The following is a 57,671-nucleotide window of genomic DNA, read 5'->3' as shown; positions in this document are numbered from 1 at the left end:
GGCGACGGTCGCGGTCTTGCCGGAGCCGACGGGGCCGCCCAGGCCGAGGCGCAGAGCACGGCGGCTGCCGTCGGGCCGGGTTACCGAGGCGCTGGGGCCGTGCTGGTGAGGCAGAGAGTGGTCGAGGTGCATAGCAACTCCGTTTGAGAACCTGGGGGTTCGGACGAGGTCAGGAGGCGAAGAGCCGGGCGGTCCAGGCGGCGTGCTGTTCCCCGGTGATGTCCAGCAGGGGTGAGGAGGCTGACGGCAGGGCGTTGAGGCCGTCGGTCATGGCGCGGGTCGCGGCGGCGGCCGCGGCTCGTGCGACGTCGTCGGTTTCGGGGCCGAGGCGGGCCAGCAGCCCCGAGGCGTCGAGCGGGTCGAGGCTCAGCAGGCGCACCGCTGCGGTGGCCGGGCCACCGATGTTCTCGTACGCAGCGACATAGGCGGCGTCCAGCGGGGTGAGCCCGGCGGCGTGGGCGGCGAGGCCCAGAACGATGGGCTGGTGGGCGCCCTGGGGCCGCGCGGCGGCCAGGTTTTCGAGTTCGGTGGACGGAAAAGTGGCACGGGCGGCGCGCAGCATCTGCCGACCGAGCCTGCGGGCGACGGCACGTAGTGCGGAAGAGGGAGTGCGCGCGTCGGCGGCGTCGTCGAGCAACAGCGGGTCACATCCGGCAGCGGCAGCGGCGGCGAGCCCGGCCGTCGTCAACCCGGTGGTGTGCAGGCGCCCGCGGCAGAACGCCTCCAGGCTGTCGGTGTCGTGTACGGCTCCGTGGGCGACGGCGGCTTCGACGCCGCCGGAGTGGGCGTGCCCGCCGGCGGGGAAGCGGCCGTCGGCCAGGAGGAGCAGGGCTGCGCGGCTCATGGGCGAGCGGCTGCCTTTCACAGAGGTCGGATGGTGATGCGGTGGTCCGGGCCGACGCACAGGTGCCGTCCGGTGCCCGGCCGTAGCGGCGGCGGCCGGGGGCTCCGGTCAGAAGAGGAAGTACCGCTGTGCCAGGGGGACTTCCGTGACGTAGGAACGCGGTACGGTCGCACCGTCGATTTCGGTGCGGGCGTCGCTGGTGGTCGCACCGCCGATGGTGACCTCGAAGCTGTTGTGGTCGACCTCGAGACTCCGGGGAACCGTGTCGTTCAGTTTCATGTCGGCCTTCGTGACGTGCCGGGTACTTGCAATATCCACGAAGTCCTTGTCGAGACGGAGCCCCGGATTACTGCTGGTGCCGTCTCCGTTCAGTTTCCCGGCCACGCCAGGAGCCACGAAGTTCACCGAGTTGCGTCCCGGGGAGCGGCCGGTGGAGCCCCAGACCGGGCGCGGCAGGTAGGGCTGCGGCGTGGTGATCGACGCGTTGGCGTCACCGACCTGCGCGTAGGCGAGCTGACCGCCCTTGAGGAGCATGTGCGGTTTGACGCCGAAGAACTTCGGCTCCCACAGCACCAGGTCGGCGAGCTTCCCGGTCTCCACGGAGCCGGTGTGGCCGTCGATGCCGTGCGTGATCGCCGGGTTGATCGTGTACTTGGCGACGTACCGGCGCGCGCGGAAGTTGTCGTTCGGCTGCAACTGCTGGTCGTTGAAGGAGTGGTCTGTGTCATCGGTGATCCTGCGGACCTTCGCGGCTTCGAGGTCCTCCTTCAGTGGCCCGTAGCGGCACTTCATGACGTGCGCGGTCTGCCAGGTACGCATGATCATCTCGCCGATGCGGCCCATCGCCTGGGCGTCGGAGGACATCATCGAGATGGCCCCCATGTCGTGGAGGAGGTCCTCCGCCGCCATGGTGGACGGCCTGATCCGGGAGTCGGCGAAGGCCATATCCGCCGGGATCTCCGGGTTGAGGTGATGGCACACGATCATCATGTCGACGTGCTCCTTGACGGTGTTGACCGTCAGGGGACGCGTCGGGTTGGTCGAGGCCGGCAGGACGTTCGGATCCTTGACCAGCTCGATCATGTCCGGCGCGTGACCGCCGCCGGCGCCCTCCACATGGAAGATGTGGATCGAGCGTGCCTGCTTCGCCGTGAACTTCCCATCTGCGTCCCTGGCGTCGCCTGTGAAGGCTGCCCGTGTGCTCTCCAAGAATCCCGACTCGTTCAGTGAGTCGGCGTGCAGAGCAAGCTGGACACCGCGCTCTTCACAAACGTCCAGGGCCCGGTCGATCACCGCAGGCGTGGCGCCCCAGTCCTCGTGGACCTTGAAGCCACAGACACCGGCGTCCACCTGCGCGTTGAGCTCGTGCTTGTTCATCGTACTGCCCTTGCCGAGCAGGCCGATGTTGACCGGGAACTCATCCAGCGCCTCGAAGAGCCGCCTGATGTGCCACGCGCCCGGTGTCACGGTGGTCGCCGTACTGCCCTCGGCCGGTCCCGTGCCGCCGCCGATCAGGGTGGTCACACCCGCGGCCAGAGCCTCCTGGATCTCCCCGGGGCAGATGAAGTGGACATGTGTGTCCACACCACCCGCGGTGAGGATCCGCCCGTTGCCGGAGATGACCTCGGTACTCGGCCCGACCACGAAACTCACCGGCGTCACCGGAACCTTCACCGCGTTGCCGGCAGTCGTACGGTCCGGCATCTCGAACCTGTTGCTCGGAATCGGATCCATCGTCTCGGGATTGAACGCCTTGCCGATGGCCGCGATCCTGCCGTCGAGAATGCCGATGTCGGCCTTTACCACGCCCCACCAGTCGAGGATCAGCGCGCCCGTGATGACGGTGTCCACGGGCCTGTGGTCCGTGGCGTCGCCTCTGCTGTTCCGCCCGTCCCTGGCCAGGTGCGACATCCCCATCGACTCGCGGATCACCTTGCCGCCGCCGAAGATCATCTCATTGCCGCTGTACGAAGGGCCGCCGCTCCAGTCGGCCTCGATCTCCAGCGTGAGGTCGGTGTCGGCGAGCCGGACCCTGTCCATCGTGGTCGGCCCGTACAGAACAGCGTAGTCCGCCCGCTTCAGCACGTTGCTCGGCCTGTGCTGACCCGTCTGCCCCGGCTGGCCGCTCATCGGACGACCCCCTCGCGCAGTCCCTGGATCTTGCCGGCGTCGTTCTTGGCGTCACCCTCGATCGCCACCAGTTCAACGCAGCACTCGTCTCCTGGCTCGAACCGCACGGACGTACCCGCGGCGATGTTGAGCCGCCGCCCCTTCGCCTCAGCACAGGTCCACAGCTTGTGGTCGTTCACCGGTGTGCCGACCGGGTTCTCGATCACCTCAAGGCCCGGGTTGACCTCGGCGAAGTGGTAGTGGGAGCCGACCTGGACCGGGCGGTCGGACACATTCTTGACCTTGATCGTCTTCTTGTCGCTCTGCAGGTGCTTGTTGAACGCGATCTCCTGGTGCCAGGACGCGGCGTCCTCGCACCCGTCGCAGCAGGCGGACGAGTCGGTGCCCTCGCAGTCGACCGGGCACTGCGGCGTGCGCGCCGGCTGGGGGTGCTCGACCTTGCCCGGGTAGACCTCGGGTTCCTGTGTGGCCTCCGGGATGGGGTCGTGGATGGTGACCAGCTTGGTGCCGTCCGGGAAGGTCGCTTCCACCTGGACGTTTTTGATCATCTCCGGGACGCCGTCCATCACGTCGTCACGGGTGAGCACCAGCCGGCCCGAGTCCATGATGTCGCTGACCGTCTTACCGTCGCGCGCCGCCTCGAAGACATGAACGGTCAGCAGGGCCATCGTCTCGGGGTAGTTCAGACGCAGGCCCCGGTCGCGGCGCTTGGCGGCCACGTCGGCCGCGACGTGGATCAGCAAGCGTTCTTGCTCATGTGGAGTCAAATGCACGGTGACTCGTTTCTGTTGTGCGGATTCGTGCGGGCGGCCGGACATGCCCAGGTCGCGGACACCGCTCCCCCGGACGGCCACGGACGCTCTACGAGCATCAGCGGGGCAAGGACGGCGAAACGGCCGAACGGCGATTGCTCCACACCATCTGATGAATCCACGGAGCACGCCGTTTTCTCCCCGCCAGGCGAGGAAGAAGCCGGCATGGAGCCCTGCGCCATGGCGTACGGGATGGACGTCGACAAGCGGCTGCCCAAACAGCGTCATCACACCGTGTAGGCCGGGCTGATGGACGGGCACCGCGAGCGCCTGGAGCGCTCGGCAGCACGACGTCGGCCCGAGGAGCCCGTGAAGCCGCCCACGACTCCCTTGCGAGCCTTCGAACTGGACGCGATACCGAGCGCTCAGGTCCACCACCGTCCGGCGACCACGGTTGTCAGGCCTACGACCACAGGCCCGACCAGAGCAGGTCACAGTGAGGGCGGCCCTCACATCTATGGTGGCCTGGCCTGTCCCGACCTGGCGTGATCAGCCTGAGCGGTGATGTGCTGACCCGCAGTTGAGATGAACTCCAAAGCCGTGCGGGGTTTTCTGTCCTTCTGTCCGATCACGTCGCGATGATCCGTGGCTCGCGTCTCGCGCGAGGCGGGGCGTCGGTCAGCCGGGCGGGAGGCGGAGTGTGGCCGTCGCGCCTCCGTCGGGCGCATTGGCGAACTCCAGGCGTGCCTGGATGACTTGTGCCTGGCCCAACGCGATCGTCAGCCCGAGGCCGTGGCCCTGGCCGCGCTCGACCGCTCCGGTTCGGAAGCGTTGCGGCCCTTGGGCGAGCAGCTCCGCCGGGAAGCCCGGGCCGTGGTCCCGTACGACGACGGTGGCGCCGTCCACCGCCACGGTGACCGGTGCCCGCCCGTGCCGGTGGGCGTTGCCGACCAGGTTCGCGAGGATCCGGTCCAGCCGCCGTGGATCGGTGCGTACCGTCCCGGCACCCGACGCCGACACCCGCACCGTCAGCCCGGTGCGCCGTACCGAATCCTCCACCAGCTCGCCGAGCGGAACGGTCACCGGCTCAGCCTGTTCCGCGCCCGCGTCCAGCTTTGACACCTCCAGCAGCTCCTCAACCAGCGTGCGCAGCACCCGGACCCGGTCCCGCACCAGATCGGTCGCCTCGCTCGGGGGCAGCAGTTCCGCCGAGGTGACCAGTCCCATCAGCGGGGTCCGCAGTTCGTGTGCCACATCGGCGGTGAACCGCTGCTCGCTGCGCAGCCGCCGCTCCAGGCTGCCCGCCATGTGGTCGACGGCCACCGAGATGTCCGCGATCTCGTCCCTGCCGCGCCCCGGGCCGCCGGTCCGCGCGTCCAGTTCACCTTCGGTGATGCGGCGCGCTGTGGCGGCGACCCGGCGCAACCTCCGGACCAGGAGTTCGGCAGCCAGCGCTGACAGCGGAAGCACTACGGCCAGCGCCGCGATCGCCGCGTACGCCATGTGCCGGTCGAGTGCCTTACGGCTGAGCCAGTCGAGGTCCATGTGGACGCGGACGCCCGTCCATCGGCCTTCGGACTCCTGGGCGGCCCACATCCAGGGCACATGTGCCACACGTGTGTCGTACCAGGTCTGGGATCTGCCGTCGGCCTTGCGTACCTGCTCGCGCAGAGTACGGGGCAGTTCGTGGGGGCTTGTGATGACGGCGTCGGCCGCGCCGGGCTTTCGTTGCAACGCGTCGGCGAGTTCGCTGAGGGCCCTGGTCTCGCCCTCCGCGATCGAGCGCTCGTACGTCGCCCTGTGCACGAGGACCCCGATGACCAGTGCGACCACGCAGCAGGCGGTGCCCACCAGAGCGGTGATCTTCCAGAGCAGCGAGGCGAAAGGGCGTGTCATGTCAGCGCACGAGCTTGTAGCCGAAGCCGCGGACCGTCTCGATCCGCTCGGCGCCGATCTTCTTTCGCAGCCGCTGCACGCACAGGTCCACGACCCTGCTGTCACCGTCCCAGCCGTAGTCCCACACATTGCGCAGCAGCCTCTGCCGCTCCAGCACCGTCCCCGGATGCGCGGCGAACTCCAGCAACAGCCGCAGCTCGGTCGGCGTCAGGACCACGGGCTCACCGGCCACCCGCGCCTCCAGTCCGTCCGTGTCGAGCGTGAGGTCTCCGAAGGTGAGCACCGGCTGGCCGTCGACGGTCGGCTCGGCGCGGGTGAAGGTGGCCCTGCGAAGCAGCGCGCGTATCCGCGCCACCAGAACCGGGGACTCGACGGGCTTGACGACGTAGTCGTCCGCGCCTGCCTCCAGTCCCCCGACCACGTCGAGCGAGTCGCCGCGCGCGGACATCATCAGGATCGGCACCAAGCTGGTCTCCCGCACCCGTCGGCACAGTCCGATCCCGTCAAGGCCCGGCAGCATCACGTCCAGGAGCAGCAGGTCGTGGCCGCCCGCGCGGAACAGCTCCAGCCCTGCCAGACCGTCCTCCGCGGATGCCACCGTGTAGCCGTAGCGCTCCAGCACGAGCCCCACGGCCCTGCGGATCACGGTGTCGTCCTCGACGAGGAGCACGTTCACGGACTCGGACACCTGCCTCACCTGCTCACCTGTCACACGCGCACGATTCAACAACACCAGGCACCACCCGAGTAAGAAGGAAGAAAGCCATCAGAGGTTGACCGAAGCGGCGACCGGGCGATGATCGCTCCCGGTACGCGGCAGCGTCCATGCCGCCACGGGATCGACCCCTTGTGTGAACACGTGGTCGATCCGCACCACCGGCAGGGCGGCCGGCCACGTGAATCCGAGCCCCGCGCCCGCCACCTGCTGCGCCGACCGCATCACCGAGGTCACCGGGGTCAATCCGCGGTCGTCCGGGGACCCGTTGAAATCGCCCATGAGGATCCGCCGCCGCTCTGGAGCACGGTGGACCGCGTCAGCAAGCCGCACCACCGCGTGATCACGCCAGTTTGTGGTGAACCCTTCGGCCGGCCGCACCCGCACCGACGGCAAATGGGCCACGAAGACCGCGACAGGTCCCTTCGGTGTCTCGACCGTCGCGCGCAACGCCCGCGTCCACGCCATGATCGGCACCGGCCGCACGTCCCGCAACGGCCGTTTGCTCCACAGCCCGACGGTGCCCGCCACATGGTGGTACGGATAGGCGTCGGCCAGTACCCGCTCGTAGGCGGGGACGTTCGCGTCGGTCAGCTCCTCCAGCCCGATCACATCTGCGCCGGAGGCGGCCAGCCCACGGCCGGCCGAGTCCGGGTCGGCGTCACCCACGTTGTGGCTGACCACGGTCAGGTCACCGCCCGTGCCGCGTTTGTCGGCGAGTGTGCCGCCGAAGAGGGACACCCACGTCACGGCCGGCAGCAACACGGAGACCAACGCCGTCGCCGACCGCCGGACCAAGGCAATCACCAGCAGAGGGAGCACCGCTGCGCCCGCCCAGGGCAGAAAGTTCTCGACGAGGCCGGTGGGCCGGCCGGGACCGTTGGGTATCCGGCGGTGCAGCAGGAGCACGGTGGTGCACAGCAGCGCGAGCGCCGCCGTCACCCGCCCGCGCCGCCACGACCACGGCGCCGCAAGCCCTTTGCCCCGGACTCTGGCCCCTGCCTCACCGGCGACCGGTACCGGCGTCGGCTCGCCCCGCGTCCCGAGGCCGCGCAACCCTTCGGCCTCCACGCTCGGCCGGCCGTCGTCCGGCCACGGCACCTCTGCGGCGAAGGCGGAGAGGGCCGGGTCGGCCGCCGCGTTGCAGCCGTTGCCGGACCCGAGTCGGCCGACCCTGATGGTGACGGCCGCGATGGCCGGCAGGGAGGTGAGCGCGATCCACGGCGGCGCATGGCGCAGCCGTCGGCCGGCCTGGGTGTGCGGCAGCATCGGACAACCTCCGAACGGTTGGAAGTGGGATGCCGCCCACAGTCCGGCTCCCGTGTATCGGGAGCACGGTGACCGTGTATCAGCCGCCGCTGAGGTGTGTATCGGTTGCGCATGCCTGCATCCGGCCGCGACCGTTCCACGGCGCGCGCCCCAGGGCTGACACACAACTGAGCGGCTGCCGCGACGCGCCTGATACGCGGGTGAGACCAGCCGGAAGACTGCCGGGCCCAGGATCGAGGCCGGACGGGACGGCCGGATGCTGTTCCTCCGTACAAGCCCGCCGGAGCTGGTGCCCGGCGGCGGACGAAAGGGGAGTCGCTCATGCGCAAGGGAACAAGCCGAAGGGCGGGCGCCGTCATGACGACGGGGGTCGCGGTGACCGCGACCCTGATGGCCGCCTTACCGGCGCAGGCCATCGTGGGTGGCACCGAGTCGACCCACGCTTACTCGTTCATGGGCTCGTTCCAGCCGTCCTTTCCCGCGCCGCCGCGCCCGGACGGACACGGCTGTGGGGTGGAGGTCCTGGCGCCGCAATGGGTTCTGACCGCCAGTCACTGCGCAGGCAGGAACCCGACGGGGGCGAGGGTGGGTGTCCCGCGTGACTGGAAGGTCCGGGTCGGGTCACTGGACACCACGTCCGGAGGTGAGGTCGCCGAGGTCGACCATTATTACCGGCTGGCGACCAGTGCCGATGAGGGCGGGTTCTGGGGCCGCGACCTCGCGTTGCTGCACCTGCGGACCCCGGTTCGGGCCAAGCCGGTGCGGATCGCCTCGACCACACCGCCGGACAACACGCCCGTCCGCATCATGGGCTGGGGCATGACCTGCGACGACACCGACAACGCGGCGTGTTTCCCTACGCGGTTGCGGGAGGCCGACACCGTGGTTCAGCCGATTTCGACGTGTCCGTCAGCCGCGCCCGGCGGAGAGTTGTGTGTCGGTAGCGAGGACGGCAGTGTCGCCGCGTCGAACATGGACTCCGGCGGGCCCGCGCTGGTCCGCGACGGCGACCGGTGGGCCGTGGCCGGTGTGGTCAGTGGCCCCGACGAAAGCGGCAAGACGCTGTACACCGATGTCACCCGGCACGCCGCCTGGCTGGGCGGCATCATCACGGGCACCGACGTGCCCCCCGACGATCTCATCCCGGACGTGGAAGGCTCGGTGGATCTGAGCGGCTGTGCGGGCTCAGTGGTCCGCACCCCCACCTCCCGGCCGCAGGACCCGGCTCTGTTGCTGACCAACGGTCACTGCGTGCAAGGGCAGCGGCCCGCGCCCGGAACCGCGCTGCTGGACCAGCCGGCCGACCGTGAGGTGCCTGTCGCCGACCGCCAGGGCTACCCGCAGACCACCGCACGTGCGAAACGGCTGGTGTACGCGACGATGACCGGCACCGACATCGCGCTCTACCGCCTGGACAAGACCTACGGGCAGTTGAGGGCCGAGGGCGCGAAAATCTTCCACCTCACCTCCACTCCCGTGCGCGCAGGCGACCCGCTGACCATGGCCTACACCAGCCGCCGCTTCAGCTGCACCGCCGAGGCCGTGGTCACGCACCTGCGGGAGGGCGACTACCAGCAGGACGACTCCATCCGCTACACCGCCGGCGAAGACTGCGCCCCCTGGCACGGCACATCCGGTTCGGCGCTGCTGGCCCCCGACGGCACCGCGGTCGTGGGGATCCACAACACCCACAACGATGCCGGCGAGCACTGCACCGACAACAACCCCTGCGAGGTGGGTCCGGACGGAGCCGTGACATCCGTTCAGGGCCGTGGTTACGGCCAGCAGGTCTACATGATCACGGACTGCCTGGCCAAGGGATCGAAACTCGACCTCTCCCGCCAGGGCTGCACCCTCACCGGTGCCATGCCCCGCCCTGACGACCACGACGGCCACTCCGGTGACCACAACCGACAGCGCCGCCGGCTGTAGCCACGGCAGGCATGATGATTGGGTTTGCGGTGATCTGGATCAACGACCTCCTGAAGCCAACTGGTTGATCACAACCACACAGGTCCTGGACGGTCCGCGCAACGCATGCGGGTGAGCGCCCACGTCATGGGACCGATGGCGGCGAGTACAGCACCACCTCGCTCACCCGCGCGAAACCCAGCCGGCTGTAGACAGGCAGCCCCTGGCTACTGGCCTGCAGCGTGCAGACGGACATCCCGTGTTCCCGTCCGATCGCCATTGCGGCTGCGGTGAGCGCCGCACCGATGCCTCGCTCGCGGTAGGCGGGATCGGTGCCGATCCAGTAAAGACCGGCTACGCCGTTGCTGACGAGCACCGCCGAGGTGGCCACCGCGCGTCCGTCGATTCGCCCCACCAATCGGATGAGGAGACCGAGGTCAGTACGCAGACCGGCTTCGGCGTCGATGACCGCGTCCCGCAGGTCGGGGCCTACGCCGAAGGACGACGCGTAGGCATCGACGTAGTCCGCCAGGCACTCGGAGGTATCGACACGCTCGACGGTGAGTCCAGCCGGGAGAGGCGACTCGGGCACCTTGTCGAGCCGGGCGGCCATGATCGGCATGCTGCCGATTCGGGCGTAGCCGCGTCCCTCCAGCACGTCTGCCACGCCGGGGTCGCTGTCCGGTCCTGTCCACCAACGCCACGGCAAGCCGCTCAACTGCTCCTCTGCCTCGGCTGCCGCGTCTTCCACAGGGCACTCGCGCACCCTCAGGACGCCGTTGAGCAGTCTGTGCGGGAGGCCGCTGCGGTAAAGGGTCCGGTCGGCGTCGAGTCCGCTCGAACTGCCCCAGGCGAGCCAATGAGCCCGGAGGTTGGCCATCTGCGGAAGGAGTTCATGGATGGACGTAGCGACCGGTTCGGCAGACTTCATGCCGGGATTGTATTCCGCGGCGATCTCCCGCCATGCGCTCGCGGTTCCTGGCAGTTGGGGGTCCGTCCGGCCAACCGCGCCCACCGCCGTGCCGCCGACGGCTCACTGCCCGACTGCCGGATCAGCGGGGCGCGTACGTCGGCGTACACGTCGCATGCTGCGCGACGACGTATCGGCGAGCGGTCAGCTGCACTGGCTTGATCGCATCGCTCGCCCGCTGTCGGCCTCTCCTCGACAGACAACCCACAGACACCCCTCCCCCGTCCTAGGTGACGCGAGAGGCGCCCGGGACCGACGGGACGTCTGCGCACGGGGCTTTGAGGAGAGGACCATTGATCCGTGCCCGGCAAACATGTGTGACCGCCGTGGCGGTGCTGGCGGCCCTGGCGGGCTCGCCCGGACCGGCACAGGCTGAACAGCCGCCCGAATCGCGGCTGTTGAGCACGACGGACGACAACCCCCTTCCGCCGGGGTGGCGGATCGACGGGGAGGACGGGACGACTCAGCTGGTCTGGCGTGCGCCGAAGGCCGTGCCCATGGGGGATGCGCGGGTCGAGTTCCGTACCGGGGACCGGCTGCTCGGGGCGCCGAAGCCGGCGAGGGACGGGCGGACCTTCCGGCTCGCCCTCGGCGAGACGCGGCCCGAGCGGCTGACGGACCTTCAAGTGACGGCCGCGGGACGCCGGCTGGACGCGGCGGCCGACGACACGCACAGGTCCGGCTCGCGCGTGGCACGGATGCCCGCGCGGGCGCCGGCGAACGGCGTTGATCCGGGCAGACCCGGCTCGTACCGCACGGTCACCGGGAAATACGACCTCGACCCGGTGCGCCTGCCCGGGTTCGCCACCCCGGTGGAGATGACCGCCGAGGTGGTGGCGCCGAAGGGTGCCACCGGCAGCCGGCCGCTCGCGCTGTTCCTGCACGGCCGCCACAACACCTGCTACAAGCCGGGCTCCGAGGACGAGGTGACCGGCGACTGGCCCTGTGCGGACGGCTACAAGCCGATCCCGAGTCACCTGGGCTATCTGCGCGACCAGCAACTACTGGCGTCCCAGGGCTATGTGACGGTGTCGATCTCGGCGAACGGCATCAACGCCCAGGACTGGGAGGCCGAGGACGCCGGCGCGCAGGCGCGTTCCTCGCTGGTACGGCAGCACCTCGCCCGCTGGGCCGACTGGACCGCCCATCGTTCCTCGGCCCCGGCCGTCGTACGCGAGGCGGCGAAGGCGGACCTCTCCCATGTCCTGCTCGTCGGCCACTCGCGCGGCGGCGAGGGCGTCAACCGGGCCTCCATGGACAGCCTCTACCCGCCCCCGGCCGCCGAGGACGGCTACCGGGGCCCGGTGCGCTGGAAGGTGCGCGGGACTGTGCTCATCGGACCGACGATCTTCGGCCAGAATCCAGTCGCCGACGTGCCGTCCGTGACGCTGCTGCCGGGCTGCGACGGCGACGTGTCGGACCTGCAGGGAGAGGACTTCGTCGACGGGACACGCGGGATCAGCCGGGGCACGGCACTGCACAGCGCGGTCTACATCGTCGGCGCCAACCACAACTACTTCAACAGCGAGTGGACCCCGGGCGAGGCCGTCGCACCGGCCAGGGACGACTTCGGGACCGACCCGGAGGAGGAACCGGACCCGGTGTGCACGCCGGGTGCCGCGACCCGGCTGACCGCCGCCCAGCAGCACAAGGCGGGCTCCACGTACATCGCCGCCGCGGCCCGGCTCTTCCTCGCCGGGGACGAACGGGTGCGTCCGCTGCTCGACGGTTCCGGTAAGCGGGCCCCGTCCGCGGACCCGGCCCGGGTGCTGACCCACGCGGTCGGCGGCCGCCGCAGCGGTGGTTTCCTGCCGGACGGCGGGGCGAAGGTGACCGGCGCACGGCTGTGTTCGGCGATCGACCCCGACCCGGCGGTGGCCTGTCTGGACCCGGAGAGCCTCGGATCGTCACCGCACTTCGCGTCGTGGGAGACGGAAAAAGAGACCGGCCGCAGCGCGGTCGACCTGAAGTGGTCCGCGCCGGGCACGGCCGCGCGTATCACTCCGGCCAAGCCGCTCTCCCTCCGCGACTCCCAGAAGCTCGCGCTCCGGGTCTTCGTACCGCCCAACACGACCGGCACGAAGTTCGACGTGTCCGTCACCGACTCCTCCAACCGTCGGGTGACGCTGGGCTCGGTCCAGGTGGACGGGCTCCCGGGCTCCGCGAACACCGCCTCCTACTGGGCTCAGGAGCTGCGCGTCCCGCTGACGGCGGCGGCCCGGGCCGGGCTCGATCTCAGCCATGTCAAGTCCCTTGGGCTGACGCCCCGTTCGCAGTCCGGGAGGGCCTGGCTGATGGATGCCTGGGGCTGGGCACCCGGCACTTCGGCGGAGAAGGCGGCCGCACTGCCGCGTGTCGACGTGGGCCGCACGATCGTCAAGGAGGGCGACTCGGGCTCCCGCACCTACCGGATCCCGGTCGAAATCTCCGGGCACGGCAACGGGCAGGTCCGTGTGTACGTCCTCGACCCGGACAGCGGCCGGGCCGAGAACCGCCTCGTGACCGTACGGCCCGGCAGCGACGCGATCGACGTGCCGGTCGAGGTGAAGGGCGACACGGTCTACGGCGACGACGTGCAGCACGACATCGCCGTCAAGGCCGTCCGGGGCACCGTCGTCGGCAAGCACCGGGGCGGGCTCACCGTCGAGAACGACGACCCTGAGCCGGTGATCACGCTGTCGCCGGTCGCGGACCGGGTGACCGAGGCAGAGACGCTGACCTGGCGGCTGTCCGTGGACGCGCCCACGGCGGTGGACATCTGGACGCCGGTGCGGGTGCTTCCGGTCACCGAGGGCGCCGAGCTGTCCACCAAGGACGTGGACCCGCAGTGGCTCAAGGACTGGTCCGGTGACGTGCCCGACCCCGAGCGGCCGCTGTCCGACGCGAACCTGTGGGTGTGGCTGAACATCCCGCCCGGGAGCACCAGTGTGGACTTCGTCGTGCCGACCGTGCGGGACCAGGTGGCCGAGCCGACCGAGTCGATGCGCCTCGCGCAGACCGACCGGAACGCCGAGCCGCTGCCCGACAGGCCGGTGCTGACGGGGACGGTGCTCGACAAGCCGTAAGCACGATGTACGAGGGATCGTGCGCACCCTCTTGTGCGGGGTCCGGTCTGTCCGGGCCCCGCACTTCACAAGGTCACGCGGATCCCGACCGTCCCGTCCAGCCCTCGGCGCGGCCTGCTGCCGAAGAGCGTGAGCCGGCCGAGGATGCCGTACTTGCGGGCCGGGAGCTGCCGGTAGCGGCGGTGGGCGCCGCGTCGATCGGTCCACCCGCACGGCCAACGGTGGGTCACCCACCGAGACGTACGGGTACGGTGTCCGGCCGCCACCAGTAGCCCTGTCGCAGCGCGAGCTGCCGCGGCAGAGCCGGTCCGCCGGGATGAGGGGTCTCACGTGTTTCGGCGACGAGCGAGGCCACGGACTTGGCCCACCGCGCTACAGGGCGATCAGTCCGGCTGCCGTCTCCTTGAAGCCACAGGTATTGAGATAGAAGGGACGCAGGTGCTCCTCGAAGTCGACGTGAAGCCACTCGCACTTCGCGGCACGGGCTTCTTTGGCCGCAGTTGCGACGAGCGCGGCTCCGACTCCGCTCGACCGGCGATGCCGCGCGACCACCGTGTCCAGGATGAAGGCATGAGCTCCGCCGTCCCAGACCACGTTGACGAAGCCGATCAGAGAGCCGTCTTCCCGTGCACAGACCCAGCCGAGGCTGTGGCGCTCAAGTCGTTCTCGCCAGTCGGTCTGAGCGACCGGGTGACCGAAGCCGTCGGCGTGCAGAGCGTTGAGGGAGGCGTTGTCGAAGTCGCCCCGCCATTCGTACTTGATCGTCACGCCCTGCGCATGTCCATCGAGCGCGGCGACCTTGACTGGGAGGCCCGCGTGCGCGCCGCCCACCACCGCCTGGACCGCACAAAGGCGTACGTGCCGGAGGAAGGCGAGTACTACAGCAGCGCTTGGTCCGAAGCCCACCGGGTCTTCCACCGCACCCTGCTGGAGGGATGCGGCAACCCCGTCCTCTTGGAGACGTTCGACCGCATGTGGACGGCGAGCGAGCTGGCCCGCCGCTGGTCTGCGCACCGCAACCCCGGCAGGGACGGGGCCCTGGAGCATCGCCGGCTGGAGGAGGCGGCGCTCGCCCGCGACGCCGACATCGCAGCCGAGGTCCTGGTCCAGCACCTCACCCAGACCGCGGACGCACTGGCCGACCGCATCCCCGCGAATCCGTGAACGAAGACTGATACGCCTCGCCGCCCTGGTACAGGGCGGCGCCTGGAGCGGCGATTCGGTGGAGCTGTGCTGCTGCTTCCCTGAGCATCCACAGGCTTCAAGACCACCGACTGCTGCCCGAATCAGCGGACAAACGCTGCCGCTGCTGCGGCCCTGGATCTTCGTCCTCACCGGCATCACTCATCCGGCGTCCTGGGCCGGGGACTGTGGCACAATCCGCGCACAGCTCGCAGCGCGTCAGGAGCGTGATGGACAGTCCCATATCCCTGCCATCGCCCAGGCCGTCCGCGGCCCGCGAATGGTTGCTCATCACGGCCATGGTCACGGTCGCCTGGCTGCCTCTGATCGGTCTCGGTCTGGTGTTGCTCATCCTGGGCGTTACGTTCGGTATCTGGCAGGTGGCGGTGGCGCCGGTGATGTGGGTGCTGATCGGTGTCTCCAGAACGGTGCTCGGCCGCGATTCCGTGCCCGGACGCGCGGTCCGCCCCGGCGACGAACCGGAACTGGCTTCCCTGGTCAACGATGTGGCCGAGCGGCTTCGCTTCACCGCGCCGCTGTTGGTCCGGATTGTCCCGTGGCCGGATGCCGCGCTCGGACGAGCGAAGGTCGCGGGCGTGAGAAGCCACGTCCTGCTGCTGGGCCTGCCCCTGCTGCGGAACCTGAGCGCGGCGCAACTGGCGGCTGTGATCGGGCACGAGCTGGCACATGAACAGCACATCCACGATCGGCGGACGTCCTGGCTGCACGACGCCCGGGCCCTGCTCGCCGAGCGGCTGGAGGGTCGGTTCCGCCCGCTGGCGCCATTGGCCACTCCCTTGCTGCGGGCCTCTCAACCGCGGGTGTGGCAGGCCGAACGGTCGGCCGACGCCGACGCCGCCCGCATCGCCGGTACCGAAACCACGCGCCAGGTTCTGGAGCTGGTCGCCCTGTTGGTCGCGACGTTCGACGGTCTCGGTGAGCAGTGGCTGACTGACTTGGCCGTGAACCACACCTATCCGCAGGACTTCTACGACGCCTTCGACGCCGCACTGCAGGACCCGCTCGTACGGCGCCGCTCGGCCGGCGCCGCGGCCGAGTACGACGTCCTCGACCCGTACCACACTGCCAACCACCCACCCGTCGCCCAGCGCATCGCCGCGCTGCCCCAGGCCGACGGCTGCACCTCACACGGCTCTGATCCCATCAGGCTGCGCGGTGCCGCGCTGATCGCGCAATGGTGCGTCCAGCAGCTCGCAGGAGTGGATTCGCTCCCCGAACCACGCGGCACACAGGCCAGGACCAGTGAGGACGACCGGCGTGCCCGACGCCGCGGCAAGGACCGGTACGACGACCCGCGGCCAGTGCACATCCTCGGCCTCGACGCCGAGCAACTCCACGCCCCCTCCGAGGACGGTGGTCCCGAGGCTCTGCTCGCCGCGACGCGCACCCAGGCACCCTTGCGGGCGGTGTCCGCCGCGCTCGATGCGGTCGCGGACGGCAGCTGGCCGCGCCTGGCCCGCCGCATCGAACCCCAACTGCGCCGGCTGCCCCCCGTCGAGCGCCCCACCGCCACGCGCGACGTGCTGGCCGGTGCAACCGGCGCGGCACTGGTCCCCGTTCTGCGCGAGGCGGGATGGACCTATGCCAGCCGCTGGATGAGGACCGTGCTCACCACGCCGGGCGGCACGAACGTCGACCTCTACGATCTCCTTGTCACCGCCGTGGACATGGGCGACCCGGCACCCGTGCGCTTTCTGCTGGAGGCGGCCGGCACGGAAGAGGTCCCGGCATGAGACGCCCGGGGCCCGCCCTGCGCGTCGGCCTGCTGGGCGTGACCAGCACCCTGATGGGATGCGCGTTGCTCGCCGCCTGGCTGGGCTGGCACGCCTACCAGTACGACAGCGCCCGCGACCGGGCCACGGCCAGATCCAACGGCGTGGTCGTCGAGGACGGCATCGGCGACGAGGACGACATCCGGGTGCGGTGGACCGACCAGACCGGCCACGAGCACGTGCAACGCTTCGGCGTCTACGACAACGACCGCTACACCAAGGGCCGCCGCTTCCCCGTCGCCTACGACCCCCACAAGCCGGATCCGCGGGGCTTCCCGGCCGACCCGGACGAGACAGCGGCCGAGGACGACCTGCTCGTCCCGATCGGCCTGGCCGGAACGGTGGCAGTCGGCTTCTGCGCCGCGTGGGCCTGGCGTGGTCTGCGGTTCCGCCGGACGGCGCGGAAAACCGGCCGGCCCATGGTGGCATCGGTACGCCGCGGCGAACGGACCGGCACTGCGACGTGGCTGTCCGACACCACCTGGCTGGCCTTGGCGGAGCCGGACCAGCCCGACAGGCCGGTGGCATGGCAGCGGGTGATGTGGCACCCCGCTGTCGAGGACTGGTCCGGTCCGATCGCGGTGACGGTGCACGGTTCAGCGCGTTCACGCGGCCCGCTGGTGACGCAACTGCCGGGCGGCACCCGCCTGGTACCGCTGCGGCGCCTGCTCCATCACCCACCGCTCCACGCACTCCTCGACGACCAGGACGCTGTCCGGGCTGACCCACGCGATTTCTTCACGCCGGTCGACACCACGACCCCACCGGCGTGGCCCTGGTGGCGGCCGGGTGCACAAGCCTTCGCGGTGGGCGCCGTCTTCGGGCTTGTCGCGGGCTTCCTCATCACCAACGGCAGCGTCGTCGCAGCAGTGAGCTTCGCCCTGAGCGCGGGGACGCTGTTCACCGCCTCCTGGGCGCTGTCCGCCCCGCAGCCGTAAGAGCTTGGCTCACGGCCGGAGCACGCAACGGCTCGGGTCTCTGGCGAGGTGGCGGGGGTGGGCCGGGCCCACCGCCGTCGGATCAGGCCGCGGGAACCGTGCGCTCCGGCGTGTTCCACCCGGAGACCCGCGCCCGCGGCTGGGAGCCGTGCAGATCGGCCGTCCGGTAGGTGGCGGTCAGGGTGACCGACTCGCCGGGCCAGAGACTGACCTCGTTGTCGGACCACCGCACCGGCAGCACCGGCTTGCCCGCCGCGTCCACCAGGTGCACGTCCGTCAGCAGCGACGGTGTTCTGCCGTCGTCCGTGTTGCGTACGGTGACCGTCGTGGTCGACGTGTCACCCGACGAGGTGGTCGACGCCGTCGCCGACACCGGCGCCTGCGCCATGCCGCTCAGCCCCTTCAGGTCCGCGTAGCTCGTCGTGGGCGTGTAGTACCAGTCGGTGTTGTCCCAGTCGAGCGTGTCGGGCTTGGTGGAGAGCCAGTAGACGTTGCGGCTCACCTCCTTGCCCGTGGAGTCGCTCAGGACCAGGCGCGCGAGGTACGTCGTCGGCAGACCGCTCACCGACGAGGGCAGCGTGAGCGCGGTGCCGCGCGCACCGTCGCCGCCCACCGTCACTCCGGTGACGGTCTTGTCGTACTTCTGCGTGCCGTCGGTGCTGAAGAGCGTGGCCCGGGCGGTGAGGCCGGAGGCGGAGGCGTGCCGGTTGTTGACCACGACGACCGACCGGTTGTCGTACGAGTACTGGACGTGCAGCGGCTCGTTCGCCTTCTTCGCCCCGAAGTAGGCGCCGCCCTGGTCGAGGTAACGGTCCATCAGCTGCCAGTGGAGGGAGGTCCAGCCGCTGTTGAACATCCAGTAGACGACCCCGGTCGAGGGTTTCGAGGAGTCGGTGGCGTTGCGACCGTACGCCTCGAACTGGGCGCGGACGTTCTCGTACTGGGCCAGCTGCGCCTTGCGTACGTAGTCGGTGAGGCTGCCGGGCGCGCCGTACCGTCCGGTCAGCGCGTCGTCGTAGAGCTTCAGGGTGCTGAAGGTCGACGACGGTGAACGGTGGTACTGCTTGGCGCTCGGGTTCTTCCACAGGGTGTCGAGTTCCGCCGGGCTCATCATGCGGCGCAGTGTGTCGAGCGTGGGGATGTCGGGGCCGGCGCTGGTCTCGGAGTTGAAGCCGGTGGCGCCGCCCTCGCGCTTGGCGTACCAGTAGTTCGGCGGGATCCAGTCGTAGGGGCCGGACATCTTCATGCCTGAACGTCCGCTGGCCGGTGAGGAGTTGTCGGAGGCGGCCGCGACCACCGGGGTGGGCCAGTCGGCGGCCTTCAGCGCGTCGAGGTAGGTCTTCTCGATCGTCGCGTCGGGAGCGAAGTCGCTGCCGATGAGGAAGGAGATGACGCTGGGGTGGTCGCGCAGCCGGGCGGCTTCGGCGGCCATCGACGCCCCCGCGACCGGGTAGTCCTCGGCGGTCCACTTGTCGCCCGGCTCGCCGCCGTTGACGTTCCCCTCCCACTTGTCGCAGCACTCCCAGCCGGGCAGCGTGAGGATGCCGTACCGGTCCGCGAGGTCGAAGAACTCGTCCGGCTCGATGTGACCTTCGAGGCGGATGGTGTTGAGGCCGAGGTCGAGCGCGTACTTCAGGCGGTCCTCGACGTATGTCCTGTCCCAGCGCAGGAACTCGTCGGGCGACCAGCCGCCGCCTTTGATGAGCAGCTTGCGTCCGTTGACGCTGTACTGCCGGGCGCCGTCGGAGTTGAGGGGGGCCTTCACGTCGCGGATGCCGAAGTTCTCGTGCGCCGTGTCCGAGACGGTGCCGGTGACTGAAGCGGTGAGGTCGAGGGCGTACAGAGGCTGTCCGCCCATGCCGGCGGGCCACCACACCTTCGGCAAGGTCAGGTGCAGTCCGGGGACCTCGGCCGGAGCGAAGGTGACCGTCTTGGTCGCGTGGGCGGCCAGGGAGACGGACTTGCTGAACGAGATCGCGCCGATGCTGCCCGAGACGGTGGCGGTGACGGGCGAGTCCGAGTCGTTGCGGGCCCGGGCCTTGACCGTCAGGTCCGCGGTGGACAGGGACGGCACATCGAGTCCGGTGACGACGTGCGCGTCGCGCAGGGCGACCGGCCCGCCGCGCCGCACCAGAACATCGCGGACGATCCCCATGTTCTCGTCGGGCGGCGGCTGCAGCCAGTCGATCCAGCCCATGGTGAGGTTCTTGCCGGGGTTGTTGGGCTGGATACGGAAGGCCACCGTGTTGGTGCCCGCGCGCACCAGCGAGGTGACGTCCAGCTCGTGGTGGGTGTACGCGCCCGCCACGTCGGCGGCCTTGGCGACCTGCTGCCCGTTGACGTAGACGTCGGCCGCCGAGATGACCCCGCTGAAGTCCAGATACGTACGCTCGGAGGTGTCGGCCACCGTGAAGTCCGAGCGGTACCACCAGGGAACCTGGAAGTCGGCCTTGGGGATCTGCTGCTGGTTGGTCGAGTAGAACGGGTCGGCGTACTTCCCGTCCGCCAGCAGTGCCGCGAGCACCGTGGAGCGGGAGCCGGCCGGATACCAGCCGCTCGCCGGATAGCCGGGAGAGGAGACGGCCGCCGCGGAGTCGGTGACCTTCGCGGTCGACTGGATGGCGTAGCCGGACAGCGCGGTGGCGCTTCCGGCGCGGGAGGGGACAGCGGTGGTCCGCGTGCGGTGAAGGGGCGGTGACGCGTCGCGGGCGCCGGCCCACGCGCTCGTGGAGAGCGTACCGAGCAGGCCCAGGGCGACGGCTGCCGTGGCGAGGCGGCGTCTGGCGGCAGGGCGGTGGAACACGTCTGTCTCCTAAGGAGGTGGGGAGCATCCGCGCTACGGCACTGCAAGTTAGGAAACTTTACTAACTGCGCCGCCTCAAGTTAGGGGCCCGGGCGAGACGTGTCAATCGCCGTTGCCAGTGTGCGAGTTGGTCAGGACACCGATCGGCGCTCGAACACCACGTCCCGCGCGGTCCCCAGGGCCGTGGCCACCGCGCCGAGCAGCACCGCGTCCTCGCCCAGCCGACTGGGCACGATCTTCGGCCGCAAGGGGGTGAGCGCACGCAGGTTCTCCCGTACGGGGCGCAGCAGCAGATCCACGCTGTGCCCCACGCCACCGCCCAGGACCACGAGGTCCGGGTCGAGCACGGCCGCGGCGGCCGCGACCGTGTGCGCGATCCGCTCGCTCTCCAGCTCGACCGCCTTGACCGCGGCGGGATTTCCTTGCCGGGCCGCGTCGAAGACCGCCTTCGCGGTGAGCTGACCGGTCATGCCGAACCGCCGCGCCGACTCCACGACCGCCACCCCCGAGACGGCGTCCTCCAGCGTCCGGACCCGCTGCTGCCCGGGCCACGGCAGGAACCCGATCTCCCCGGCACCGCCGTGCGCCCCGGTGAACAACCGGCCCTCACTGACCACGCCCATGCCGAGCCCCGTACCGATCATGATGTACGTGAAGAGCCTGCTGCCCGCGCCGACGCCGTACGTGTACTCGCCGAGCGCCGCCAGATTGGCGTCATTGTGCACCTCCAGCGGTACCCCCAGCTCCTCACGCATCCGGTCGACCAGCCCGGCCCGCCCCCAGCCCGGCAGATGCATCGCGAAGCGCACCCGCCGCCGCTCCGCGTCGTACACGCCCGGCGTGCCCACCACGGCGTGGGCCACCTCGTCATGGGCGACACCGGAGTTCGCGACCACCTGCCGGGCCGTGGTGACCACGAGATCGGCCAGGGCGCCGGAGGAGCGGGCCCGGTTGCGCACGTCCGCGCGGGCCACCAGCTCGCCGTCCAGGTTGGCGACCGCCACGCGCAGCCAGCCGCGCCCGATGTCGATGCCGAGCGCGTACCCGGCGGACGGGTCCGGGGCGTAGAGGACAGCGACCCGGCCGCGTTCCGGCGCGTGCGTGCCGACCTCGTGCACCAGGCCCGCCTCCGCCAGGGCCGCCAGCGCGCTGGAGACGGTCGGCTTCGACAGACCTGTCTCCCTGGCGAGTTGCGCGCGTGAAGCGGCGCCGGCGGAACGCAGCCGGTCAAGGAGCAGGCGCTCGTTGGTGCTGCGCAACCGCTGACGGTTCCACGGCTGATCCGGCTGCTCGGCGACGTCACTGGCGGGCATCGCACCATTCTCACGCATGTGGGACACCCTCTTGACGCATCTAGTAAGGCTCCTTAACTTTATCGCCCAAGCGAGAGTCCGTGCCTGAGAACGGGCTCTCAGCCTCGCCGGGCGAGCCAAGGGGAGCCCAGCGTCGGCCGGATACCCGCCGCCCTTGATCCGTCGGCCGCCGAGTGGCGTCGGTCGGCACGTCGTACCTCTCCCCGCGTCCCGCTTCAGGAGGACCCATGTCCGGTAGCCCGCCACCCGAGGGTGGCTTCGTCCGCCGTGTCGGCCTGTTCCAGGCGACGGCCATCAACATGAGCCAGATGTGCGGCATCGGGCCGTTCGTGACGATCCCGCTGATGGTCGCCGCGTTCGGCGGCCCGCAGGCGGTGATCGGCTTCCTCGCCGGCGCGCTGCTGGCCCTCGCCGACGGCCTGGTCTGGGCCGAACTGGGCGCGGCGATGCCCGGCTCCGGCGGCAGCTACGTGTATCTGCGCCAGGCCTTCCAGTACCGCACCGGACGGCTGATGCCGTTCCTGTTCGTCTGGACGGCGATGCTCTTCATCCCGCTGATCATGTCCACCGGCGTGGTCGGCTTCGTGCAGTACCTCGGCTATCTGGCACCGCACATGAGCAGGACGACCGGCGACCTGGTCGGCCTCGCCATGATCCTGGTGGTGATCGTCCTGCTGTGGCGGGGTATCGAGCACATCGCCCGGATCACGGCCGTGATGTGGGCCGTCATGATCACCTCGGTCCTGCTGGTGATCGTGGCCGCGGCCACCGACTTCAGCGCGGACCTGGCCTTCACCTACCCGGCGCACGCCTTCGACCTCACCAGCAACCACTTCTGGCTGGGCTTCGCCGCGGGTCTGACGATCGGCATCTACGACTACCTCGGCTACAACACGACCGCGTACATGGGCGCCGAGATCAAGGACCCGGGCCGTACGCTGCCCCGCTCCATCATCTTCTCCATCCTCGGCATCATGGCCATCTACCTGCTGCTGCAGATCGGCACGCTCGGCGTCATCGACTGGCACCGCATGACGGACGCTGGCGACATCGCCTCCACCTCCGTCGCCTCGGCGGTCCTGGAGGAGACCTGGGGCAAGGGCGCGGCCGACACCGTCACCGTCCTCATCCTGATCACCGCCTTCGCCTCCGTCTTCACCGGCCTTCTGGGCGGCTCCCGGGTACCGTACGACGCGGCCCGCGAGCGGGTCTTCTTCCGCCCGTACGCCAAGCTGCACCCCAGGCACCGCTTCCCCATGCTGGGCCTGGCCACCATGGGGGTGGTGACGGCGATCGGTTTCCTCATCGGCCGCCACACCGACCTGGCGACGCTGATCCAGCTCCTCACCACGGTGATGGTCCTCGTCCAGGCGCTCGCCCAGATCGCCGCGGTGACGGTCCTGCGCAGGCGGCAGCCGAACCTGCGCCGTCCGTACAAGATGTGGCTGTACCCTCTGCCCAGCCTGCTCGCCCTGGTCGGCTGGCTGGTGATCTACGGCTATGCCGACAAGAACTCGCCCGGCCGTCATCCCATCGAATGGTCGCTGGCCTGGCTGGCCCTCGGCATCGTGGCGTACGTGCTGTGGGCGCGCTTCGAGAAGGTCTGGCCGTTCGGACCGAAGGAGATCACGGAGGAATACCTCACCGCGCCGGTCCCGGACGCGGAGCCCGCACAGGCGTGAGAGAGGGGCGGGCGTGCGGGCGCCCGCCGGGATGGCCGGCCCGCCTGGGGTCCGGGCCGGCCATCCCCCTGTGCACACCTGATGACCGCGAGAAGTACGGGCTCGGCTGCTTGGCACAGCGCACCGCCCTGCGGATCACCGTCATCGGATCGCCCTCGTGGCACGGGCGCTCCGACGGCTCGACACCGTCCAGGAACTCCTGGCGGCGGACGGCGGGCAGGAGGTGGGCGAGCGGCTCGCGCACGTGGTAGCGGGCGGTGTGCACAAGGTGGGCGAAGGGCTCGGCGACCGCCAGGCGCGCCGGGTCGCTCCTGGAGACATGCCGGGTCCAGGCGTCACCCCAGGCGCGGGCGGCGGGCGCACGCACCGGCTCGGCCAGGAGGTCGTGGACCCGCAGTCCGTCCGCGACCGCCCTCGACCTCCTCGGCCGCGCCGGCCTCTCCCCCACCCCGGCCCGGTCGGCCGCCGCGCAGCGCACGCTCGCCGCACCGCCACGCCGCGCCCGCGCCCGTGTGCCGACCTCCAGCCCGCCGGCACCCGTTCGGCGGACCTGCGCCGGCTCGGCCACCGCCGCCCGGGTTCTCCGGGCTGATGTGTCTCTCACGAGACGCACACCAACACCCATCCGTGGGGGTGTACGTGCGGGGTTCGGATGCGGGATCGGTCAGTTCTGGCAGGAGCCTCAGCTTTCGAGGGTGTCCTCGACCGTCGGCGGAGGCGGCCGGCGTCGGGCTGCGAGGTCCTGGACGGCTTCGGTGGGCTACCCGGCGGTCGTGGTCCCGCTGACCGTGGCCGCGGGGCCGGTGCCCGCCGCCGTGACCGCGGCGACCGTCACGGTGTAGGCCGTGCCGGGCTTCAGTCCGCCGATCACCCGGAACATGCCCTTGGCGGAGGGCTGGGTGACCAGGACGTCCCGGCCGGTCACCGCGATCGGGTCGCGTCCGTCGGAGACGGTCACCCGGTAACCGACGATCTTCGCGTCGCCCGTACCGGTCGGCGGGGTCCAGGCGAGGGTGGCGGCCGTGGCCGCGGCGCGCAGCTTCGGGCTCGTCGGTGCGGCGGGCAGCGCGCTCGCGGCCGTCGGGCTCAGCGGTGCCGAAGCGAGCGAGGGAGCGCTGGTGCCCCGGTCGCTGCTCGCGGTGACGGTCACCGTGAAGGGGCCGCCGTCCAACGGTAGTCCTCCGATGCGCAGCAGGGCGGTGCGCTTGAACTCGGCGGCGGCGACGGACTGTTGGGCGACCTGACGGCCCGCGGGGTCGTACGCCCGTGCCGTGTAACCGGTCACCGGCGAACCACCGTCCGCGAAGGTGGGGTTGAAGGTCACGTACAGCGCGTCGGCGCCCGCCGTGCTGGTGCCGACCCGGGCCGGCGCCTCGGGCACGGAGACACCGCCGACGCGTAGGGTCAGCAGGTGCCGGTAGGCGGGTTCGAGTCCGGCGTTCGCGAGGACGTCCGGCGGTACGTCGGACAATCCGGTCATGATCTTGTTGCCGCTGGTCACCAGGCCCTTGTTGTCCCCGTCGGCCGTGCCTTCCTCCCACCAGTTGTTTTTGATCAGGGTGGGGTCGTTGTTGCCGAGGCCGTCGCGGTAGTCGGTGTGCCGGGAGGCGACGTTGGCGTAGGAGGCGCGGTAGAGGACATTGCCCTCGACGGTCTCGTAGGTGCAGCCGTTGTCGGTGTAGACGCTCTTGCCCAGGCCCCACTGGTCATGGATGACGTTGCCGGTGACCTTCTCACCGTCGGTCAGGGAGGTGCCGGTCAGGCCCTGGGTGTAGACGCCGCCGCCGTCGTCGAGCAGTTGCATGTAGTCGAAGACCAGGTTGTCGCGTACGACGTTGTCGTGGCTGGGATTCGGGGTCGCGGGGTCGCCGATCTTGTCGGGCCAGCCGCCCCAGCCCATCGAGATCGCCGAGTAGGCGACGTGGTCGATCTGGTTGTGGGCGATCGTGGTGTGCTGGGTGTAGCCGTTGAGGATGCCCACACCACCGTGGTATTCGCGGGGCAGCCCGTACAGGTGATTGTCCGTCACCCGCACGCCCGACGCCGGGGTCTGTCCGTCCACTCCGCCGATCTCCAGCCCGTTGCCGGACACGTCGGTGAAGACGCTCCCGCTGACCGAGGAGTCCGCGCTGCCCGCGCCCAGTTCCAGTCCGGAGGCGCCGAGATGGGCGAAGACGTCGTCGGCGAACTCCACGCGCTGGTCATGGACGAAGGAGACGTTGCCCGGCATCTTGGTCCAGGAGGCGAACGGGCAGGTTCCGCCCTGGACGTACTGGCACAGCCCCTGTGTGGCCCAGCCGCGGTCGCCGGTGATCGTGTAGCCGGCCTGGATCTCGGAGAAGCCCTCCGGCCGGGACGGAGTCAGCCAGGTCGCGTAGCTGAAACGGATGCCGCGGAAGGCGATGTCGTGGACGGGGGCGTCCGCGGTGCCGCGTCCCTCAAGCAGTTTCTCGGCCGCGGCTGCCTCGACGTCGGCGCGGCCGAGGTCCTCGCCCTTGCGGGGAAGGTAGTAGACCGTGTGGTCGCTCTTGTCGAGGTACCACTCGCCGGGCTGGTCGAGGAGTTCGTAGGCGTTCTCGACGTACGACGGCTTGCCGCCGTTGGTGAGGCGGCCGGGGCCGACCATGCTGACCGTGCGGCCGGGGATGTCAGGGAACTCGACCCGCTTGTTGGAGTTGTCCCAGCAGGGCTGCGCCATGGTGACGGTGGTGCCGTCGGCGGAGGCGATCGGGCAGCGCGGCTCGGTCCACTGGCCGAGCCCGTTGCGCTCGATGTTCCACAGGGCTTCGCCGCTGGTGTAGACGAACTCGGCGTCCTCGGGGTGCTTCCAGTGGGCGAGCGCGTCGGAGGAGGCGGTGTAGCCGGTCGCGGTCTGGGTCAGCGTGACCGGCACGGCCCCGCGGGCCCGCTGGGCGCGCACTCCGTCGACGTACAACTGCCGTGTGTCGGTGAGTCCCCGGGGAGCGGGAGCGGCCCACAGGCCCTTGTGTCCCGGGGCCCGGTGCCATCCGGCCACCCGGAGCCCGCCGCTGATGACCGTGTCGCCGGCGCCCTGCCAGATCACCCGGTGCCCGTTCGCCCCCGAGTCACGGGCGTCCAGCACGAGCGGGCCGGTCCGGCGATAGGTGCCCGGCGCCAGATGGACCGTCAGGTCGGCGCGCAGGCCGGCGGCCCGGGTCCGCACCAGGTCCCGGGCCCGGTCCAGCGTGCGGACGGGGTGCCGGGCGCTGCCGTCGGCGTGGTCGTCGCCTGCGGGTGTCACGTAGACGTCCGCGGAGGCGACGGGGCCCGCAGTGCCGAGCGCGTGAGCGGCGAGCCCCGGTGGGCCGAGGGTCAGGACGGCGGATACGAGGGTGACGAGGGCGGCTCTGCGGTGCATGGGCATGGACCCTTCCCGTGGGATCACCGAACTCAACCCAGGGAAAGGTAGGACCACTTGGATCTCAGGTCAATGCGCACGGCGGAATTACGGGCCTTGGGTGGATGCATCTCGACAATTCATCGGGTCACTTCAGTTGAAGCGAAGGGCGCCCCGGTGTTGTACGCCGAAACGGCGAGGTCGAGAGTGTGCACCGCGACACTCGACCTGCCCGTTCGGCAGAATCAAGCATTCCGCGCCGAACAGGCAGGCCGACGGTGTCGGAGGGGTGTGTGTCAGCCGGCGTAGACCTCGAACTCTCCGAGTGCCCAGCCGTACCCGTCGGCCGGCGCGCCCGTCTTGGCGGACGCCCAGCTGTTGACGCTCAGCAGCACATAGCGGGCCTTCGTCGGCGCGAAGGTGTACGTGCGCAGTTGACCGCACGTCGTGACGCCGTAGGCAGAGCAGGTGGCTGTGCCGCCACCGGCGGTTTCGCCGGCCACCGTGGTCCAGGTGGTGCCGTCCTCGGAGACCTTGACGTCGTAGGTCGCGGGGTAGTTCTCCCAGTCCGGATTGACCACCACGCGGCCCACGGTGGTGGCGGCGCCCAGGTCCACCCGTAGGCTCCACGGCGCGCCGCTGGTCGACTGCGCCTGGGTGGAGGGATCGCCGTCAACGCCGTTCCCGGCGGGCTTGCCCCAGTCGATCGCCGGGGTTCCGTTGACCATCTCGACCGGCTTGGACCGGGCGAGGTTCTGGGCCGCCGGCGGCGGTGTCGTCGACGCGCTCCAGGCCTGCGGTGCGGCGTTCATGGTGAAGTCGAGGCGGCCGCCGCCCGTCAGGTCTGCCTGGCTGAGGAAGGGCTTGGTGATGCTCTTGCCGTTCAGTCTGAGTGCCTGCACGTACGGACGGGACGCCGCGTGCGGGGCCGAGATGACGATCGGGCGCTGTGCCCCAGGGAGGTTGAGGGTGACCTTGTCGAAGAAGGGACTGCCCACGGTGTATTGACCCGAGGCCGGGTTCACCGGGTAGAAGCCCATGGCGGAGAACAGGTACCAGGCCGACATCTGGCCGGCATCCTCGTTGCCGGTGAGTCCGTCGGGGGTGTTGTGGTAGTTGGTGTCGGCGATCTGCCGTACCAGTTGCTGGGTCCGCCACGGTCGGCCGGCGTAGTCGTACAGGTAGGGGATGTGGTGGCTGGGCTCGTTGGTCTGGTTGTTGTGTCCCCCGGCGAAGTAGGTGTCGAGCCAGGAGGCGAAGGCGGAGTCTCCTCCCTTGAGGGCGATCAGGCCGGGGACGTCGTGGAGGACGTCGTTCGTGTAGACCCACTGGTCACCCTCGGTCCAGGCGCCGTCGGCCCAGGTGCCGTCGAGGTTGCGGGCCTGCATGAAACCGGTCGCGGCGTTGTACTGGTTCCGGTAGTTCTTGCTGCGCTTGAGGAAGTACGCGGTGTCGGAGGTCTTGCCCGCTGCTCTGGCGACCTGCGCGACGGCCCAGTCCTCGTAGGCGAAGTCCAGCGTGCGCGCGCCCGCTTCGGCTGTGCGGTCCGCCGCGACCCAGCCGTTCTTCAGGTAGGTCGTCAGACCCGCCCGGGCCTCGACAGGGGTGCCTTCCTGACGGTCGCCGTACCAGAGCGTGGTGTCGTCGTCCGGAGGTGTCATCGCGTCCTTGCGGACGGCCTGGTAGGCGAGGTTCAGATCGAAGCCGTGGAAGCCCTTGGCGATGTCCTCGGCGATCACCGAGTCGGCGTTCGTGCCCTCCATGATGTTGGTCTCGGTGAGGTTCTTCCACAACGGCAGCCAGCCGCCCTGCTGGTAGTCCTGCAGCATGGAGGTCACCATGCCGTTGACGCGCTCCGGCGCGAAGAGGGTGAGGAAGGCGTTCTGCGCCCGGAAGGTGTCCCACAGCGAGTACCCGGTGTAGCTGACCCCCTTGTGCACCTTGTCGTCGTACGCGCTGTAGTAGCGGCCGTACTCGGACATCTCAGAGGGGTACTGCAGGGCGTGGTACATCGCGGTGTAGAAGATGGCCAGTTGGTCGTGCGTGGCGCCGTCGATGTCGACCCGGTCCAGCTTGTCGGCCCAGGCGGCCCTGGTCCTGGCCACCGTGGCGTCGAAGGTCTGCCGGTCGGGTACCTCCTTGTCGAGGCTGGCCCGCGCCTGGTCGACCGAGATGAACGAGGTCGCGATCCGTACGGTGACGCTCACAGTGCCGGCCGGGAACCGCACGTAGGCCGAGACGTTCTGATCCGTGCGGTCGCTCTGCCGGTCGTACTGGGTGGCGCCGGTCGCGGTGCCGTAGCCGGCGAAGGAGGTGTCGAAGCGCGCCACGAAGTAGCCCTTGAAGCCGGACGCCTTGAAGGGCCCGAGGTTGCTGTCCTGGCGGTCGGGGTTGTAGCCACTGATCTCCCGCCGAGCGGGATCGATGTGCACGCCACCGGTGATGCCGGAGCGTGTCGCCTGCACCACGTAGTTCGCGGCCGTGTCCTGAGGGTATGTCAGTCGCTGAACGCCGACCCTTGAGGTCGCTGTGAGCTCGGCGCGGAGCGTCTGTCCGGCAGCGGGGTGCATGTTCACGGTGTACCGCTCGGGCGAGGCCGTCTCATCGCTGTGGCTGTACGGCAGTCCGCGGTCCGCCTCAGTGGTCTTGACGGCGCCGACCCCGGGCATTCCGACCACGTAGCCGGAGTCGCCCATCCAGATCGCCGGCTGATGGGTGCCGATGAAGCCCGTGATCTTCGGGTCGCCGAGGCGGTACGGCAGTCGGCTGACGTAGTTCTCGCGCGTCATCGGCGACCACCGCGTCATCCCGAAGGGCGGTGCGGTACTGGGGATCATGCCCCCGTACTCGGTACTACTGGTGCCGGTCGTCCCGATGAACGGGTTGACCTCGTCCACGTTCGACCGGACAGAGGTGTCGGCCTGGGCTGCGGCCGCGAGGTTCGCGCTGCCGAGCGGCGGGATGAGTGCGGTCAGCAGGGCGATGAGTATGAGGACGATCCGAGTCGGCGGCGTCGGCTGCGGTCGTATCCGATGCGACAACAAGGCCTGCGCTCTGGACCGGGTATGGCCCGTTCTGCCGTGCATGGGGCTCCAAAGGAAGTGTGTACGGAGGGACATGACAACGTTGCCATTCCATCGATACACATCTTGCCCGCGGTTGAAGCGAGACGAAAGAGGCGAGAGGGCCACCACGTCCGCGCGGGACTGGCCGAATGGGGCGGTATGACGCAGAAGTTGACGCTGCGCCATGAAGGGGGCCGGGTCAGAAGTCGATGTCACGCTGCGGACCGTAACCGCCGGCACGGACGTCGACACCGCCCCCGGATCGTCAGTTCCCCGGCCAGGCGATGCAGTTGGTCCGTCATACCAGTCGGCGTAGGGAACTGTCCTCGCAGGAGCTGTCGCCTGACCAGTCCCACCGGCTCCGGTCGCCGGGAGCGGACCGTACATCGCCCGGCCGCCGGGAGACACGACCCGAGCCGCCGCGCTCCTGCCTCTGGCCCGGCGAACCGTGTCGCGTGGCCGGCGCAGTGAGGTTCCGCGAAGAATATGGGGATGGGGATGGCATTTCCGACTTTGTTCGCGCTTCTGGCCGCACTCAGCAACGCGCTCGCCACCGTACTGCAGCGCAGGGCCGCGCAGAGCGTGCCACAGTCCCAGGGCTTCCGCCCTAGTCTGATCCTCGATCTCCTGCGACGGCCTGTATGGGTGGCCGGGGTGTCGACGGTGATCGTGGCCGGTCTGTTCCAGGCGGTCGCCCTGGCGACCGGACCGCTCTCCCTCGTGCAGCCGCTGTTCATCATGGAACTGCCTCTGGCCCTGCTGCTCGCTCCGGTCCTGCAACACCGCCGGCCGTCCGGCGCGCTGCTGCTGAAGCTGTTGGTCGTCGTCGCGGGACTGGGGCTGGCACTGTTGTCCGCCGCGCCCACCGGCAACCGTACGCAGGTGTCCATCGACCGCTGGCTTCCGGTACTGGCTGCCTCGGCGGGGGCCGTCGTCGCCCTGGCCGCCACGGCGATGAGGCGATCCCCGGGGAGATTCCGCGCTGCCTGTCTCGGCACGGCCACCGCGATCTGCTTCGCTCTCACGGCCGGCCTCATGAAGACGGCCGTGCACATCCTCGGCGAGGCCGGCCTCGGCGGGTTCCTCACCTCCTGGCAGACCTACGCCTTCGGCGCGAGCGGCGTCTGCGCCATGCTGCTCCTGGAACACGCTCTGCAGAGCGGCCCCCTGATCGCTTCGCAGCCCGCGCTCACTCTCGGCGACGCCACCATGAGCTTCCTCCTCGGCGTCCTGGTGTACGAGGAGCGCGTGCGAACCGGCTGGTGGCTGCTGCCGCTGACGCTCGGGATCGGGATCGTCATCGCGGGAGTACTCGCCCTGGTCAGGACGGAGACCGCCGCGCCGTAGACCACGCCTGCGCCGCGGACAGAGAGGTGGCGTGAGCAAGCCCTCCGCCGGCCGGATGACGGACCAATTGGCCAGAACCAGAGTGGTCTCGCTCCCTCGCCTCACCGACACGCAGGGAGAATGACGACGGGGATCAGTCGACCCGAGCACCTACCTGTTCCGCGAACGGCCTTGCCAGTTCACCGAGTCGGCCGGGTTGCGCTCCCATGCCTTGGTGCTGAGGAACTGGGGTGTCGTACCTCGAGGTGTACATGGACGTCGGCGACGTCCGCTGCGAAACTGTGCGACGAGCCGCTTCCAGGATGTCGACTCCGGTACGTCCGTTTCGCTGGTCGTGCGGTGAGCGTCACTTCCCGGGCTGGTGCAGGGCTGCGACGACCGGGCGGCACGTCGGCTTCGAGTCTTGGCCGGAGCGGGAACGACTGACTCTTGACCTTGCCCAAGGGTGAAGGCCGACAGTGTCTGCGGCAACCAAGCCGCGAGCTGAGCTGACTGGCACTGACCGAACCGGAGGAGAGGAACCTGCATGGATGACGACGTTCTCCTGGCAGAGCAGAGGGCCTACTACAGGGCCGGTGCGGCCGAATACGACCGGCCCTACGCGGAGTACGAAGCCCTGCACGAATTGCTGGCTGTCGTCGATGACCTGCCGATTGCCGGGGATGTGCTTGAGTTGGCCTGCGGAACGGGCCAGTGGACCCCGAGGCTTGCCGCAAGGGCACGTTCGGTGACGGCCGTCGACGCGGCAACCGAAATGTTGGCCCTCGCTCGTGCGCGCACCCACTCCCCCGCCGTCCAGTTCGTCGAGGCCGACCTGTTCGAGTGGCAGCCGCCACGACGCTACGACACCGTGTTCTTCGCCTTCTGGCTCTCCCATGTCCCACCGACGCGGTTGCGCGGCTTCTGGAACACGGTCGCGGCCGCACTCGCGCCGGGCGGCAAAGCGATCTTCATCGACGACGGCCCCGCCGCAGCCGCATACGAGGAAGTCCTCGCGAACCAGCCGACCCCGGCGGCGCTGCGTCGGCTCGACGACGGCAGCCAGTACCGCATTGTGAAGGTGTTCCACGATGCCCAGACCCTCACGGACGACCTCACCGCGCTGGGGTGGTCAGTCCGTATCCGGACCATGGCCGGGAACTTCATCGGCGTTGCAGAACCGCCGACCACCGCCGGCCCGAGGAGACACGGGGATGCTCGTGACCCGTCTTGAATGATCTGCTTCAGTGTCGGGCCGCTGACGTGCGGCGACCAGTCCGGTCGTCCTCGCCGGTGCTCACGAGGCCGGTCGAGCTCTGCGGTTCTGGGCCGCGCGGTCGAGCGTCACGTTCTGGAAGAACTTGCGCGTGACCTTCTCGGTGTCGCCTCCTCGTCGACCAGATCCTGCGGCCGGACATCGACGACCGCGCCGGTCCCATCGGCCAGCCGCGCGAAGCAGTCCGGGGGGTGCTCCCGCTCCCGGTCGCCATCGGGCCAGACCAGGCGGAACGGCTGGGAGGCCAGAGCCACGACGGCGGGTTCGAAGTCCAGGGCCATCGCCGCGTCCCGCTCGACCCACGACTCGTAGCCCACCAGGGAACGCAGCCGCAGTAGGTTTCCCCGGGGCCGGGCTGGGCGCGATGATCCGCACATGGCGGAACCGGCTGCCTCCGTCGGCCGCCGGGCTGCCGGTCGTCCGCAAGCGCCGGGCGGCCGGTGCCGGGCGGGAGATGGTCGCTGATCGTGCCCTCCGCCGGCGGGCTAACGCCTGCGGAACGCAGACGGCCGAGGATTTCGACGGGCAGGTCGTTCAGTAAGTGAGCGATGCGAGGTACGCCGTATCCGGCATCCACCACAACCAGACCTCAGGATCGCCTGGCGTCCACACCGACCGGCCCCGGTCGCTGCCGGCAGGCCTTGCCGCTGCCCCGCTTCCCGGACGGACGCCAGGTGCTGATGGTGGACTTCTCACCGTGGCTGCGGTCAGACGCTCCGTGTTCGCCGGACCGGCATTTCTGCCACCTACGGTCGCGCGAAGACAGCTCGCGGATGCGAGGTCACGCGCCTGGCCTTGGTGCTCCGGGACGTGCCGGTTGAACCCGTCGGGCGCATCCGCGGCGACCGCGTGATGCGGTTACCGAAACCGCCCCGGGTCTACGGCCCGAAGGGCGGTCGCCCGCCAGGGCACGGACAGCCGCCGTCCGGCCCGGCGGTGAAGTCATCGTGGAGAAACTCGATCCAGTGCCCGCAAGAGCAGTGGAGAAACCAGGGAAATCGACCGTGTGTTCCTGCATTCGCCGGGCACGAGGAGCTACGGAGGTTGATAACTATGGTTCCCCTGCTTCTCGTTCTTCTGCTGGCTCTGATCCTCTTCGGCGCGGGCTTCGCGCTGAAGGCGCTGTGGTGGATCGCCGTCATCGTGCTGGTCGTCTGGCTGCTGGGCTTCGTCATGCGCTCCGCAGACACCGGTGGCCGCAAGGGCCGCTGGTATCGCTGGTAACCCGCCAAGCAGCGACATGCCTGTGGGCCCCGGACACGTCCGGGGCCCACATCTCCTCCGGCCCCGGTCCAGCTCGATCGCGGCGGCGACCAGTCTGGACGCGGTGAGCCGGCGGACCTCCTCCCCCCTCGAGTGCGGCCGCCGCCGATGGACAGGCCGTGCCTGCGCAGATCATTGAGCGCGCCGAGGTGGGAGGCGACGGCGCCTCCTTCCGCGGGGCCGCCGTCTTCTTCTTGGTGTGCCGGTACGTGGGGTGCGGTGGGGACAACCGCAGGATCCGATCCGCCGTCGCGACCTTGAGCACTCAGAGCACGCCTGGCGGCACACAGAGCGATCCACGACAGGTCAACCGCGCACACTGGCAGCGGGACGCGCGGAAGAGCGTCTCCGACCAGGTCCCGGTCCAGCTCTGAGGCCACCCTTCGCCGACGCGCGCCGCACCGGCCTCCCAGGAAGTCCGACAGGGCGTGGCCTTGCCGTACCTCGCAAATCCCGGGCGGGGGCGTCACGGTCGAGGGACGGGTCGACGGCGTGCCCCGCAGCCCATACGGCGGCACGATGGAGGGGAGAGGGTGGATGGCGGCCCGATGACGGGAGGGACTCCCATGGCTCAGCAGACGACGCCGAAGGCACCGGCCAGGAAACCCGTCAGCACGGGCAGCGTCTTCTTCTCCTTCGCCCCGTGGATCATCTTCGGAGTGGTCGCCAGTCCCAGTACCTGGGAGTACGCGGCCCTCGCCGCGCTGGTCGCCTCGATCGTTCTGTCGGGGCAGGACCTCCTGCACGGCAAACTCCGGGTCCTCGACGTGACCGGCATCGTGTTCTTCGCCGTTCTGTCGATCCTCGGCCTGGCCCTGGGCCGCGGGCAACTCCTGTGGGTGGAGACGTACGCCCAGGTCATCTCGAACGGTCTGGTGGCCGTCATCGCGCTCGGATCGCTGTTCGTCGACCCGTTCACCGCGCAGTACGCCCGGGAGTCGACCCCACGTGAAGTGTGGAACTCGCCGGTCTTCGCGCACATCAACACAGTGCTGACGGCCGCGTGGGGCGCGGCCTTCGCCCTGATGACGGTCTCAACCTGGCTGGCCGTCCGCTTCCCGTCCCAGGACGACTGGTTCAACTGGGTCGTTCCCATCGTCCTGCTCGTGTGGGCCGTGAAGTTCACCCAGCGCTACCCGGAGTCGTACAAGGCGCGCATGACCTAGGCAGTGTCTTCACATGTCACGCCCACATCAGGAGTGATACGAGGGTGACGGCTGCCTCGTAGGACTGGGCGGTTTTGTCGTAGCGGGTGGCGATGCCACGCCCTCGCTATCGAGCTGTAGCCCTTGTCGCCCAGGACGTGATCGGGCCGGACGCGGGGTCGCCCGGGCCCGGGGTACTCGGATCGCTCCTGGTAAAGGACCGTGAACTCTGGCCGGTCAACGGCCCGGTGACCACTGGGCGCGCCGGGGTTCAGGCTGATGTCAGGCGCTCGGATCTGTGACTCCTACGCCTACGCTCCGCAGAGACGCTCAGCGCAGTCCCCATCCGGACGAACCGGCGTCTGGACATGCCTGGCGTTGCCGCCCGCCTGAGAATCAGGCGGGCGGCAAAGAGGTCACTCGAAGGCGCAGCCCGGGTTTGCGGCGTCCTCGGAGAAAGGTGCTCCGTGCGGAAGGACATAGAGAACTTCGAGAACGACGTCCGTGGAGCCCAGATTGCGGCCTATGTGGACGTTGCCTGACCCAGCCGGTTCCACGAGTGAACTGCCCTTCTTGTACGTCCCGTCGGACGCGCACGTCGCGTTGAAGTGGCTGAGAGTGCCGCTGGCGACGTAGCCGTACAGGGTACCGTCGTGGTAGTGCCAGCCGGTTGCCTGACCGGGGGGAATCGTGACTTCCCGGAGGATGTAGTCCTTGTCCCCCACCGTGGTCTGCGTGATGACCTTGCCCGTCACTCCTGGCCCCGCGGGAGTCGCGTGAGCAGGAACAGCGGTGAGCGACAGCCCGGCGAGCATGGCTCCGGTGATGCCTACGCGTGTCAAATGACGCATGATTCGTCTTTCAGTGATGGATTGGGTTTGCCTCACGGTGAGTTGCGCTCACAGCGGTAAGCGAAGCGGCTGGGCCACTCCCGCCGTATCGATGCGCATGGTGCTGGCCAGGTTGGTCGGTCACACCTGCCGCCGCCATCATCGTGCGCCCCAACTCTATAGATTTTTCGATGACTTGGGCATGCAGGGGCAGTGTGAGGGCGCTCCTTCGGGAGCCAAGAACACCAAGGTACGGCCCGGCAACCCCAATCTCGAAGGAGCTCTCGGCCGGGCCGCCTTCGGGGCGGCCGGAACCAACAACACCTACCTGCGGGCCCGCTACAAGCGACTCACCGCCCGGCGCGGCCCACCCAGGGCCCTGGTCGCCGTCGAGCACTTGGTCATCACCGCGATCTGGCACATGCTCACCGACAACGTCCCCTACCACGAGCTCGGCGGCACCTACTTCGCCCGACGCGACCCCGAACGAGCCACCCGCCGCGCGATCACCGCACTCAACCAGCTCGGCTGCACCGTCACCCTCAACCCGATCGAGGACGCGGCCTGACACCCAGAACCCGGACACCCGGCGACCACCATGGCGCCCATGGCTCGGCTGCCGGCTCGGCGCTGACACTTCACAAGGCCGAGGAGATCATCCCCGCCCTGCCAAGCCCTGGCTGCCAGGACCAACGCCGTGCGGACGAGTGTTCAAGCGGCGTGTGACGGTGACGGGTGCGGCTTGCCGGGTGTTGTGGCGGGCCGGGTGCGGGAGGCGGGGAGGCAGGCTGCTGCCAGTCCGCCCAGGATCAGCAGGCTGCCGAGGGCAGCGGTCGTGGTGAGGTGCTCGTGCAGGACGAACAGGCCGAGGAAGGACGCGGCGAGGGGTTCGGCAAGGCTGAGGGTGCCCACGGCGGCCGCGCTGGTGGACGGGATGCCGGCGGAGAACAGCCAGTACGCCAAGGCGGTGGTGACCAGTCCCAGCCAGGCGATCAGGTACAGCGCGGCGGGCTGGGTGAGTGCGGCGGTGTCAGTGACCATCCACGGCATCAGCGGAACGGCGCCGAGCAGCAGCGAGAGGGCGGACACGGCCGGCAGGTGGACGTAGGGGTGATCGGTGGTCAGCTGCTTGGCGTACACGGTGTACAGGCCGTAACAGATACCTGAGACCGTGGCGGCGAGCAGTCCGAGCACGTCGACGCCGGCGCCTGTGGGCGCGAGCAACAGGGCGCAGCCGGCCACTGCGGCGGCGGTGGAGACCAGCCAGGTCCGGGTCAGGCGTTCACCGTTGACGGACCGGGCGATCAGGCCGGTGGCGACGGGAGCTACGCCCAGAGCGACGACGGTGGCCAGCGCGGCGCCCGTGCGCGCGGCGGAGTACAGGAAGACAGCCTGAAAGATGCCGGTGGCCGCGGCGCAGATCAGCAGGGGGCGGGCCAGCCCCTGCCGTATCGCGGGAAACAGGGCCCGCAGATGGCGGCGGGCGAGCGCGCCCAGTACGGCACCCCCGACCAGTAGCCGCCAGCCCCCGAGGGCGGCGGGTCCGAGGGAGGTGCCGGCCAGGGCTTGGGCGGGGCCGACGGTACCCCACAGCACAGCGGCCCCCAGGATGAGCCCGGCACCGCCGGAGATGTACTTCTGTTGCCTCATGGTCCCGTAGATTAAGCATTGGTGCGCCTTGATGAGGCTCGCACCGAACTTCGTAAGGCAGGATGCTGAATCTATGGAACTTGATGCGGTGGACATGGCTCTTTTGCGGGAGCTGCAGAACGATGCACGGCAGACCAATCGGGATCTGGCGACGAAAACGGGGGTCTCCCCGTCGACGTCGCTGGAGCGGGTGCGGCTGCTGAGGGAGCGCGGCCTGATCACCGGGTACCACGCCGCACTGGACCTGGAGGCGGCCGGGCGGCCCGTGCAGGCACTGATCTCGGTACGGATCCGCCCCCCGGCCCGGCCGGTCATCGAAGGATTCCGGGAGTGGGCCCAGCAACTACCGGAAGTGATCGCCATGTTCGTCACCTCCGGCGCCTACGATTTCCTCCTGCACATCGCGGTACCGGATGTGAACGGCGTGTACGCCTTCGTCATCGATCGGCTCACCGAACGACGCGAGGTGGCCGACGTACAGACGACCATGGCGTACGAGCACGTCCAGTCACGGATCATCGAACCGGCCGGCGTCGCCCTGGATCGGACGGGGTATTCGAGGCGTCACCGGTGAACGCCACCCGCGCACCCACCGGCGGCAGGATGCCCGCAGCGGCCCGATGGGCGGACGGGCGCGCAACCGTCACGATTCCGCTTCCCGTCGGCAGCCCGGCGAGCACCGGGCGGACCCGACGCCGGCCGCGATCGTGCGCGGCTCCGTCCTCGACGCGGTGCGTGGGGAGCCACCAGGCGCGATGGGCGGGGCCACCCTGAACAGGTCGTCGAGTTGTCCACCTGTACGTGGAGCGGGTGATCGCGCCGAGGAGGGTCCGGACGGGACCTGATGGTGCCATGACGCCCGCGGAAGCGGCGGACACGGCGGCGAGGCAGGCCCTCCACCCCGTGCGTCGCCCTGCGATCTCTGGTCGCCGCAACATTTTTTGCCCGGCCTGTAAGAAGTCGGCCTTCACGCACATTGCTTGGTGAAGGAGCCGACACGAGGAGACGGCGCGTGACCCAAGCCCAACGCTTCCGCACCATGTACGAGGAGTGCTATTCGCGGGTACTCGCCTATGCCATCAGCCAGGTGGGGCGGCAGGTCGGTGAGGACGTCACCAGCGACACGTTCACCATCGCCTGGCGCCGGATACGGGACGTTCCACAGCCCGAGCTGCCGTGGCTCCTGGGAGTGGCCCGCAACCTGGTGCGGGAGATGCGTCGCCGCAACAGCCACCAGTACGTCCTGGCCGTCGAGGAAGCACAGCGCATCAGCAGCCGCGCCCGGACCGACGTGGGCGACGTGGCCACGGACGTGACCGACCGCGAGGCCGCGCTGCAGGCCCTGGCGAACCTGTCCGATGCCGACCGGGAGTTGCTGACGCTCATCGCCTGGCACGGGCTGAGCGCCAATCAGGCCGCACGGGTCCTGCGCTGCACCACGGCGACGCTGACCGTTCGTCTGCACCGCGCACGCCGCCGTCTGGAGAAGGCCATGGCGGACGTGTCCCTGCCACCGGAGCGGCCGCCGCGAGGAGCGGATCGCACCGAAGCACTCACCTGAAGAAATCCCACGAAGCACTCACCGGAAGAAGGGCAACGCATGAAGAAAAGGTCGCACGAACGGTCGCGACGGCCCGACGTGATGAAGGTGCTCGCGGACGCCCGGCCCGCCGAACTGGACCCGTCCCGGTTGACGGGCTCCCTGCGGTACCAGGAGGACTTGACCAGGATCATGGCGGAAACACCGGACAGCCGCCCAGCACGCGTCCACCTGCGGCCGCGCACCTGGGCCCTGCCGCTCGGGGCCGTGGCGGCCGTCGCGGCGTCCGCGGTGGTGGTGACCACCCTGGTCCAGCAGGAGCCCGTGGGGACCACGGACGAGGGCGCGAGCGCACATCCGCCGTCCGCCACCGCGACCCAGTTGAACGGCCGCCTCGAACTGCTGGCCGCGGCGAGGAAGTCGGAGGCGTCGGCCACCGAGGGAACCTACTGGCAGACCATCACACGGTCGCAGAACGTGGATGTCGTCGGAGAGCCGGGACAGCGTTACGCCGTACGGACCAGCGAGACCCAGCAATGGTCGGTGGGTGTGCGCCCGGGAACCCAAAGCCTGATGGTCACCGGTCTCGACGCCGAGACCGCGCCCCGCACCAAGGCGGACGAAGCACGCTGGCGAGCCGCCGGTTCACCCCACGAGGTGCAGATCGAGGCGGGGGCGGACGGTTCGCTCAAGCTGGCGCTCCCGATGGGAACCGACCGGCGGCCGCTGGTCATGCGGACCGACGCCCACGACGAGATCTACGCTCTCGGCCCGCATAACGTCTCCTACCAGGACCTGTTGCAACTCCCCACCGGCAGCGAGGAGTTGCGCCGACGGCTTGAGCGGCTGTACGCGGAGGACACCGCAGCCGAGACCGGCGCCGGCCGCACGGCCTGGATGATCCGCCAGGCGGCGGACCTCATCACCATGCCGGTGAAGCCCGCGGTACGGGCCGCCGCGTACCGGGTGATGGCGGACCTGCCCGGCATCCGGGCGCTGGGGGCCACCACCGACCCCGTGGGCCGCAAGGGCATCGGCATCGCGTTCCCCGGCACGACGCCGACCCCGCTGGGGAAAGTGGACCAGCAGTTGATCGTGGACCCGTCCACCGGCGCCCTGCTGTCGGAGCAGGTGGTGCTGGCCGAGCCGTCGGCCGCGGCGCGGGAGGCGGGTCTGGACGCGGGCGCGACGTTGAACTACACGGCGACGACCCGGATGGGCTGGGCGGAGCGGCAGATCGACGTGCCGGAGAACGCCCGGCGGTGAGCTGCGCCTCTTCGGGCATCGGTGGAGCGGCCGCTTGCTCCCCCGGCGTTCGAGAAACCCCGAACGGACGGGATCGGACGGACCCCGGAACAGCCGCCGGGGCCGCCCGGTCCCGGAACAAACTCCACGTCGGGCCCGGAACACGACATCCACGCCGGTCCGGTCCCCCAACAACCCCTGCCAGGAGCAGCCCACGATGACAACGACGACAACACCCGCACGGGCGTCCACCGCACGCGGTCTCCGCGTGGCCACGGCACTCGCCGCCTGCGCTCTCGCCCTCACACCGTGGGCGGCCCAGGCGCAGACCCCCGCGCAGGCCACTCCTGCCTCCACGACGCAGTGGAAGCTGGACTTACCGCTCTCCGCGACCGAGTCGACCCGCTTCTTCGATGTCGACGCGGCGAGCCGGACCGACGCGTGGGCGGTGGGTGCCCGGGAGGACGCATCCGGGTCGGTGGCGCCGGTGGCCAAGCACTGGGACGGCACCCGGTGGAGCGGTGTCCGGCTCGCCGACATGGCAGGAAGGCAGGCACGGCTCGAGACGGTCGCCGCCTCGGGCCCGGACGACGTCTGGGCCGCCGGTACGTACACCGACGTCGAGTTCGGCGCCGCCTCCTCGAAGGTGATGCCGGACCGCCTGGCGGACCGGGTCGGCCGCGGCGCCGCACTCCCCGCGGCCGACAGTCCCGTCGTGCTCCAGCACTGGGACGGCACCCGGTGGAAGCGGGTGCCGCGTCCGGCACCCGCCAAGGGGTACATCCGCTTCGCCGTGGAACTGACCTCGGTGGGGCCGGACTCCGTGTGGCTGACCACCTTCGACTGGAACTCGACCACGGGCGCATCCACTGCGCGACTGGAGCACTGGGACGGCCGCACCTGGCAGCAGGTGACACTGCCCCCGGCACCGGACGGCCGTACGGCCCAACCGTGGAACATCAGCGGCACCGGCCCCGACGACGTATGGGTCAGCGCCCAGTCCGAGACCGCTGACACCACAACGCCCCTGCTCTACCACTTCGACGGCCGGCGCTGGACCGCGCGCACCATCCCCGTTCCCGAGGAGTACGGCCCCGGCTGGGTGGCCAACCACATCGTGACGACCAAGCGTGGAACGGTCCACGTGTTCGGCAAGACCAACGATCCCCAGACACCCAGCGGGCTGCTCGCCGCGCGCTGGGACGGCCGTACCTGGCAGTCGTTGCCCTTGCCAGGGGTCGACGAGGTGAACGCCGCGGGCGACGACTCCTCGGGAGCCGTGTGGGTTGCGGGCCTGCCTGTGGGCAGCGCGCACGCCGTGAACTCCCGCTGGAACGGCACCACGTGGACTCAGGAGGACCTTCCCGCGGACCTCACCTCGACCAGCGTGGGCAGTTCAGTCGCTGCCGTCGACGGCGTTCCCGGCACGCGCACGGTACTGGCAGTGGGTGACGCCGGCTGTGAGAGCCCGACGGGCGTGTGCGGCCTGCTGCTCTCACGCGGCAACGGCTGACGGAGGAGGCGGCACCGAAACACACCGCCTGCGGCCCGCACCTGGCGCCGGCCGCAGGCGGTGTGACACGTATCCGGTCGCTGGCCGGCGCGGCGCTTCGGATACAGCCGCTGGTCCCGGACTCCTGGGACCACTTCGCCCCCCGGGTACGGTTCGCCGCGCGAACCCGCGAGAACGTCCGAGACACCGAGGAGGCGGTCATGACGGTCACGTGATGGGACAGCGGCCGTCGCCTGCCCCGACCTCCACCTCGTCGTCGTCAGCCGACGACCGGTCCTTCGTCCGGGCCGCGGTCAGGCGCGTGCACACCCGTCAGGTGTCGAAGCGGCGGCGGGCGGCCTCGATGTGGCCGAGGTACTGGTGGGTCCAGCCGCACATTCCGTCGACCGTGGCGCGCAGGGCCTGGCCCGCCTCGGTGAGGGTGTACTCGACGCGTGGCGGCACGGTGGGGTGCACCGTCCGCTCGACCAGGCCGTAGCGCTCCAGCATGCGCAGGTTCTGGGTGAGCATCTTGTGGCTGATGCCCTCGACCTCGGTGCGCAACTCACTGAAGCGCAGGGTGCGTTCACCGAGAGCTTCGATGATCAGGAACGCCCACTTGTTGGCCACGTCCGAGAAGATCTCCCGCGCCAGCGAGTCCGCGCGCCTGAGGTCCGCGTCGTCGGGCGAGCCTGTGAACTGCTTGGTCACCATAAGGTTCCTCAGTTGCCGAAAAGTGCGTTCTTCCAGTTCAGTGCCCACTCTCCTACGGTTCCTGAGTAACCGCAAGAGAGCGAGCGTCGGGGTGCTTCGACGGAACCGAACCCGCGGGCTCACGTGACCAGGAGGCAAGCAGCATGGCCAGTATCGACGTCTTCAACCACCAGATCCCTGCCGAGCCCGACTTCGGCTACTCGCAGGCGATCAAGTCCGACCACCTGATCCATGTGTCCGGACAGCTGTCGCTCGACGAGGCAGGCGACTTCCGCCACGCGGATGACTTCGCCGCCCAGCTCAAGCAGACGTACGCCAACTTCGACAAGGTCCTGAACCACTACGGCGCCACCCGCAACCAGATCGTCTCGCAGACCCTGTACGTGGTGAACCTGCGGCAGAACGCGACGGCGACGGCGGAAGGCAACCTGGCGTACTTCGGCGACCACCGCCCGGTCAGCACCGTACTCGGCGTGCCCGAACTGACCTTTCCCGAGCAGGTCGTCGAGATCAGCTTCGTCATCGACACCAAACTGCCCGCCTGAGGCCGACCATGACCGTCAGGCCGGGGTGTCGGCGGCTCGGACCTGGCCGGCGTCGGTCGGCATCCACCGTCACGGCCATGACTCGGCCACCGTCATCGGGGACCGGGACCGGGACAGCTGAGCCGACCGCGGGGTCCTGTTCGAGCCTCGGGTCGCGGCGTGGGACCACGCGTTGCGGCACCAGGGACGCCAGCGGCAGCGGAAGGGCCGTGTGACACGGCCGGACGGTCACGTCGAACACTCGTTGGCGTGCTAGTAGTGTTTCCCCTCAACGGCCGTTCGATGGCAGGGACATGGGAAGGGGGACGGCGATGTCGCTGAGCCCCGCCGATGCGGAGTCCATAGGCGGCTATGCGCTGGTGCGCCGGCTCGGCAGCGGCGGCATGGGCGTCGTGTATCTGGGACGCTCGGCCTCTGGGCGGCAGGTCGCGGTCAAGGTCGTGCACCCGCAGTACGCCCTGGACGAGGAGTTCCGGGCCCGCTTCCGGCAGGAGGTCGCGGCGGCACGCCGGGTGAGCGGGGCGTTCACCGCCCCGGTCGTGGACGCCGATCCGGAGGCCGAACTGCCGTGGATGGCGACGCTGTACGTGCCGGGTCGCACGCTGGCCGAAATCGTGGCCAAGGACGGGCCGTTGGGCGGGCAGGACCTGGCCAATCTCGCGCTGGGGCTCGTCGAGGCGCTGCGGGACATCCACCGGGCGGGTGTGGTGCACCGGGATCTGAAGCCGAGCAACGTCCTGATGGCCGAGGACGGTCCGCGCGTCATCGACTTCGGTATCTCGCGGGCCGTCGACAACGAGGCCCTCACCGTGACCGGACGGTTGATCGGCACCCCGCCGTTCATGTCGCCGGAGCAGTTCGCCTCACCCCGGGACGTCACCGGCGCCTCGGACGTGTTCTCGCTGGGCTCGCTACTGGTGTACGCGGCCACCGGCAACCGCCCTTTCGACGGCGGCAGCCCGTACACGACGGGCTTTCAGGTGATGTACGAGCAGCCTGCCCTGGACGGCGTGCAGGAGCCCCTCAGGAGCGTCGTCGAGCGCTGCCTGGCCAAGGACCCGGCCGCTCGGCCCGAACTCGCCGAACTGCACCGGATGCTCCGCGCGCTGCCGGGCACCGCCGCGCCGATGGCGCCGGGCACCACCGACCCGGCCGTGGCGCCCGGCACCGCCGACCAGCCCATGGCGCCGGCAGCCGCCGACCGAGCCGGATCCCGCCACCGAGCCGCCCCTGCGCACGCCGTCCCACGCCAGGTGGCCGCCGCCCCGAGAACGGGCGGAACGGGTGGAACGGACGGAACCGACGGGAGTCGAACCGGTCACCGACGGCGAGTGTGGCGCATCCTCATCAGCCTCGCCGCGACCCTGGCCGTGACCGGGCTGAGCATCACGGCAGTGAAATGGGGGCAGCACCGTGCCTCGGCCTCCCACCCATCCACCGCGTCCGCGTCGCCTACCGGCGGCCCGTCCACTCCGGAACTTCCCGCCGGCTGGCAGCCATGGCGGGCGAGCCTGAGCACCGCCGTCAAGGGCGAGCCAGTGGACGATCTCGCGTCCGGGTGTGTGCCGGACAAAAACGCCCTGTACTGCGCCGGAACGGGCTTCACGGTCGCCAAGATCGACGCAGCCACCGGCCGCGTGCTGTGGCGGTACGGGACCAGCCCACAGACGTCACGGCCCGTCGGTGTCCGGAACGGACTGGTCTACGTGTATGAGAAGCCGCCCGACGCGCTCTACGAGAACGCCACCTATCTGACCAGGCGGCTGGTCGCCCTGGACGCCGACACCAGGCAACGGCGCTGGTCACGCCTCGTCAGCGAGGACCGGCCGGCATACCTGTTCAGTCGTGGGGTGCTGACGATGTCGAAGGACGCCAAGAAGTTCGTCGCCTACGACGAGTCGGGCAGGGAACTGTGGACGGCGCCGGCGCAGGCGTCGGCCGGGAACACCTGCATACCAGGGGTGCTGGACGGCGCCCCGTACGGCCTGTGCACACCGGACGACCCCGCCAGGGGCTCGGTCAGCCTCCTGCGATTCGACCCGGCCGACGGTACGCGCCACGAGATAGCGCCGCTGCCCGCCGGTACGCAGCCGCTCGGCGTCGTCGGCGGACGGCCGCTGCTGCTGGTGCCGCAGGACGTGGAGTACGTATCGGACGGCGGAGAGGACGAGCCGTACAAGCAGTTGTTGAGCGTCGACCCGAGCAGCGGTGCCGTCGAGCGGATCCCGCTGACGGGCACGGCGCGCGGCAGCGCCACCCTCACCGGCGGGGTCGTGTACTTCGTACGGCCCAACGGAACGGTCACCGCCGTGCGGGCGGCCAATGGCAAGCGGCTTTGGCAGAAGTCGACGGACGGCGAGAACCTGTCGGCACCGGTGGCGTCCAGGAGGTACGGCGACCTCTACTTCACCAACCGCTACGGCCGGCTGCTGGCGCTGGACCGCGACACCGGCGCACCGACGTGGCACACGACCGCGCTGGAGAATCCCGGAGGCTCGGTGGAGGACACCACGCCGAGCGTGCTGCTCGTCGAGGACGCGATCGTGGCGGTGGTGGGCGAAACCGCCTTCTCCGTACGGCCGGACCGTCCCACTGCCCGGCCGTCCCTGGCCACCGCGGGCTGAGTCGCCTCTGACCGGGCTTCGGCCGCAGCCGCGGCGCCACGGCCACCGCCGGCGGGCGACTTCGCCCCGCGTCCAGAGCCTCTGGAAGGACGCGCCACGCCTGGCGCCAGCGCTCGGATCCAGCGGACTCTCCGGACTCCCCGCCATCGGCCGATCACCCCCACAGCCGCCACCCGCCTCCCCTGGGGACGCAGTACGGCAGCCTGACAACTCAAGCAGCGCCGAGCAGAAGAGCATACGGGCCGTGCCTTGACCGCGCCGCGTTGGGCGGATCGGTGCCCGACCCGGCGCTCAGCGCAGCCGTACGAGGAACACGTCCCCTCTGTCGTTGGTGTCCCCGGGAACCCAGTCGTCCTTCCATGACTGGAAGGCCGCCACGCGCGCGTGCCAGTCGTAGACGAGGGCGTTCATGCCGGCGTCGTCGGCCGGCAACCGCCGTGTGCGGCCCGTCCGCACGTCCCGCACGTACTCCTGGCCTCCCGCCGCGAGGACGTAGTCGCGGGTCGTGCCCAGGAATGCGCCCGCCCGTGTGGGTGCCGTCGGATCACCCGGCGCGTCGACCGTGCGCGTGCTGTGTGTGCCCAGGTCACGCAGGTAGCCGCCGGTGTGCCGGGCGCTGAGGACCATCCTGTCCGACGGGGAGTTGAACAGCACGTATCTGCCGTCGGGGCTGATCCCGGCGAGCCGCGAGGGCTTCGGAGAGGTGCCGCTGCCGTCGTAGGTGACGTCGACGCGCTCGGCCCCTCCGGTGGCCCGTCGCCAGGCGTAGACGTAGCCGACCGGCGGCCCGGACACATGGGGCACGTTCGTCGAGTAGGCGACAGCGCTTCCGTCCGGGGTGATGTGCGGCTCAACCGCCTCGCGGTCCCCGTCGGGGCCCGCCGCTGCGCTCACCCGCCGCGTCGTGCCGGTCTTCAAGTCCCGTACGTAGACGCGGACGTCGCCGTGCAAGCTCAGTGGAAACCACGGCTCCACCCCGGCCACGAAGGCCACGTACCGACCATCGGCACTGATCGACGGATCACGCGAGACGATACCGAAGCCGTCATCAAGGCCCAGGTTGACCTTCGCGGTGCGGCCGGTGCGCAGATCGCGGACGTAGACGTCGGACTGACGTCCCGGCGGCCCGCTGTGCACGGGGTAGGGCCATTCCGACGTGAACGCCACGTAGCGGCCGTCGGCGCTCAGGGACGGCTGATAGGCCTCGGCGCCGGCGGGGGCGCCCGCGCCCTGGGCGGTGACCCGCACGATACGGCCAGTGCGCATGTCCTTGCGGTAGACATCACGCAAGCCGTTGGTGTCGCCGGGCACGAGGTTCGTCGCGTCGGACTCGAAGGCGACGTACCGGCCGTCGGAGCTGACCGACGGGGCCATGGAGTCGCCGTCGCCCTGTGCGCCGTCGGCGGCGACGCTCACGCGTTGAGCGCGCCCAGCCGGCGCAGCGGCCATCGCCCCCGGCACCGTCACCGTCACCGTCACCAAGGAAAGCAGCGTCACCAGCGCGGCCCCGCCCGCCGCGCACAGGGCCCTGGTGGCTCTGGACATGTTTCCCCCCGAGAAACCGTCTCCCCCGGCCCCGCACCGAGGGCAATCAGGGATGCAAACGCACCTCTTGCCTCGAGTCAATCAGCCCGTCGGCGTACAACTCGTACGCGAGATCAACCGTCCGCGCACGGATGAGCAGCACGCATTATCCGGACATGGCTTCCGGCAGCAGCGAGTCCTCAACGAACTTCCGTACGCGCGCGGCCAATGCCGTCTCATCGCCGCCGCAGCGCACACATGGGCGAGCACGGCCGGCAGCGTCGGCAGCCGCTCCCCCGCCGCCTGCGACAGCGCGCTCGCCCCCCCCTGATACGTCCGCTTTGCCACCACGAGGTACGTCGGACTGCCTGCCTCCGCCTGCGACTTGCGTAACTCGCCCCGCGCGCCGTGCCACCGCCCCAGCGCTCGGATCGAGCGGAACCTCCGGGCGCCCGCTATTGATCAGGGTGGTGAAGTCAGGCTGCCATTCAATGCCCCAGCCGGAAAAGTCGAGTCAAGCGAGGTCGACGACCGGGGATGTTCCTGGCCGGGCCTCCTGGCCGAGTCGCCTGACGGCTCAGAGAGGAGCACTTCATGCACCTGATGCGAGGCGGCGCGACCGCCGCGGCAGTGGTTGCGCTCTCCGGCGGACTGCTGGCCTCCGCACCAGCGCTGGCGGTCCCGTCCTCTACTCCGGCCCCTTCTCAGCAGACAGTCGCCGCCGCAGTGTCCAAGGGCGCGACATGGCAGTGTTCCAAGGGCGGTTTCACCGGATACATCTACGTCAACTACACCCGCCAGTCGGGCAGGCCTGACAAGGTCAACTGGGTGCAGTACAAGATCGTCAAGGGGCGCAACCGCGGGGGTGACAAGGCCGACGTCACCTGGGCTGACGGGGGCGTGGCCCCGAGGCTCGTCTACAAGACGCACCGCGCCAAGCAGGACGGACAGTGGCACTGGCTGGGCGGGTCCTACGGCCGCGGCGGCGGTGCCTACGGGTTCTCCTTCATCTTCGACAAGTACCACGCCGGCGACCCGCGCTGCAGCAAGACGCCGGGGAGCCGACTTCCGTAACAACCCAGCCCTGTCCCTGGCCCAGCAGGCCCGGGGACGGGCACGTGCACGGGCTGGACGCTGCTGCGCGGACGCCAGTCAGCCCACAGCGCCTTAGCCGCAAACCCTCATGGCGGGCCGCAACCTCACACCAAGGCTGCGGCCCGCTCCGCTGCGGGAACAGCCAAACCGTCATCCCCAACGCACTCCCGTGCCTTTGTCGGTGATGTCGGCGGGGTGCTGACACCTGGGAGTCGTGAGCCGTCCGGCGTCTGGTTCCGGCGGGCGCGCTCCCGGTCACAGGAGGCAAAAAAACAGGACGGACGGTTTGTCACTGCCGAACTGCCCATCGCCCGGGCCGCATTCACGAACGCCAAGTCGTACCGCCCGGTCAGCCGAGGTAACAGGAGATCCCAGGACCCGCGACCTTTCCTCGGGCAGCCATGTCCGGTCCCCGGCGTCCAGCCCTCGAATCCGACCGTGGCGGCCACGACGCGGGCGCCGCGCCGTGGCCGCCACACCTTGGGGGAATCAGCCCTCCCGTGCGGCAGGGTGCAGCATCTCCGCGACCACCGCTGCCTGCGCCGCAACCGCTGTAATATACGAACTGGGCGGTATTTTCGGAGTGCTGGAACGCGTGTCAGCCGCACGACACATGGAGGCCGTATGGCCAAGCAGGACCGAGCCATTCGGACACGCCGGAACATCCTTCTGGCAGCAGCCAAGGTCTTCGAGGAGCACGGTTACCAGGCCGCGACGATCTCCGAGATCCTCACCTCGGCCGGAGTGACCAAGGGAGCCCTCTACTTCCACTTCAAGTCCAAGGAAGAGCTCGCACTGGGTGTGCTCGACGCCCAGGACAGCCAGTTCGCCGTCCCCGACAGGCCCTGCAAGCTGCAGGAACTTGTGGACGTCGTGATGCTGCACGCCCACCGGCTGCAGAGCGATCCCATGGTGCGTGCCGGCGTGCGCCTGGCCATGGACCAGACGGCGACAGGCCTGGACCGCACCGGCCCCTTCCTGCGCTGGGTCGAACTCAGCCGGGAGCTGCTGGAGAAGGCCCAGGCCCAGGGCGAACTGCTGCCCCACGTCGTACCGGCCAGGACATCGGAGGTGTTCGTGGGCTCCTTCGCCGGTGTCCAGTCCATGTCCCAGGCCTTCAGCAACTATCAGGACCTCATGGCACGGGCCAGCGAGTTGCTGCGCCACCTGCTGCCCACCGTCGCGCAGCCCTACGTGACCGCCTCGCTGCACCTGTCCGCCTCCCGGGGAGCAGAGGTGTACCAGGAGACCCAGAGGCTTGTGGAACAACGACCGCCGCAGCACGAGGAAGCAGCGGCGGTCGGCTGAACAGCAGGGCCGAGCCGACCGCCGCAGCGGACCGCTCCGGCCCACGCGCACAGGGCCCGGCGGCCAAGCCCGGTTCCGAGATGCCCGGCAGCTCACAGGCACAGCACCGGCTGCAGGAATCCCTGCGCCGCGTGCACGCCGGCCGGCATCCACGGCCGCGCATCGGATGTGGCCGGCCGCGAGGGGAGCTGAGACATGGGAACGCCGGCCGGGAAGACGGCGCTGTTCACCGGAGCCGGCCGCGGGACCGGCCGGCGCATCGCACGCGAACTGGCCCATGAGATGGCCCTGTTCGCGGTCACGACGGCAGGAACGAACAAGCCTCGCGGGACACCCCTTAGTTGATCAGCCAGGAGGGCGGGCAGTCCTTGCCCGTCCGCGCCGAACTGGGCTTACCAGGCGACATCGACCCACCTACGCCCAGTTGGAGAACGGCCTGACGAGACAGGGCTATGTCCTCACTCCTCTCCCCCGCCGGCACCGCACGCCAGCCCCCGCGACGGTCGGTCACTGGTTGAGCGCGATGTCTCCGGAGCGGGCCCGGACGGCGTCCAGGGCGGAGAGCGTTGCCTCGTCGAGCGTGACCGCTCCGGCCCGCACGTTCGCCTCCAGGTGTTCGAGGTCGGCCGTGCCGGGGATCAGCAACACGTTCGGGGCGTGGTGGAGCAGCCAGGCCAGTCCGACCTGTGCGGGCGTGGCGTTCAACTCACGCGCGGCGGCGATGACGGCCGGCTCGTCGGTCACCTTCGGCATCCGGTCGAAGGCGCTGCCGAGGGGGAAGTAGGGAACCCAGGCGATGCCTTCGTCGAGGCACAGTCGGAGCATGTCCTCGTCGTCGCGGGCCAGAAGGTTGTACGCGTTCTGCACACACGCGATGCCCGCGGGCAGGGCGCTGCGTAGAACGTCGAGGGAGACACTGCTGAGGCCGATCGCACCGATCTTGCCCTCGTCCCGCAGGGCGGTCATCACGGCGAGCTGGTCGTCGAGGTCGACCAGCTGATCCCCTGCGGCGCGCAGGCCGGGGCCGGTGTCCGTCCGGCGGAGGTTGACCAGGGCGATCTGTTCGAGTCCAAGGGTCGCCAGGTTGTCCTCGACACTGGCGCGCAGCTGTTCGGGGCGCTGCGCGAGGCGGAGAGGGAGCGGACCGTCGGAGTCGGGGTCGGCGCCGACCTTGCTGACCACCATGACGTCGTCCTCAGGGCGGACGGCTTCTCGGATCGCTTCGTTGACGAAGCCGTGGCCGTAGAACTGAGCGGTGTCGATGTGGTCTATTCCCAGCTCGATGCAGCGGCGCAGCATCCTGATGGCCGCCCTGCGGTCGGTCCGCAGGCGCTCCAGCTGCATCGCGCCGAAGCCGATCCGCGACACGGTACGGCCCGCGAGCCGTCCGGTGTCACCGGCGCGCAGCGCGCCGGATGCGGTGACCTGAGGAAATCGAGCGGCGGCGGCCATGGGCGTTCTCCTTCGGTGGGACCATAGACGAAACGGAGTGACTCCGTTTCGTTCACCGTAGCACTAACCGGAGGTCCTCCGTTTTGTCTGAGAGTGAGCCCACGGCCACTGACCGCAGCGCGCCGGCCACGAACCGGCCGACGCGCGCCGACGCACGGCGGAACCGCGACAGACTCCTCGCCACCGCCCGGGAGGCCTTCGCAGCGACGACGGACGCCGTACCGCTGGACGCGATCGCCCGAGCGGCCGGCGTCGGGATCGGCACGCTGTACCGGCACTTCCCCACCCGCGAAGCGCTCGTGGAAGCCGTCTACGCCGCAGAGCTCGACGAGGTCGTGTCCAGTGCGACGGCGCTCCTCGACGAGCTTGAGCCGGCAGTCGCACTTCGCGCGTGGATGACTCGTTACGCGGCGTTCTTCAAGATCAAGCGTGGCATGTCCGACACGCTGCGCGCAGGCTGGGCGTCGGGCAGCATCGCCACGCCCGCAACGCGGGAACGCATCACAGCCGTCATCGCCATGATGCTGCGCACCGGGGCGGAAGCCGGTTCGCTGCGCCCGGACGTCGATCCCCAGGACGTCACGATGATGCTCCTCGGCGTGTTCCTCTCGACAGCGGCGACCGACGAGCCGGACAAGACCGAACAGCTCCTCGACCTGGTCGTCGACGCCCTGCGCCCGGCCCTCGAGGCGGAGGGCCGGTAACGCCCTCCGACGCCACGCGCAGCACGGTGACCACCCGGGTGCTGTTGACTGCTCGGGCCGCAGCCTGCCCTGGGACGTCGTCAGCGGACGTCGCAGGGCAGCCGCTCGGCCGACCTGCCGGTCGGATCATCAGGTGCTCCCCGGTCGAAGGAATGAGGAAGGCAGGACGACCTGGGAAATGGCGCCGAGTCCGCGCATTCAGCTCGTCAGCCGGCCCAGGGAATTCGACCCGGAGCGCGGGAACAGTCCCCAGCGGGCCGAATGCAGCACGCGGATGACCGTATCCGCGCAATGGACCCGGCGTGTCGTCCTATCAACATCATGTCTTCATGTTCTGCTGCCTCTGAATATGGGCTCTCCGGCATTGCCGGAACGAACGGAAGCCCGCCCGCACCCCTGCTTCCCAGTGCTGCACGGAGCGCGCCTCGGATGGTCAATCGGCCGAACCGCGGGAAAGCCCTGTCATGCTGTCCGACCCCAATGAAGGCATGGTGATCAGATGTCGTCAGCCATGGGCGACACGCTCAGCCGCCATTTGGCCCTTTCCGCCGAGCAAGCGCCCGATGAAACGGCGTTCACCTTCATGGAATTCGGCGCCAACAGGGACGGGACTTCCGTCGAGCTGACGTGGAAGGAACTGGACACACAGGTTCGGACGGTGGAAGCAGGGCTTCGCCGGGCGGGTGCGGTTGGCGAGCGCGTAGCCATCGTGGCACCGCAGGGCCTCGACTACGTGATCGGATTCCTGGGTTCCGTCTGCGCGGGCGCGATCGCCGTACCGCTCTTCCCGCCCGACCTGCCGGGCCACGGCGAGAAACTGGCGGCCGTGCTGGCCGATGCGGCACCCTCCTTCGCCATCTCGGCCCCCGGGCAACGGGAAGCGGTGGCTGATTTCTGCACGGACCATGGGATCGATTCCGGTGTGCGCGTCGTGACCGTCGAGGCCCTGACGCAGACCGCAGCGACGGCGGGTACGGAGGCTCGGACAGACAGGGAGCCGCGGCCCGAGGACTGCGCCTATCTGCAATACACGTCCGGATCGACGAGGACGCCGTCCGGGGTGGAGATCACCCATGCCAACGTCTGCGTCAACGCACGCCAGGCGCTGGACGCGTATGGCGTGGGCGGAAGTGGCAACTGCGCCGTGAGCTGGCTTCCGCTGTACCACGACATGGGTCTGATGCTGGCGCTCGCCATGCCGGTCGTGGGCCGCATGGGATCCGTCATCATGGATCCGTTGGATTTCGTGCAGCAACCGGTCCGCTGGCTCCGCCTGCTCACGCAGTATGAACGGGCCCTCACAGCCGCACCGAACTTCGCCTACGACTACTGCGTTCACCGGGTGTCACCCGAGGAACGGACCGGCCTGTCCCTTGGATCGGTCGCGGGCATGATCAACGGCAGCGAGCCCGTCAGTCCGCGGACTCTCGAGCGCTTCCACGAAGCCTTCGCGCCGTCCGGCGTCCGCAGGACGGCCATGCGCCCCTCCTACGGCCTCGCGGAAGCCACCGTCTTCGTCGCGGCGTCGCCTGCCGGGGAGGAACCGACCGTCACCCCCTTCGACCGGGACCTGCTGGCGCAGGGGACCGCGCGTGTCGCTGAACCGGCCGACGGCGGATCCATCACCGAACTGGTCGCCTGCGGCCGACCGGCCGACCAGGAAGTGGCCATCGTCGATCCGGCCACCCGCCGCCCGCAGGAGGACGGGAAGGTCGGGGAGATCTGGCTACGGGGCCCGAACATCGGACGCGGTTACTGGGGCCGCCCGCCGGACGGGGAGTCCTTCGGCGCCGTCATGGAGGGCGGAGACCCGGCCGATCCGGCACAGCGTTGGCTGCGCACGGGCGACCTGGGGATCTGGCACGAGAAGCAGCTCTACGTCACCGGCCGGATCAAGGATCTGGTGATCGTCGACGGCACCAACCACTATCCGCACGACATCGAACTCACCGTGGAAAACGCACACTCCACCATCCGGCGTCACCATACGGCCGCGTTCGCCGTGTCCACCGACGAGGGCGAAAGGCTGGTCGTGGTCGCCGAGCACTCGCCTGCCGTCACCGACCCGGACGCACATCTCGACGAGGTGACCCGAGCCGTACGCGGGGCTGTCTCCGTCACCCACGGTATCGCCGTACACGACTTCGTCTATGCCCCACCCGGCGCCGTACCCCGCACCACCAGCGGCAAAGTGGCCCGCAGCGCCTGCCGTGCGCAATACCTCGCCGGCACCTGGACTGCTGTCAAGCACGCGGCACTGGAGGGATCCCGTACAGCATGACCACCACACATGGAGGGGACGCGGGATCCGAGCCGACGAGAACGGAGCACGCGTCTCCCCCGGGATCACCGGGTACCGAGACGCCGACCGCCGCCGAGGTTCGCTCCATGCTGCGTCGTCTGGTCGCGGATCTGTGCGGCGTACCCGGCGACGAACTCGACGGCGAACGTCCCCTGACCGAGTACGGACTGACCTCACGCGACGCGGTCGGTCTCAGTGGACGGCTGGAACAGCTGCTCGACAGGACACTCCCCGCCACCCTGGTGTGGGAGAACCCGAGCATCGAGCAACTGGTCCGCAGCCTGGCGTCAGGAGACCCGAGAGGACAGAACACCCGCACCCCGACCGCGGCCGAGCAAACCGACGCCACCGACCACACCAGCGTCGACGCGGTCGCGGTGATCGGTGCCGGATGCCGTCTCCCCGGCGGCGTCAGCGGACCTGACGCCTTCTGGGACGGGCTGCTCGCCGGTGCGGACGCAGTGGGCCAAGTCCCGGAAGACCGCTGGCAGCTCTTCGACGACGGGGCGTCCGAGACCGCGGCAGTACTGGCACGCACCACTCGCTGGGGCGCTTTCCTGGATGACATCGAGGGCTTCGACGCGGACTTCTTCGGGATCACGCCCGGAGAAGCCGACGTCATGGACCCCCAGCAACGACTCCTGCTCGAAGTGGGATACGAGGCCCTCGATCACGCGGGAATCCCGCTCTCGGCCCTCCAAGGCAGCGCCACCGGCATGTTCGTCGGTCTCAGCGCGCTCGAGTACGGACATCTGACCACAGCCGACCTGTCAGGGGTCACGCCGTGGACGAGTACCGGGGCGGCAGGCAGCATCGCCGCGAACCGCATGTCGTACCTGCTCGACCTGCGCGGCCCCAGCATGACGATCGACACCGCCTGTTCCTCGTCCCTGGTCGCCGTGCACCAGGCATGCCGCAGTCTCCGCGACGGGGAATGCGACACCGCTCTGGCCGCTGGGGTCAACGTGCTGCTCTCGCCGGCCATCACCGCCAACTTCGACCAGGTCGGAGCGCTGGCACCGGACGGCAGATGCAAGCCGTTCGACGCGAGGGCCGACGGCATCGTGCGCGGGGAGGGATGCGGCGTCGTCGTCCTCAAACGGCTCGCCGACGCCCAGCGCGACGGCGACAGGATTCTGGCCGTCATCCGCGGAACGGCGGTCAACTCGGACGGCCGCTCGGCCGGGCTCATGGCACCCAATCCGGTCGCCCAGGAGGCGGTGCTGCGCAGCGCTCTGCGTGATGCCGGCGTGGATGCGGCCGACATCGGTTACGTCGAGACCCATGGCACCGGAACGCTGCTGGGCGACCCCATCGAGGCAGGAGCCCTGGGTGCCGTCCTGGGCCGTGGCCGCCCGGCCGACCGACCGCTGCTGATCGGCTCGGTCAAGAGCAACCTTGGACATCTCGAGGGCGCGGCGGGGATCGTCGGCCTGATCAAGACGGTGCTCTCGCTTCACCACGGAAAGCTGCCTGCCAGCCTCCACTTCCACAGCCCCAACCCGCACATCGACTTCGCGGAACTCGGCCTGCGCGTCGTCGCTGAGCCCACTCCCTGGCCGACCGGACGCGGGCGCCTGGCTCTGGCCGGTGTATCGGCCTTCGGCTTCGGAGGCACCAACGCCCATGCCGTCCTCGAACAGGCGCCTCGGCCGGCTCCGTTGCCCGCCGAGACGCCCCGCCGCGTCCGCCGGGGCACCATGGCCGTGCGGGAGCAAACCCCCGAGGGCGTGCCGCACATCCTGGTGGTCACCGCACGTTCACAGGACAGGCTCGGCGACGTCGCCACCGGTCTCGCCCAGTGGCTGAACGCACAGGGCGGTGCTCTGTCGCTCACCGACGTCTGCCACACGCTGGCACACCGGCGCCGGGGACCGGCAGGCGCAGCCGTCATCGGCCGGGGGCTGCACGACCTCACCGCAGCACTCGTAGCGCTCGCCAAGGGCGAAACACCGACGTGCGTCGTGCCCCCACGGACGGCACCGGCGTCCGAAGCCGACCGGAGGACGCCACGCCGACCGGTTCTGGTCTTCTCCGGCTACGGCTCCCAGTGGACCGGGATGGGCCGCCGGCTGGCGCGCGAAGATCCCGTCTTCGCCGCTGCCGTAGGCGAACTGGACCCGGTCTTCGAGGCGGAGACGGGCACCTCCCTGACGGACCAGATCTCCCGCACGGACCAGGGAGCGAGCGTCGACCGCACACAGCCGCTCCTCTTCGGCCTGCAACTCGCCCTGGCCCAGGCGTTGCGCGCCTACGGTGTCGAACCCGCCGCTGTCATCGGACACTCGATGGGAGAAGTGACCGCGGCCGTGTTCGCCGGCGCTCTCGACACCCGCGACGGCCTGCGGGTGATCCTCGCCCGGTCCACCCGGCTCGCGGCCATCGACCAGGAGCAAGCCGGCGCCATGGCTGCCGTGGAGCTGCCGGAGGAAGCCCGCGCGAAGGTCCTCGGCCGCTACCCGGATGTCGGCATCGCGGTGTACGCCTCGCCGCAGCGGTGCACGGTCACGGGTCCCGGTGGACCGATCGCCCGTATCGTCGACGAGGTCGAGGCGCAGGGGCGACTCGCCCGCCTCCTCCCCGTCGGCGGCGCCGGACATTCACCGGCAGTCGATCCGGTCCTTCCAGCGCTGCGCGCCGCCCTCGACGGCATCAGCCCGCACACCGCGACCATCCCCTGGTACGGGACGGTCCTCGACGACCCGCGCGCCGACGTCCGCGCGGACGCGGACTACTGGTGCGCCAACGCCCGCCGGCCCGTTCGCTTCCAGCAGGCGGTGGCCGCCGCCGCCGACGACGGCCACGACCTCTTCCTGGAGATCTCACCGCACCCCATTGCTCTCGTCCCGATCACCGAGACGCTTGACGCGGTGGCCCCGGGGCACGGTCGCGTGCTGCCGACCCTTCGCCGCGACAGCGATGAAAGCGTGCACCTGCGCACCGCGCTCGCGGAACTCCACCTGGCGGGAGTGGAGGGTCCGGCCCGACAACTGTGGCCGGGCGGCGAGCGGGTGACCGTGCCGAGCCCTCCCTGGCGTCATGTCCCTCACTGGTTCCGTCGCGGCACCCCGGCGACGCGGCCGTCCCGTGCGGGCGGCCACTCCCTGCTGGGTGTGCGGGTGGAGGATCCCGGCACCGGCCGTGTCCTGTGGCACGGGGACATCGGCACCCACGGCTGGGACCAGCAGCCGGGCATACTGCACGGCAGGCGCGTTCTGACGCTGCCCGCGTGCGCGGAACTCGTGATCGCGGCGGCAACCGCCACGAGCCCCACGGACATCGATGCGGTACGCGTCGAGAACCTGGCGGTTCACCATTGGCTGCCGATCTCTGCCGGCACACCTGTCACGACCGTCTGGGAGCCGCAGGGACGCGATCAGGCAACCGTCGGCATCCACTCTCGATCCGCCTCCGGCGCCTGGCTGTGCCATGCCTCGGCCCGTGTTCTCACCAAACCCGAACCACTGACGCCTCGGGAACCGGGAGGTACCGCTGCCTTCGAGGTCGGCTTGCCCGTCCCCGCCGCCGAGGAACACGCACCGGACCTACGACCGCACGGACAGCTCCTCCACGCCGTCCTGCACGCACCGGCCCGTCGGGGCCGCACGGACAGCGAGGCAGCTGGGACGCACTCCGCACCGTCCGCAACGGAAGACGTTCCGGTCTCCGTCGGGTCGCTGCAGGTACGGCTGCAGGCTCCTGCCCCTGCCGAATGCCGGGTCCAGTGCCTGCCGCGTACCGGCGAATCGGCCACCGGGGACGCCGCCGGCCGATCGCCCCGTAGCGGAGTGTGGGACCTGCACGCGCAGGACGCCGGTGGACGCGAGTTCATCGTGGCCCACGAGATGCGGCTGAGGGCCATCGGGCCGGGCGAGGTCCCGAAGCCGCTCGAAGAAGCCACCTTTGAGATCGAGTGGGAGAAAGCACCTGTCTCCCTCCCCTCTCCCCCG

At 69.8% G+C, this 57,671-nt stretch carries 43 protein-coding genes and 4 pseudogenes (2 of these 47 running past the window's edge); 25 read left to right on the top strand and 22 right to left on the bottom strand.

Annotated elements, in window-relative coordinates:
- From ureG to ACIBK3_RS35175, 8 genes and pseudogenes are all read right to left on the bottom strand, one after another.
- Positions 1–132, bottom strand: partial view of an urease accessory protein UreG gene (gene ureG / locus ACIBK3_RS35210; protein WP_399371672.1) — the start only. The gene continues 558 nt to the left of window position 1, outside the view; only the first 132 of its 690 coding nucleotides appear in the window; it begins with the start codon at positions 130–132; its stop codon lies beyond the left edge, outside the window.
- 37 nt (positions 133–169) lie between these two features.
- Complete coding sequence (locus ACIBK3_RS35205; RefSeq protein WP_399371671.1) at positions 170–844, bottom strand: urease accessory protein UreF; 675 nt, start codon at positions 842–844, stop codon at positions 170–172.
- A gap of 108 nt (positions 845–952) precedes the next feature.
- Positions 953–2,974 carry an urease subunit alpha gene (locus tag ACIBK3_RS35200; protein WP_399371670.1) on the bottom strand — a complete coding sequence of 674 codons (2,022 nt, stop codon included), beginning with the start codon at positions 2,972–2,974 and terminating at the stop codon, positions 953–955.
- The gene (locus ACIBK3_RS35195) at positions 2,971–3,300 is read right to left on the bottom strand and encodes an urease subunit beta (RefSeq protein ID WP_399371698.1); all 330 of its coding nucleotides are present in this window, start codon (positions 3,298–3,300) and stop codon (positions 2,971–2,973) included. Before ACIBK3_RS35195 ends, ACIBK3_RS35200 begins: the two co-directional genes overlap by 4 nt.
- A gap of 150 nt (positions 3,301–3,450) precedes the next feature.
- Positions 3,451–3,747, bottom strand: a pseudogene (locus ACIBK3_RS35190) (urease subunit gamma); the annotation flags it as partial.
- Between the two features lie 657 nt (positions 3,748–4,404).
- On the bottom strand, positions 4,405–5,622 hold the full coding sequence (locus tag ACIBK3_RS35185) for a sensor histidine kinase (RefSeq protein WP_399371668.1): 1,218 nt from the start codon (positions 5,620–5,622) through the stop codon (positions 4,405–4,407).
- A gap of 1 nt (position 5,623) precedes the next feature.
- Positions 5,624–6,310: a two-component system response regulator CseB gene (cseB, locus tag ACIBK3_RS35180; RefSeq protein ID WP_399371667.1), complete on the bottom strand. Its 687-nt coding sequence runs from the start codon at positions 6,308–6,310 to the stop codon at positions 5,624–5,626.
- Positions 6,311–6,388: 78 nt separating this feature from the next.
- Positions 6,389–7,279 carry an endonuclease/exonuclease/phosphatase family protein gene (locus tag ACIBK3_RS35175; RefSeq protein ID WP_399371697.1) on the bottom strand — a complete coding sequence of 297 codons (891 nt, stop codon included), beginning with the start codon at positions 7,277–7,279 and terminating at the stop codon, positions 6,389–6,391.
- 648 nt (positions 7,280–7,927) lie between these two features.
- Here ACIBK3_RS35175 and ACIBK3_RS35170 point away from each other — a divergent pair.
- Positions 7,928–9,538: a trypsin-like serine protease gene (locus ACIBK3_RS35170; protein ID WP_399371666.1), complete on the top strand. Its 1,611-nt coding sequence runs from the start codon at positions 7,928–7,930 to the stop codon at positions 9,536–9,538.
- A gap of 124 nt (positions 9,539–9,662) precedes the next feature.
- Here the strand turns inward: ACIBK3_RS35170 and ACIBK3_RS35165 are convergent, their stop codons facing one another.
- On the bottom strand, positions 9,663–10,448 hold the full coding sequence (locus ACIBK3_RS35165) for a GNAT family N-acetyltransferase (protein ID WP_399371665.1): 786 nt from the start codon (positions 10,446–10,448) through the stop codon (positions 9,663–9,665).
- Between the two features lie 332 nt (positions 10,449–10,780).
- On the opposite strand from ACIBK3_RS35165, the gene ACIBK3_RS35160 reads away from it, so the two are divergent.
- Complete coding sequence (locus ACIBK3_RS35160) at positions 10,781–13,552, top strand: hypothetical protein (protein ID WP_399371664.1); 2,772 nt, start codon at positions 10,781–10,783, stop codon at positions 13,550–13,552.
- A 65-nt stretch (positions 13,553–13,617) separates the two neighbouring features.
- On the opposite strand, the pseudogene ACIBK3_RS35155 reads toward ACIBK3_RS35160, so the two are convergent.
- Together ACIBK3_RS35155 and ACIBK3_RS35150 are read right to left on the bottom strand one after the other, a co-directional pair.
- Positions 13,618–13,731, bottom strand: a pseudogene (locus tag ACIBK3_RS35155) (PPOX class F420-dependent oxidoreductase); the annotation flags it as partial.
- 193 nt (positions 13,732–13,924) lie between these two features.
- A complete protein-coding gene (locus tag ACIBK3_RS35150; protein ID WP_399371663.1) occupies positions 13,925–14,320 on the bottom strand; it encodes a GNAT family N-acetyltransferase in 396 nt (131 codons plus the stop codon).
- Between the two features lie 3 nt (positions 14,321–14,323).
- Between ACIBK3_RS35150 and ACIBK3_RS35145 the strand changes: the two are divergent.
- The 3 genes and pseudogenes from ACIBK3_RS35145 to ACIBK3_RS35135 form a co-directional block, all read left to right on the top strand.
- Positions 14,324–14,716, top strand: a pseudogene (locus ACIBK3_RS35145) (FCD domain-containing protein); the annotation flags it as partial.
- A 248-nt stretch (positions 14,717–14,964) separates the two neighbouring features.
- Entirely contained in the window at positions 14,965–16,488 is a 1,524-nt protein-coding gene (locus ACIBK3_RS35140) for a M48 family metalloprotease (RefSeq protein ID WP_399371662.1), read from the top strand.
- Positions 16,485–17,465: a hypothetical protein gene (locus ACIBK3_RS35135; protein ID WP_399371660.1), complete on the top strand. Its 981-nt coding sequence runs from the start codon at positions 16,485–16,487 to the stop codon at positions 17,463–17,465. The genes ACIBK3_RS35140 and ACIBK3_RS35135 overlap by 4 nt, the downstream gene beginning before the upstream one ends.
- An 82-nt stretch (positions 17,466–17,547) precedes the next feature.
- Here ACIBK3_RS35135 and ACIBK3_RS35130 read toward each other — a convergent pair whose 3' ends face one another.
- A complete protein-coding gene (locus tag ACIBK3_RS35130; protein ID WP_399371659.1) occupies positions 17,548–20,268 on the bottom strand; it encodes a glycosyl hydrolase 2 galactose-binding domain-containing protein in 2,721 nt (906 codons plus the stop codon).
- A gap of 131 nt (positions 20,269–20,399) precedes the next feature.
- Positions 20,400–21,581 carry an ROK family protein gene (locus tag ACIBK3_RS35125; RefSeq protein ID WP_399371658.1) on the bottom strand — a complete coding sequence of 394 codons (1,182 nt, stop codon included), beginning with the start codon at positions 21,579–21,581 and terminating at the stop codon, positions 20,400–20,402.
- A gap of 227 nt (positions 21,582–21,808) precedes the next feature.
- Here ACIBK3_RS35125 and ACIBK3_RS35120 point away from each other — a divergent pair, with 227 nt between their 5' ends.
- Complete coding sequence (locus ACIBK3_RS35120; RefSeq protein WP_399371657.1) at positions 21,809–23,263, top strand: APC family permease; 1,455 nt, start codon at positions 21,809–21,811, stop codon at positions 23,261–23,263.
- On the opposite strand, the gene ACIBK3_RS35115 is transcribed toward ACIBK3_RS35120, so the two are convergent.
- The 3 genes from ACIBK3_RS35115 to ACIBK3_RS35105 form a co-directional block, all read right to left on the bottom strand.
- The gene (locus tag ACIBK3_RS35115; RefSeq protein WP_399371655.1) at positions 23,223–23,867 is read right to left on the bottom strand and encodes a hypothetical protein; all 645 of its coding nucleotides are present in this window, start codon (positions 23,865–23,867) and stop codon (positions 23,223–23,225) included. The two genes, ACIBK3_RS35120 and ACIBK3_RS35115, sit on opposite strands and share 41 nt — an antisense overlap.
- Positions 23,868–24,023: 156 nt before the next feature.
- Entirely contained in the window at positions 24,024–26,642 is a 2,619-nt protein-coding gene (locus ACIBK3_RS35110) for a right-handed parallel beta-helix repeat-containing protein (RefSeq protein ID WP_399371654.1), read from the bottom strand.
- Positions 26,643–26,917: 275 nt separating this feature from the next.
- Positions 26,918–29,665, bottom strand: coding sequence for a GH92 family glycosyl hydrolase (locus ACIBK3_RS35105; protein WP_399371653.1), 2,748 nt, complete (start codon positions 29,663–29,665; stop codon positions 26,918–26,920).
- 513 nt (positions 29,666–30,178) lie between these two features.
- Between ACIBK3_RS35105 and ACIBK3_RS35100 the strand changes: the two genes are divergently transcribed.
- Together ACIBK3_RS35100 and ACIBK3_RS35095 are read left to right on the top strand one after the other, a co-directional pair.
- Positions 30,179–31,033 (top strand): DMT family transporter, encoded by an 855-nt coding sequence (locus ACIBK3_RS35100; protein ID WP_399371652.1) that lies wholly within the window; start codon positions 30,179–30,181, stop codon positions 31,031–31,033.
- A 526-nt stretch (positions 31,034–31,559) separates the two neighbouring features.
- Positions 31,560–32,246: a class I SAM-dependent methyltransferase gene (locus ACIBK3_RS35095; protein ID WP_399371650.1), complete on the top strand. Its 687-nt coding sequence runs from the start codon at positions 31,560–31,562 to the stop codon at positions 32,244–32,246.
- A gap of 110 nt (positions 32,247–32,356) precedes the next feature.
- On the opposite strand, the gene ACIBK3_RS35090 is transcribed toward ACIBK3_RS35095, so the two are convergent.
- The gene (locus ACIBK3_RS35090; RefSeq protein ID WP_399371648.1) at positions 32,357–32,605 is read right to left on the bottom strand and encodes a hypothetical protein; all 249 of its coding nucleotides are present in this window, start codon (positions 32,603–32,605) and stop codon (positions 32,357–32,359) included.
- Between the two features lie 481 nt (positions 32,606–33,086).
- Between ACIBK3_RS35090 and ACIBK3_RS35085 the strand changes: the two are divergent.
- From ACIBK3_RS35085 to ACIBK3_RS35070, 4 genes and pseudogenes are all read left to right on the top strand, one after another.
- A pseudogene (locus tag ACIBK3_RS35085) lies at positions 33,087–33,227 on the top strand (hypothetical protein); the annotation flags it as partial.
- A gap of 114 nt (positions 33,228–33,341) precedes the next feature.
- On the top strand, positions 33,342–33,512 hold the full coding sequence (locus ACIBK3_RS35080; protein ID WP_030933194.1) for a DUF5670 family protein: 171 nt from the start codon (positions 33,342–33,344) through the stop codon (positions 33,510–33,512).
- Between the two features lie 158 nt (positions 33,513–33,670).
- Entirely contained in the window at positions 33,671–33,925 is a 255-nt protein-coding gene (locus ACIBK3_RS35075; RefSeq protein ID WP_399371647.1) for a hypothetical protein, read from the top strand.
- 192 nt (positions 33,926–34,117) lie between these two features.
- Positions 34,118–34,717, top strand: a complete 600-nt coding sequence (locus ACIBK3_RS35070; RefSeq protein WP_399371646.1) for a hypothetical protein — start codon at positions 34,118–34,120, stop codon at positions 34,715–34,717.
- A gap of 395 nt (positions 34,718–35,112) precedes the next feature.
- On the opposite strand, the gene ACIBK3_RS35065 is transcribed toward ACIBK3_RS35070, so the two are convergent.
- Positions 35,113–35,547, bottom strand: a complete 435-nt coding sequence (locus tag ACIBK3_RS35065) for a cupin domain-containing protein (protein ID WP_399371643.1) — start codon at positions 35,545–35,547, stop codon at positions 35,113–35,115.
- Between the two features lie 181 nt (positions 35,548–35,728).
- On the opposite strand from ACIBK3_RS35065, the gene ACIBK3_RS35060 reads away from it, so the two are divergent.
- Complete coding sequence (locus ACIBK3_RS35060) at positions 35,729–36,094, top strand: hypothetical protein (RefSeq protein ID WP_399371642.1); 366 nt, start codon at positions 35,729–35,731, stop codon at positions 36,092–36,094.
- Positions 36,095–36,237: 143 nt separating this feature from the next.
- On the opposite strand, the gene ACIBK3_RS35055 is transcribed toward ACIBK3_RS35060, so the two are convergent.
- Complete coding sequence (locus ACIBK3_RS35055; protein ID WP_399371640.1) at positions 36,238–37,176, bottom strand: DMT family transporter; 939 nt, start codon at positions 37,174–37,176, stop codon at positions 36,238–36,240.
- Positions 37,177–37,249: 73 nt separating this feature from the next.
- Here ACIBK3_RS35055 and ACIBK3_RS35050 point away from each other — a divergent pair, with 73 nt between their 5' ends.
- From ACIBK3_RS35050 to ACIBK3_RS35035, 4 genes are all read left to right on the top strand, one after another.
- Positions 37,250–37,750: an Lrp/AsnC family transcriptional regulator gene (locus ACIBK3_RS35050; RefSeq protein WP_399371639.1), complete on the top strand. Its 501-nt coding sequence runs from the start codon at positions 37,250–37,252 to the stop codon at positions 37,748–37,750.
- A gap of 438 nt (positions 37,751–38,188) precedes the next feature.
- The gene (locus ACIBK3_RS35045) at positions 38,189–38,737 is read left to right on the top strand and encodes an RNA polymerase sigma factor (RefSeq protein ID WP_399371637.1); all 549 of its coding nucleotides are present in this window, start codon (positions 38,189–38,191) and stop codon (positions 38,735–38,737) included.
- 39 nt (positions 38,738–38,776) lie between these two features.
- A complete protein-coding gene (locus ACIBK3_RS35040) occupies positions 38,777–39,982 on the top strand; it encodes a CU044_5270 family protein (protein ID WP_399371635.1) in 1,206 nt (401 codons plus the stop codon).
- 196 nt (positions 39,983–40,178) lie between these two features.
- Complete coding sequence (locus tag ACIBK3_RS35035) at positions 40,179–41,474, top strand: hypothetical protein (protein WP_399371634.1); 1,296 nt, start codon at positions 40,179–40,181, stop codon at positions 41,472–41,474.
- 312 nt (positions 41,475–41,786) lie between these two features.
- Here the strand turns inward: ACIBK3_RS35035 and ACIBK3_RS35030 are convergent, their stop codons facing one another.
- Positions 41,787–42,167 (bottom strand): winged helix-turn-helix transcriptional regulator, encoded by a 381-nt coding sequence (locus ACIBK3_RS35030; protein WP_399371633.1) that lies wholly within the window; start codon positions 42,165–42,167, stop codon positions 41,787–41,789.
- A gap of 143 nt (positions 42,168–42,310) precedes the next feature.
- Between ACIBK3_RS35030 and ACIBK3_RS35025 the strand changes: the two genes are divergently transcribed.
- Both ACIBK3_RS35025 and ACIBK3_RS35020 read left to right on the top strand, forming a co-directional pair.
- Entirely contained in the window at positions 42,311–42,712 is a 402-nt protein-coding gene (locus ACIBK3_RS35025) for a RidA family protein (protein WP_399371631.1), read from the top strand.
- A gap of 311 nt (positions 42,713–43,023) precedes the next feature.
- Positions 43,024–45,336 carry a PQQ-binding-like beta-propeller repeat protein gene (locus tag ACIBK3_RS35020; RefSeq protein ID WP_399371630.1) on the top strand — a complete coding sequence of 771 codons (2,313 nt, stop codon included), beginning with the start codon at positions 43,024–43,026 and terminating at the stop codon, positions 45,334–45,336.
- A 291-nt stretch (positions 45,337–45,627) separates the two neighbouring features.
- On the opposite strand, the gene ACIBK3_RS35015 is transcribed toward ACIBK3_RS35020, so the two are convergent.
- Complete coding sequence (locus tag ACIBK3_RS35015; protein WP_399371628.1) at positions 45,628–46,881, bottom strand: TolB family protein; 1,254 nt, start codon at positions 46,879–46,881, stop codon at positions 45,628–45,630.
- Positions 46,882–47,454: 573 nt separating this feature from the next.
- Here ACIBK3_RS35015 and ACIBK3_RS35010 point away from each other — a divergent pair.
- The 3 genes from ACIBK3_RS35010 to ACIBK3_RS35000 all read left to right on the top strand — a co-directional run bounded on the left by ACIBK3_RS35010 (position 47,455) and on the right by ACIBK3_RS35000 (position 49,608).
- Entirely contained in the window at positions 47,455–47,934 is a 480-nt protein-coding gene (locus ACIBK3_RS35010) for a hypothetical protein (protein ID WP_399371627.1), read from the top strand.
- Between the two features lie 645 nt (positions 47,935–48,579).
- Positions 48,580–49,263 (top strand): ScbR family autoregulator-binding transcription factor, encoded by a 684-nt coding sequence (locus ACIBK3_RS35005; RefSeq protein ID WP_399371626.1) that lies wholly within the window; start codon positions 48,580–48,582, stop codon positions 49,261–49,263.
- A 195-nt stretch (positions 49,264–49,458) separates the two neighbouring features.
- Positions 49,459–49,608, top strand: a complete 150-nt coding sequence (locus tag ACIBK3_RS35000; RefSeq protein WP_399371625.1) for a hypothetical protein — start codon at positions 49,459–49,461, stop codon at positions 49,606–49,608.
- Between the two features lie 162 nt (positions 49,609–49,770).
- Here ACIBK3_RS35000 and ACIBK3_RS34995 read toward each other — a convergent pair whose 3' ends face one another.
- Positions 49,771–50,715, bottom strand: a complete 945-nt coding sequence (locus ACIBK3_RS34995) for an aldo/keto reductase (RefSeq protein ID WP_399371624.1) — start codon at positions 50,713–50,715, stop codon at positions 49,771–49,773.
- 83 nt (positions 50,716–50,798) lie between these two features.
- On the opposite strand from ACIBK3_RS34995, the gene ACIBK3_RS34990 reads away from it, so the two are divergent.
- From ACIBK3_RS34990 to ACIBK3_RS34980, 3 genes are all read left to right on the top strand, one after another.
- Complete coding sequence (locus ACIBK3_RS34990) at positions 50,799–51,419, top strand: TetR/AcrR family transcriptional regulator (protein WP_399371623.1); 621 nt, start codon at positions 50,799–50,801, stop codon at positions 51,417–51,419.
- 499 nt (positions 51,420–51,918) lie between these two features.
- Positions 51,919–53,700, top strand: coding sequence for a fatty acyl-AMP ligase (locus tag ACIBK3_RS34985; protein WP_399371621.1), 1,782 nt, complete (start codon positions 51,919–51,921; stop codon positions 53,698–53,700).
- Positions 53,701–53,807: 107 nt separating this feature from the next.
- Positions 53,808–57,671 carry the 5' portion of an SDR family NAD(P)-dependent oxidoreductase gene (locus tag ACIBK3_RS34980; RefSeq protein ID WP_399371619.1) on the top strand. 2,799 nt of this gene lie beyond the right edge of the window, so only the first 3,864 of its 6,663 coding nucleotides appear in the window; its start codon is at positions 53,808–53,810; the stop codon falls past the right edge of the window.

Origin of the sequence: Streptomyces sp. NPDC050287 (assembly GCF_044459385.1) — a bacterium.
Lineage (GTDB): Bacteria > Actinomycetota > Actinomycetes > Streptomycetales > Streptomycetaceae > Streptomyces.
The sequence above is the reverse complement of the archived record's forward strand: the minus strand, read 5'-3'. Positions and strand labels throughout refer to the sequence as shown.

Coding starts and splice junctions, on each gene's coding strand:
- ACIBK3_RS35205 (WP_399371671.1), bottom strand. CDS start 844: ATGAGCCGCGCAGCCCTGCTCCTCCTGGCCGACGGCCGCTTCCCCGCC.
- ACIBK3_RS35200 (WP_399371670.1), bottom strand. CDS start 2,974: ATGAGCGGCCAGCCGGGGCAGACGGGTCAGCACAGGCCGAGCAACGTG.
- ACIBK3_RS35185 (WP_399371668.1), bottom strand. CDS start 5,622: ATGACACGCCCTTTCGCCTCGCTGCTCTGGAAGATCACCGCTCTGGTG.
- ACIBK3_RS35170 (WP_399371666.1), top strand. CDS start 7,928: ATGCGCAAGGGAACAAGCCGAAGGGCGGGCGCCGTCATGACGACGGGG.
- ACIBK3_RS35165 (WP_399371665.1), bottom strand. CDS start 10,448: ATGAAGTCTGCCGAACCGGTCGCTACGTCCATCCATGAACTCCTTCCG.
- ACIBK3_RS35140 (WP_399371662.1), top strand. CDS start 14,965: ATGGACAGTCCCATATCCCTGCCATCGCCCAGGCCGTCCGCGGCCCGC.
- ACIBK3_RS35135 (WP_399371660.1), top strand. CDS start 16,485: ATGAGACGCCCGGGGCCCGCCCTGCGCGTCGGCCTGCTGGGCGTGACC.
- ACIBK3_RS35125 (WP_399371658.1), bottom strand. CDS start 21,581: ATGCCCGCCAGTGACGTCGCCGAGCAGCCGGATCAGCCGTGGAACCGT.
- ACIBK3_RS35120 (WP_399371657.1), top strand. CDS start 21,809: ATGTCCGGTAGCCCGCCACCCGAGGGTGGCTTCGTCCGCCGTGTCGGC.
- ACIBK3_RS35110 (WP_399371654.1), bottom strand. CDS start 26,642: ATGCACCGCAGAGCCGCCCTCGTCACCCTCGTATCCGCCGTCCTGACC.
- ACIBK3_RS35100 (WP_399371652.1), top strand. CDS start 30,179: ATGGGGATGGCATTTCCGACTTTGTTCGCGCTTCTGGCCGCACTCAGC.
- ACIBK3_RS35095 (WP_399371650.1), top strand. CDS start 31,560: ATGGATGACGACGTTCTCCTGGCAGAGCAGAGGGCCTACTACAGGGCC.
- ACIBK3_RS35080 (WP_030933194.1), top strand. CDS start 33,342: ATGGTTCCCCTGCTTCTCGTTCTTCTGCTGGCTCTGATCCTCTTCGGC.
- ACIBK3_RS35070 (WP_399371646.1), top strand. CDS start 34,118: ATGGCTCAGCAGACGACGCCGAAGGCACCGGCCAGGAAACCCGTCAGC.
- ACIBK3_RS35065 (WP_399371643.1), bottom strand. CDS start 35,547: ATGCGTCATTTGACACGCGTAGGCATCACCGGAGCCATGCTCGCCGGG.
- ACIBK3_RS35060 (WP_399371642.1), top strand. CDS start 35,729: ATGCAGGGGCAGTGTGAGGGCGCTCCTTCGGGAGCCAAGAACACCAAG.
- ACIBK3_RS35055 (WP_399371640.1), bottom strand. CDS start 37,176: ATGAGGCAACAGAAGTACATCTCCGGCGGTGCCGGGCTCATCCTGGGG.
- ACIBK3_RS35050 (WP_399371639.1), top strand. CDS start 37,250: ATGGAACTTGATGCGGTGGACATGGCTCTTTTGCGGGAGCTGCAGAAC.
- ACIBK3_RS35040 (WP_399371635.1), top strand. CDS start 38,777: ATGAAGAAAAGGTCGCACGAACGGTCGCGACGGCCCGACGTGATGAAG.
- ACIBK3_RS35035 (WP_399371634.1), top strand. CDS start 40,179: ATGACAACGACGACAACACCCGCACGGGCGTCCACCGCACGCGGTCTC.
- ACIBK3_RS35030 (WP_399371633.1), bottom strand. CDS start 42,167: ATGGTGACCAAGCAGTTCACAGGCTCGCCCGACGACGCGGACCTCAGG.
- ACIBK3_RS35025 (WP_399371631.1), top strand. CDS start 42,311: ATGGCCAGTATCGACGTCTTCAACCACCAGATCCCTGCCGAGCCCGAC.
- ACIBK3_RS35020 (WP_399371630.1), top strand. CDS start 43,024: ATGTCGCTGAGCCCCGCCGATGCGGAGTCCATAGGCGGCTATGCGCTG.
- ACIBK3_RS35015 (WP_399371628.1), bottom strand. CDS start 46,881: ATGTCCAGAGCCACCAGGGCCCTGTGCGCGGCGGGCGGGGCCGCGCTG.
- ACIBK3_RS35010 (WP_399371627.1), top strand. CDS start 47,455: ATGCACCTGATGCGAGGCGGCGCGACCGCCGCGGCAGTGGTTGCGCTC.
- ACIBK3_RS35005 (WP_399371626.1), top strand. CDS start 48,580: ATGGCCAAGCAGGACCGAGCCATTCGGACACGCCGGAACATCCTTCTG.
- ACIBK3_RS35000 (WP_399371625.1), top strand. CDS start 49,459: ATGGGAACGCCGGCCGGGAAGACGGCGCTGTTCACCGGAGCCGGCCGC.
- ACIBK3_RS34995 (WP_399371624.1), bottom strand. CDS start 50,715: ATGGCCGCCGCCGCTCGATTTCCTCAGGTCACCGCATCCGGCGCGCTG.
- ACIBK3_RS34985 (WP_399371621.1), top strand. CDS start 51,919: ATGTCGTCAGCCATGGGCGACACGCTCAGCCGCCATTTGGCCCTTTCC.